The sequence below is a fragment of the Cognatundibacterium griseum genome, assembly GCF_014284195.1.
Taxonomy (GTDB): Bacteria; Pseudomonadota; Gammaproteobacteria; order Burkholderiales; family Burkholderiaceae_D; genus Undibacterium; species Undibacterium griseum.
In genome coordinates this window covers 57,672-115,342 of record NZ_JACOGC010000006.1, presented here as the reverse complement: position 1 = coordinate 115,342, position 57,671 = coordinate 57,672, and the positions used below count along the sequence as shown (strand labels likewise).

The following is a 57,671-nucleotide window of genomic DNA, read 5'->3' as shown; positions in this document are numbered from 1 at the left end:
GACTGGCACGCCAGTCACAGATTTCATGCAATTCGGCGACAGCATCAGAATTGAAATGCTCGATAAAAATGGCAAATCCATTTTCGGCGCGATTGATCAGAGCGTCGTGGAATCCGGAGAATCCTGAAGCAAGATGCATGAGCGCTGCGAACAATATATCCGCAGCGTTTTGCTAAAGAGAAAAAGCTGCTGCAACCCGCCTCTTCAACAGGCGGGTTTTTTATTGCCTGCCAAGCTGGAAGAAAATATTTCTGGCGCCGTGCTGCCCAAATGCAAAGCCCAGATAGATCGGCCCGATGAAGCTGTTAAATCCGGCGAACAGGCTCATGCTTTTGCGTAAGGAGGTGGCAGAAATATCCTTGCCGCTGTTCCAGGTATTCCCCGCTTCCAGCGAGGAACCCAGAAACAGGCTTTGCCCCGCCATCTCAAAATTCACCGCCCGCAGCAGATAGGTTGCGCTGCCATACAGCATATAGTTGCCGCTGAACTGATCCGGCTGGTAAGCCGAGAGCTTCTGGAAACCACCAAGCGTAGAGCCCAGCCCACGGATTTCCGTGTCTTTCTGGAACAGTCCGGCACCACTGAATTTCAGATTCACGCTGTGATTCCCGATGCTTTTTGCCCAGATGCTGTTGACGCTGAATTCCTGATAGCTGTTGCGTGATTTATCAAGGCCGAGGAACAGGCTGCTGTCGAATTTATAGCCCTCCCGCGGAAAGCTGGGGTCGCTCAGCTGATCGATCACCAGCCCGGTTTTAATACCGAACTGTTGCAAGTCGGCGCTGGGAAGCGTGCCGTTCGATAAGCTGCCGTCCGGATTGCTGATCAGCAGCCCGCCCAGTTTCGGACGCACGCTGTAGTGATTGAAATGCAAGCCGACCCGCGCTTCTCCCAGTACACTCTGTTCACCGATTTTATAGGCGACATCGACACCGGCTTTTTCTGAACGAAGCGTATATTCTGCCAGCCGGATATCGTCCTTGTAATAATTCAGGTTATTTTCATTGAATTCGAGGTAGGGGGAGACATAGGTGCCTTCCCGCTCAAATAAGGGCTGGCGCAATTCGGTATGCAGTTTGATGATGTTGCCAAACTCGACATCGTTCCGCCATTCCAGCCCGCCTTCGGTCAGCCAGGGGCGGCGATGGCCGACCTGCAGGCGGTAGCCACCGGCACCGTCAAAACCGCTCGACAGACTCAGGCCGAAACGCAGGAAATGCGGCCCCCAGTTTCTTCCGGTTGCTTTGATGCGTACGCCGTATTCATCATCCCGCTGCACCAGTTCGTGGCTGATGCTGTCAAATTCCCTGGCATTGTTCAGGATTGCCAGTTTGCGGTTGATTTCTTCCGCGTCATACATGGAGCCGATTTTGATCGATAGCTGGCGGCGTATATCGTGTGCCGGGATAGCACCGTCGGTATCAATGTCAACAAACGCGATACGCAATGGCGGGAGCTGAGGGTTCAGACGCATTTGCTGTGTCGCCATGTGCAGGTGTTCCGACAGGCTCAGTGCTGCCAGTTGATCCGCCAGGCCTTGCGTTGATTTTTCTCCGATTTGAGTTGCTTCTTTGGCGCGGTCAAAATCCATGAAACCGATATCGCCCAGTAGTGGCTCAATCAGGATATCCTGTTTCCGCAGCAAGCCTTTTTGCGCCTGCACGTTTTGCTCGGTCAGGATATTCACCATTTGCTGACTGACACTGAACAGCGTCTGTAACTGATTTCGGGGCAGCAGCGGAGTTCCGATATTGACAGCGATGATGACATCAGCCCCCATATCGCGGGCAATATCGACCGGTAAATTTCTGACCAGGCCGCCATCGGATAACAGATGGCCGTCAATTTCTATCGGCGCAAAGACGCCGGGTGCGGCCATGCTGGCTCTGATCGCTTTGTGCAGCGAACCTTTATTGAACACCACCATCTTGCCGGTTTCCAGGTCAGTTGCGACAGCGCGGAAAGGAATCGGCAGTCGGTCAAAGTCAATTTCCGGCGGCAGATGCGAAGTCCAGTTCTGAATCAGCTCCTGAAACTGGCTGGCCTGGGTGACTCCCGCAGGCAGTTTGACGCCATTGGCGCTCAGACCCAGTGTTGCCCCGAGTGGATAGGATTCATCTTCTTCGCGTATCGATTGCGGTAGCATGCGCCGGTCTACGCGATCGAGTGCGATATCGTTGAGCTTGAGTTTTTCCAGGCGCTTTTCGATTTCTGACGCAGGCAGTCCTGCAGCGTATAAGCCGCCGACGACGGCCCCCATGCTGGTGCCGGCAATACAGTCGATCGGGATATGCATGGACTCCAGCTGTTTCAGTACCCCGATATGGGCGAACCCTCGTGCTCCGCCTCCGGATAAAACCAGACATATTTTCTGGGGACGGGTCTGCAGGTGCTGCACGGTCATGCTCTCCGCAAAGGCGTCAGTCAGGAAAAAACACGGCAGGATCACCGCCAGCAGAGTCTGGAGCAGCAGTGTGCGGGATAGGAAAAATCGATTGAGCATGGAATTCTTGTCTGGGTCTCTATATACTGCCGGAAGTATATTAATCATGCTTTATTCAGGATAAAAAGCATAAGCTAACGATTCGTGACTTTCTATGAACCTACATCAATTACGTTTTGTACGCGAAGCAGTCAGGCAGAATTTTAATCTGACTGAGGCTGCAAAGGCGTTGTTTACTTCGCAACCAGGTGTATCCAAGGCCATTATCGAGCTGGAAGAAGAGCTGGGCGTGGATATTTTCACCCGCCACGGCAAACGTATCCGCGGGCTGACGGAGCCGGGGCGGGCGGTGCTGAAGTCGGTCGAGCTGATTATGCAGGAAATTGACGGTTTAAAACGGATCGGTAAAGAATATGCCGCGCAGGACAGTGGCAGCTTTACGATCGCCACCACGCATACGCAGGCGCGCTATGCCTTGCCGAAGGTGGTGCAGGCCTTTATGCAGAAATATCCGAAAGTCCGTCTTTCCCTGCTGCAGGGCAGCCCAAAGCAGATTGCTGAGATGGTCATGCGTGATCAGGCAGATCTGGTGATTGCGACAGAGTCGATCTCCGGTTTTGATGGCCTGATCTCCTTGCCTTGCTACCAGTGGGAGCATGTACTGGTCGTGCCGCCGGAACATCCTTTACTGAAGCTGAAAAATGTCACGCTGGAAGAGATCGCGCATTATCCGCTGGTGACGTATGATTCCGCCTTCGCCGGACGCAGCAAGATTGATCATGCTTTTCAATTACGGGATCTGAAGCCGGACATTCTGCTCGAAGCGATTGATGCCGACGTGATTAAAACCTATGTCGAACTGGGGATGGGCATCGGTATCATCGCCGGCATGGCATTCGATCCGGAACGCGACAAAAGTCTGCGTGCGATACCAGTCGGGCATTTGTTCGGCATGAATGTCTCACGTGTCGCCATCAAGCAGGGAGCGTATCTGCGCAGTTATATTTACACTTTCATTGAACTGCTGAATCCAACCCTGACAAGAAAAATGGTGGACAACGTGTTACAGGGAAATAAAGATAATTACGATTTGTAAAAAATCGCCACCAGCCGAAACAGGGCACGCAGTCAGCCGCGCCACTCTGCGGCAAAAGCGTGTGCAGATCACAGAACACAGAAACAGATTCCGTTATGAATGAACAGACCATGCGCGACTATTATGCTCAGCGCGCTGAAAAACTTGAGCAGATTTACACTCTACCCGAACGGCAACAGGACTTGCAGGAAATCGCCGCACGGGTCAACGCCCTGCTCAGAAATCAGCAGGTGCTTGAACTGGCCTGCGGAACCGGCTTCTGGACCGAAAAATATGCGGCGCAAGCAGCCAGCGTTCATGCCACGGATATCAATCAGAACATGCTCGATCTGGCGCAAAAAAAGCCATACCCGCCAGGAAAAGTCAGCTTTTCGATCGCGGATATTCATCACCTGCCGGCAGCGCAATCAGGTCAGTATTCCGCATGTTTTGCCGGGTTTCTCTGGTCCCATACGAAGCGTGAGCAGCAGACCGAGCTGTTGCAGGGGGTCAGTCGTGCCGCAGGCGCAGGAAGCCTGCTGGTAATGATCGATAATAACGATGTTGAAGGCAGCAGCCTGCCAGTGGCGCGGACCGACGCCGAAGGCAATACCTACCAGCTGAGGACGCAGGAAGATGGCAGCCGCGTCGAGATCGTCAAAAATTTTCCGAGCGACAGTGCCTTGCGTAAAAAGCTCGGAGGGTTGGTCAGGGATATCCGTATTTTCAGAAATCAATATTACTGGCTGCTGAGTTGCGTACTGAAATGAGTCAGCGCTCTAGTATTGTTCCTCGATTCTGAGGCGTGCTACATTGCAGTTCATTTTTCACTCAAAGTTCACTCAAAGGAGCAGACATGGATTTGCAGGCATGCACAGAAGCAATTCGTACCAAGGTTGGGAATGACAGCGGATTGAATTCCACATTGAAATTCGATTGCGGCAGCGATGGCGTGGTTTTTGTGGATGCATTGACTGCACCGAATTCCGTCTCGAATGACAATAAGGATGCGGCATGCACCATCACGATTTCTCTGGAAAATCTGGGCGCGCTGCTGACCGGTCAGTTAAATCCGATGAATGGTTTCATGATGGGTAAACTGAAAGTGGCTGGCGACATGGGCGTGGCAATGCGCCTGCAGACCGTGGTCTGAGCCTAGTTCACTGGCCGGCACACCGTCATTGAGGTGTTTTCGGTATCGTAAAAAGCTGCAGCGCATTTTTTGTGCCGCAGCTTTTTTCTTGCGATCGCTGATACAGATGGCAGCAGGAAGGAGCAAATCAAAAGATGGGAATGCTGACGATTCTTCCGCAGGACTGGCAATGCGAAATACAAGATGATGATAGCTTGCTGGAAGCGGCTTTGCTGGCAGGATTCCGCCTGCCGAATTCCTGCCGCAACGGTACTTGCAGGACATGTTTATGCCGCTTACAGGCCGGTCAGGTACATTACTGCATCGAGTGGCCCGGGCTCAGTGCGGAAGAAAAAACAGAGGGCTGGATATTGCCTTGCGTTGCAGAAGCTGATGGCGATGTTGTGATCAGCGCGCCTGCAGCAGTCATGGTCTGGCCTGAAAGTTAAACCAGGTTCTGTATTGCGGCATACCTGTGATTGCACGATGATAAAAAATAGAAATTCCTGAGGTGGATTAGTCCAGTGCATCGATCCTTATACAATCAAAGGCTTGCTGACAGAAATCAATAAAGCCAACAGAATCACAGACGACAGGTTGATACATGAAAAACAGAATAGTAGATGATCCGGAGTTTCAGAAACTGCTGGCGCAGATTATTGAAGAACAGATTCCTTTTTGCCGTTTGCTTGGTATGAAAGCACATAGCCTCGCGCCTGATTCTCCGGCGCTGACACTGACGATGAAACCTGAGTTGCTGGGTAATTTTGCGCAGGGGATGTTGCATGGCGGTGTGATTGCCTCGGTACTGGACAGCGTGGCTGGTGTAGCGATTTTGCTCAAGCTGGCGCAACAGCAGCCGAAGGATGATGTGTTTTCCCAGCTCAGGGAGTTTGGTCTTATGAGCACGATCGATTTGCGGATTGATTATCTGAAGCCGGGAAAAGGACAGTTGTTTACTGCCAATGCAGAAGTGACCCGTCTGGGAAAGCGGGTAGCCAACGTGTTGATGACGCTGCGGAATGAACAAAATGAATTAGTGGCAACCGGCGCTGCCGCTTTTATGTTGCATGGACGCAATTAATTGACCAATACATCAGAAATATCAGCGTATTGAAGGAAAAACAGTTTGTCGTGAATGCATTTTTCCTCCTGTACTTCAGCTGAAACCGGCAGGCATCGTGCCAGATATAGTGAAAAAATAAGTAAAAACAAGCTTAATTGACGTGAACTGCATTTTTATTTTACTTTCCCTTAAAAATTGTGCGTATAATCAGGTGGTCGTTGAGATTCAAAGTGGTAGTGCAGTATCAGTCTGTCATTTCTTACTTGGTTGAAACGATTTATCGGGTAAACACCCACATTAACTGAAATAGGAAATAGTAATGGCAACTGGTATTGTTAAATGGTTCAATGATTCTAAAGGTTTTGGTTTCATTACACCTGATGAAGGCGGCGAAGATTTGTTCGCACATTTTTCCGCTATCGTGTCTTCCGGCTTTAAATCTTTGAAAGAAAACCAACGCGTTTCTTTCGAAGTAACGACAGGCCCTAAAGGCAAACAGGCTTCGAACATCCAGCCTCTGTAATTTTTACAGATGATCTGGCTGTTTTTTCAGCCCGTTAAAAAATCCCCGACTTGTCGGGGATTTTTTTTTTGCCTGTTCATTTTTTACCTGTTAAATTTAATGCATGTGATTATTGGAGACAAAAAATCTCTATACTGCTCATCGGCTTAAAGACAATTTTCTTGTTGGTAATCAACATTTTTTAATCAAATTTTTGTATCCTTGCTGAGATAAATACGTACAGCCATCGGAGATAAAGCAATGTTTAATTTAACGATCAGATTGCGGTTGATTGGCACCATGGGTTTTATGGCGGTGATGCTTGTCATTGGTGGATTGATGGGGGTTTATGGGGTCCATGACAGTAATAATGTGATCCAGGAAATTGCATCCAATGAGATGCCATCCGTTGAAGCACTGGGGCAGTCGCAAATCTATCTGTTGCGTGCAAGGACCGCTCTCGACAGAGTGATCGCGCATCCTGAGTATCCCGATACCGCTGAAACGATCAAGCGTGCGGAAAGTTTCCTCGATAAATCAGAAGAAAAATGGAAGCGTTATTTAACGTTGCCGCAGAGTGAGAATGAAAAGAAAATTTCTGCAGATACAGCAGTGATCCGGGAAAAATTCGTGAAAGAAGCATTCATCCAGATGACGGCTGCGATTAAAAGCGGCAACAAAGATGAAGCAGACCGCATCAATATGACGGTTGCTCCCAAATTGTTCAGTGCCTACGCCGACCAGATCAGCAAACTCAGCGAGTACCAGTTCCAGTCTTCCGCTGAAGCATTGAAAAAGAGCGAGGCGGAGTTCACCACCTTCATCTGGGTGGATATGCTCGGTGTTTGCGGTGGTCTGGTGGCCGTTTTTGTCTCAGCCTATTTTCTGCTGCGTGCAATTTCTCAGCCTTTACACCAGGCGTTACGTCAGTTCGGTGCAATCGGCAATGGTGATCTGACGCAGCAATTGAAACCGGCATCGAAAGATGAAATGGGCGAGCTGGTTACCGGATTGGAGAACATGCGCCAAAGTCTGGTGCAGACCGTGACGATGGTGCGGCAGGGAAGCAGTTCCATTGCGATCTCTGCTGAGGAAATAGCCACTGGCAATATGGATCTGTCTTCGCGTACCGAACAACAGGCAGCCAGCCTGGAGGAAACAGCGTCCTCGATGGAAGAACTGACTTCCACCGTGCAGCAGAATGCCGACAACGCGCGTCAGGCCAATACGCTGGCACTGACTGCTTCGGAAGTGGCAACCAAAGGTGGCAAGGTGGTGGGGGATGTGGTGCATACCATGTCGTCAATCAAAGACAGCTCGAAGAAAATTTTTGACATTATCGGCGTGATTGATGGTATCGCGTTTCAGACCAATATTCTGGCGCTGAATGCGGCCGTTGAGGCGGCCAGGGCAGGCGAGCAGGGACGTGGTTTTGCGGTGGTCGCCAGCGAGGTGCGGAATCTGGCGCAGCGTTCTGCCAATGCAGCAAAAGAAATCAAAGAATTGATCAGTAATTCGGTCGACAAGATCGAAGAAGGTTCGCAACTGGTGGATAACGCAGGTAAAACCATGGATGAAATCGTGGTGTCGATCAAGAGCGTGGCTGACATCATGGCAGAAATCACCGCTGCCAGCGCTGAGCAAAGTGATGGCATCAATCAGGTGAATCAGGCGATTACCAAAATGGATGAAGCAACGCAGCAAAATGCGGCACTGGTGGAAGAAGCGGCAGCAGCGGCTGGCAGCATGCGGGAACAGGCTGAAAATCTGAATCAGGCGGTTGGTATTTTCAAATTGCAGACAGAGGCTTCCGCTTATCAGCGTCCGTCTGTTGCCGCCAGTCCTGCCCCGGCAGTGCGGCCTGTGGCAAAAGCCAGCCAGCCAGTGACAAAGGCGGCGGTGAAACCTCTGATTACGGCAGGCAAGGCATCGGCGAAAGCGGCCAAACCTTCAGCAGAAGGCGATTGGGAAGAGTTTTGATTTACCGGTGATTATGCTTGGTGCAGTACGTATTCGTATCAAAAAACGGGTGATTGATTCACCCGTTTTTTTTGAGCGGAAAATGTCGCCATTCCCGAACAATCACCTGAGCATGATGCTCAGGATTTTTTCCAGTAATCCGGTTTATTGTAGGCTTGCCGCAAAAAATCGACAAAGGCGCGTATCCGCAGCGGTAAGTGCCGGCGCTGCGCAAAAATCGCATAAATGTCATTTCCCGGAGCGGTGTACTCGTCCAGTACCGTGACCAGTTTTCCGGATTCAATTTCTGCGCCGACCTCCCATATCGATCGCCATGCCAGCCCTTTTCCTGCCAGCGCCCAGTCGTGCAGCACTTCGCCGTCGTTACAGACCATATTGCCTTCAGCCTTGATAGTGACATTTTTCCCATGCTGCCGGAATGTCCAGCCGCGCTGGCTGCCATCGGAACTGAAGGCGAGGCAATTATGGTGACTGAGCTCATCAATGGTGCGCGGTGTGCCGTGACGTTTCAGATAGGCGGGTGAGGCCACGACCACGCGCTTGTTATCGGCGAGCTTCACACCGATCAGGTTGGAGTCAGTCAGCGAGGCAATACGGATGGCAACGTCAATCCCTTCGCCAATCAGGTCGACCACACGGTCATTCAGGCTCAGGGTCAGCTTCAGATCCTGGTGATCCGTCAGAAATGAGGGAATCAGCGGAGCCACGTGCTGCCTGCCAAAACCGGCCGGCGCCGAAATCGTCAGCGCGCCGCTGGCATGTGCGCTGCGCTCCGACACCGAAGACTCTGCTTCCTCCAGATCAGCCAGGATACGCTGACAATCCTCCAAAAAAGAGGCGCCTTCGTTGGTCAGCGCAATCTTGCGGGTCGTGCGCTGCACCAGCTTCACTCCCAGCCGTTCTTCCAGTGCGTCCAGCCGCCGGCTGATCATGGCGGGAGCCACGCCTTCAGCACGCGCTGCTGCTGACAGGCTGCCCCGTGTGGCGACTTCGGTAAAGGTGCTGATCTGTTTGAACTGATCCATATTGCATGTCCTGTTATCAGAATATTGGCGACAGTGTACATTTGGCATTGTGCCTTTATTTTTAACTTAAAGTAAAAGATAAAGTGATTTATCTGTATGTTTATGTTGATTTTTATTGCATATACTGTGCTGCATGTGAGTGAGCATCACTCTGGCATGGTAAAGGAGTTGGCACGATGTCTATTCAGGCAATTGCATTCGATGCGTATGGCACGTTGTTTGACGTTTATTCGGTCAATGTGCTGGGTGATAAATTATTTCCCGGCCGGGGTGAAGCGCTGGCGCAGTTGTGGCGCAGCAAGCAGATCGAATATACCCAGTTACGTACTCTGTGCAGTATGTACAAGCCCTTCTGGGAAGTGACTCAGGATGCGCTGGTTTTCAGCTGCAAAAAACTGGGGCTGGAGCTGAGCCTTGAAGCGCAGAATGCACTGATGGGGGAATATGCGCGCTTGAAGGCATTTCCGGAAAATCTGGCTGTGTTACGCGATCTGCATGCGCAAGGGCTGAAGCTGTCCATCTTATCGAACGGAACCAGCCACATGCTGCAGTCGGCAGTCGAGGCGGCAGGTATGCAGGGATTATTCAGTCACCTATTATCGGTAGACAGTGTCCGCAAATATAAAACCGCACCGGAAGCTTACCAGCTCGGCCCGGATACCTTCGGCGTACCGGCCAAGCAGATTTTGTTCGTTTCCAGCAATGCGTGGGATGTTTGCTGTGCGACCTGGTTTGGTTACACCACCTTCTGGGTTAACCGTCAGCAGGCGCCGCTGGAAGAGCTGGGTGTCGCGCCGCATGGAACCGGCCGCAGCCTGCAGGACGTGATCGATTTTGTTGAAAAGAACCGCTATTGAAACTGGTATTCCATTTTATTTATTGAGGAGAGCAGCATGACACAACTGAGCTTACCTGCAGGTATGCAGATTACGGGTGAAATCAAACCGGGTTTTGAACAAATCCTGACGCCGGAAGCACTGGCGCTGGTCGCGAAACTGAGCCGCGCATTTGAGCCGCGCCGTCAGGAATTGCTGGCAGCCCGCGTTGCGCGCGCAGCCCGTCTGGATGCAGGCGAATTGCCAGACTTCCTGCCGGAAACCCGCCATATCCGCGAAGGCGACTGGAAAATTGCCCCGATTCCTCAGGCGCTGGAATGCCGCCGCGTCGAAATCACTGGCCCTGTCGAGCGCAAGATGGTGATCAATGCGCTCAATTCCGGTGCCGACAGCTACATGACCGACTTTGAAGATTCCAATACCCCGAACTGGGATAATCAGATCACTGGCCAGATCAACATGCGCGACGCTGTTCGCCGCACGATCAGCCTGGAACAGAACGGCAAGTCTTACAAACTGAACGACAAAGTGGCGACCCTGGTCGTTCGTCCACGCGGCTGGCATCTGGATGAAAAGCATGTGCTGGTCGATGGCAAGCGTATTTCCGGCGGTATTTTTGATTTCGCACTGTTCCTATTCCACAACGCCAAAGAGCAGCTGGCTCGCGGCGCCGGCCCTTATTTCTACCTGCCAAAGATGGAATCGCATCTGGAAGCGCGTTTGTGGAACGACATTTTTGTCATGGCACAAAATGAAATCGGCATCCCGCAAGGCACGATCAAGGCGACAGTGCTGATTGAAACCATCGTTGCTGCATTTGAAATGGATGAGATCCTGTATGAACTGCGCGAGCACAGCTCCGGCCTGAATGCCGGTCGTTGGGATTACATTTTCTCCTGCATCAAGAAATTTAAGAATGACAAAAATTTCTGCCTCGCAGACCGCGCCAAAGTCACCATGACCGCACCATTCATGCGTTCCTACGCTTTGCTGCTGCTGAAGACCTGCCACAAGCGCAATGCACCGGCGATTGGCGGTATGGCGGCGCTGATCCCGATCAAGAACGATCCTGAGAAAAATGAAATCGCCATGGGCGGCGTTCGCAACGACAAGGCGCGCGATGCCACCGACGGTTACGATGGCGGCTGGGTAGCGCATCCGGGCCTGGTTGATCTGGCCATGACTGAATTCAAGAAAGTGCTGGGCGATGCGCCGAACCAGATCAGCAAGCAGCGTCCTGATGTGGAAGTTTCCGCCAAGGATTTGCTGAACTTCCAGCCAGAAACACCGATTACAGAAGCCGGTCTGCGTTACAACATCAACGTCGGTATCCATTACCTCGGCGCGTGGCTGGCAGGCAATGGCTGCGTTCCTATCCATAACCTGATGGAAGATGCGGCCACCGCAGAAATCAGCCGCTCGCAAGTCTGGCAGTGGATCCGTTCTTCCAAAGGCAATCTGGAAGATGGCCGCAAAGTCACTGCCGATATGGTGCGCGCAATGATTCCTGAAGAATTGGTCAAGGTGAAGGAAGTGGCTGGCAACGGCGCGACTTACGACCGTGCAGCGCAGATTTTTGAAGAGATGTCGACTTCTGAAAATTTTGCAGAATTCCTGACCCTGCCTTTGTATGAAGAGATCTGATTGACGCGGGTGGTCTGACCGTCATTGACCGCCAGTTTCAGCCGTCCGAAACAGCCCGTTCAGCGGGCTGTTTTTTTGTCGTTTGACCGTATGTATGCCGGCTGCCGTGCGGGCGGCATGGTATTCTTGAGGCTTATTTAAGGAGTTCTCAGCATGCCGCAAGCCCACACCTTGTCCCAGCAGGAAATCATTGCGCAGACCGAAAACTGGCTGGAAAAGGCCGTGATCGGGTTAAATCTCTGCCCGTTTGCCAAAGCGGTGCAGGTCAAAAAGCAGATCCGCTACGTTGTTTCCAGCGCCGAAACGCCGCAGGCGCTGCTGCACGATCTGCAACAGGAACTGGAAACCCTGGCGGAAGCCAGTCCTGAAAAAATCGACACCACGCTGCTGATACACCCGTTTGTCCTGAATGACTTTCTGGATTTCAATGATTTCCTCGACGTCGCTGATGGCCTGCTGGAAGAACTGGATCTGGACGGTATTTTGCAGATCGCCAATTTTCATCCCGACTATCAGTTTGCAGAGACCAGTCCGGACGACATGAGCAATTACACCAACCGCTCTCCGTTTCCGACGCTGCATTTATTGCGCGAAGATAGCATCAGCCGGGCGGTAGAAGCGTATCCCGAAGCGGAGGCTATTTTCGAAAAAAACATCGAGACGATGGAGCAACTGGGTGTCGAGGGCTGGCATCGCCTGTTTCCCGACCGCTCGAAATGATCCCGGTGAACGCTTGCCCGCGAATTTTGTCCGGGCTGACAAGAATAAATGCAACATTTAACATTAATTATTTATATCAATAGTTGAAAAAGTAATGAAGCTTTGTTGCTGCGCGATAAAGCCATGAAATGTTTTCAGGAGACATTTCTGCAAACATACTAGGGGGGAGTATCTGTAGCTCCCCTTATTCTTTGCCGGGAACCGGCGCATATTCGCACATACTCCCTCTTATCAGGCAATATGCCGGCATCCGGCACCACATAGTCACCACCACCGGCCTGTCAGGAAAACAGAAGATTCATCAGTTTTTTGATGATTTTTTCTCTGAAACTGTAGAAAATTTGCCTGAAATCTTCCGTTTTCCACGAATTCTTCTGACCGGCGGGGGATGTGCGCCTTGTTATTTTGCGGAGCAGCATGTACAGTAAGAGGTTGATTTACTTCATTTTTCACCCTTAGCTTCTTAATATCTATGGCTTTAATCGTCCACAAATACGGCGGAACTTCGATGGGCTCGACCGAGCGTATCAAGAATGTCGCCAAGCGCGTCGCCAAATGGCATGATGCCGGTCACCAGATAGTCGTGGTGCCATCGGCCATGTCTGGCGAAACAAATCGTCTTATCGGCCTCGCCAAAGAAATTATGGCGCAGCCCGATCCGCGTGAACTCGACATGATTGCCTCCACCGGCGAACAGGTGTCGGTCGGCTTGCTGTCCATGGCATTGCAGGCGATCGGCAAGCAGGCTGTTTCCTATGCCGGCTGGCAGGTGGCGATCAAAACTGACTCCGCCCATACCAAGGCCCGTATTGCATCGATTGATGATGCCAAGGTCAAAGCCGACCTCGACGCCGGTAAAATCGTCATCATCACCGGTTTTCAGGGCGTGGATGAAAAGGGCGACATCACCACACTGGGACGCGGCGGTTCCGATACCTCCGCCGTGGCAGTTGCCGCAGCGCTGAAAGCGCAGGAATGCCTGATCTACACTGACGTTGACGGCGTCTACACCACCGATCCGCGCGTGGTATCCGATGCCCGCCGCCTGAATACGGTGACATTTGAAGAAATGCTGGAAATGGCATCGCTCGGCTCCAAAGTGCTGCAAATCCGCTCCGTCGAATTTGCCGGCAACTACCGTATGCCAACCCGCGTTCTGTCATCCCTGACCGACCCGTTAATGCCGCTGGAAGAAGAAGCCAACTCCGGCACCCTGATTTCGTTTGAGGAAGATACCAATATGGAACAAGCTACCATCACAGGCATCGCGTTTAACCGTGATGAAGCAAAAATCACCGTCCTGGGCGTGCCGGACAAGCCAGGCGTGGCCTATCAGATTCTCGGTCCGGTCGCTGACGCCAATATCGAAGTCGACATGATCATCCAGAATCAGTCCGTCGAAGGCAAGACTGACTTCACCTTCACCGTACCGCGCGTGGAATACCAGAAAGCCATGGAAGTGCTCGAAGGCAGCGTCAAAGCCCACATCGGCGCCACCAGCATCCTGGGCGACTCCAAAGTCTCCAAAGTTTCCGTTGTAGGCGTCGGCATGCGCAGCCACGTTGGCATCGCATCCCAGATGTTTCGCACCCTGTCGGAAGAGGGCATCAACATCCAGATGATCTCCACCTCGGAAATCAAGATTTCTGTCCTGATCGACGAAAAATACATGGAACTGGCCGTACGCGCTCTGCACAAAGCATTCGGCCTCGAATCAGCCTGATCGCCGCTGGTCACTGCTTGAAAAAATACCGCTTTTGTCCGCCGCAATAGTTGACCAAAAGCAGTTGAGCAGATATGATCTTGGTCTCGATTAAGGCTGGGTTGCAAAATCCAGCCTTAATAGTGTGGAGACGTGGCCGAGTGGCCGAAGGCACTTCCCTGCTAAGGAAGCATCTGGGGTAACCTGGATCGTGAGTTCGAATCTCACCGTCTCCGCCAAATACATCTGTAAGTCGTTGATTTTTAGGGGTTTTTAAAAAATCAATTTGATTTACCCCCAAAAATACCCCACAGCTAAACGGCCTTGGGGTATTTTTCTTTGCGCTTGCCCGGCTATCAGCGCTTAACCGCCCATTTGCCCCACATGCGTTTCCATTCAGCAATTGCTTCATGAGTGTTTATGTGCAGATTTGTGCCTTCCCACGCATACCCCCCGTCGCGCAGATCAAACATTTCCCGGTGCAAGCGAATTTCGTCTGTGTGAGGGCTATCCATTCCGATAGCGGCTTTTATTTCAGCGTCGAGGGCTATCCATTCCGATAGCGGCTTTTATTTCAGCGTCGAGGGCTTCTGCATGGGTAAGGTCATCGAGGGCTTCTGTCCGGCTTTCCGGCGTCACATCGAGCATACAGAATGTAACTATGCTGTCGGTCGATAACATAACGGCGTTTTCCAGCATTTTCAGGGTGGGCAGCCCCGCATCGAGCGAGGTGACAATGTCGATCAGCCCAGCAGTCATTACGGACGATGGATAGAGGGATGTGGATACGGTAGAATTGAGGTTACTCATTTGATGTTCCTAAGTAGCTGAGAATGATAGGCAAGCCCAGAGACTCGAACCTCTGGGCTTGCTGCTTTTTGCATTGAAAAATGCAGGTGTATTATACCATACAACTACCCGCAAAGCTAATATCCATGCGGGTTTCCGTCTTTTTTGTCGTGCAGAATTGCGACGTATTTTCGGGGTCTGGATTGCCGCGCAATGGCGGATTATTGGTCGTGTGACCTAGCCGATTGGACTTGGCCGGGGGAGGGGGTATCGGACACAGAAATAACTGAGCCACCCTGCTTGCTTAGGTAGCCCAGTATATCGCCGCTCGATTTTTCAAACGAGGTGTAAGGGTATAAACAGATGAGTTATCTGACGCAGCTAAATGAGTAAGACGTGAGGGCGACACGACCAGCGAACTCTGCATGAAGCCCCTGCTTCTGGCATTCTGTCTCAGCGACGCGAAGCATTTCATCCATCTTATCCAGCGGCCCGCCTACGATAATGCTTCTGGTGCCGGAGCTAACCAGCTCCACACTGGCACACCCAGCAAGCCCAGCTACCAAAGCCAACATAAAAACGACGCTTGCTTTTCTCATATCAACCCTCCTGTGTAAAAAACACATCATATCAAAGTTTATCGAAATGTAACAACATGTATGTATGCTACTTTACTCCCCCGGCTTCTTCATACGGCTGATACCCCAAGCCTGCAAGCCCATCCCCATCAGCGAACCCAGACCAGCACCGAAGCTGTTTTGTGCGTCGTAGTTGGCAGAGGCCATGCGCTGATTAAAGATATTGCCGTACCCGGCTGAGACGTTGCCGTACATACCGCCTGCTGCACCCATGCCGTTGCTAAACGCCTGCTGCATGTTCAGGCCGTTACTGAATGAACTGTTACCGCCAGCAATCGCTGCGTTGCCCATGTTCATGCCGGACGCAGACTGGTTCATGCTGGTGGCGGGCATTCCGTTGACCACGTTCGATGCCTGCTGACGCAGGCCGATACCCTGCATACGGCGGTTTTCCGCCATGTTGTTGCCCGCCGAGACGCGGGATAACGCCTGATTCGCGTCCATGTCGCCCTGCGCGGCTGCGAAGCGTCCGCTGTTCGGGTTGATACCCATGCGGGTCATGTTGCGGTCAGTAGCGGCACGCTGATCGCTGAAAGCCTGTTCCACATCGGCAGATGCCTGGGCGCGGACTTTGTTGAGGTTGTCTTCCGAGTCGTAGTTGTTGGCGTCGGACAGCATCTTGTTAATCATCGGACGACCGTTGTCCATGTAGAACTGATAGCTCTCGTCCGCACGGGTTTCCATCTTCTGCTGGTTGCGCAGATACTGCTCGAATAAGGGCTTCTGCTGCTCGTCAAGGCGGTTTAACCGTTCCTGATTCCACTTGTCGGAATCAATGGTGTGGTTCGCCATTTTGTCGGCAATGTCCGTCTGCTTCAGCAGGGCGTCGATCTGACGCGGGTCGGTCTGGGGGGCGGCAGGGGCGTCACAGCACATATAAAGTTCCTTTCTGTACGGGTCAATTGTCTGGTGTCTGCTTACTTTACGCGGTCAGTGCGTCAGCAGTCGTGCCAAGCAGTTCTGCCAGCAGTCCGGGCAGCGCGTCCGGGGTGAGGCTCTGCATCCTGTCGTCCGCTGTTACCGCAGCTACAGCAGCCCGATAGACACTCTCTGCGGTGCCATCCAGTGCGCCTGCGGCCTCCAGCGCTTTGAGTGCGTTGTAATTGATGATCTGCTGAAGGTGTAATCCGACGATCATAGAACGGCTTTCATTCGCTGCTGCGTCCTGCTGCACGAATGGGTGCTGCTGTGCCGGGTTGGGCATGGTCGTGCTGACCAGCAGCGAGGTGATGACACGACCATCAGGCAGGTATCGTACAGCCGTATTCCTGCCGCGTTCATAGTCAACGGTCACCAGCAGGTCTGCTTCTTCTTTGGCGGTCTTCAGGCGCAGCGCAGCAAGCCGGTGCAGGGTGGCTATCTCAGTGCGGCTTAGTATCTGAGGTGGGGTCTGCTGCGCCAGTTCGATGCGTAGTGCAGCGATGGCGCAGGCTTCGAGCATGGCGCAGACGGTGATGCTGCGCTTGATGTGTTCCGTATCTGGCTGCGCTGTGTGCGACGGGAGGGCATTGAAGTGCAGCAGGTTTTCTTGTATTTCCTGTTCAATGTCGAACTCATCTGCGGGGCAGAGGTCGTACAGTTCATTTTGATAGGGCAGGTCTGTGTACATGGTTTTGCTCCTGTATTGGGTTGTGTCAGGTGTGGTGCTGGCGCTGTGTGGTTGGTTTGTGTACGACTACCATGATTTAGCGTAACCACGTGGCCTACGGGGCACTGATTCCGGCGCGTCAGGGGGAAACCAGAGGGATATATGTCCGATGGATTCTCCGCGCCAGATTCTCACTCGTACATATCCCATCTGGCGGAGTGCGATACCGATCTGTGGCGCAGCAGCCTTCCCACGGAATTTGCCGGACAAATTTTCTCGGGCTATTTCCATCGTCAGCCCGGCGTACCTGACCGACTCTGGCAGACTATCGAGCCATTTTTTCAGACGGGCGGGTAGTGGGGTATTCCGTTCCCGCCATGCCGCCGCCTCACGCTTTGCTTTCTCGTCCTGTGCGATGCGTACGGCCTTTGCTTTTTGGTCAGCCAGAATACGGCGTTCCGCGAGGTTAGAGGTGCGATTTTGAAATAGCATTTTTTTCATCCCCGTAAAAAATATTGCCAAAAGGTTACTTAAATAATATTTTTATATGTATTGTTTGAAATAAAAAATATCTTTAACGCAATAAAAGACTGGTTTTGTGGTGACTGTGGTGACTTAGGGGGTATTTCCAAACTTTTTCCTATGTCTTTCTCGGGAGGAAAGTTTATAAAAAAGGGTTCAAGTCACCACAGTCACCACACTTTATAGATTTGATTGCTTAAAAGTTAAGCCGATATACAGCGTCCCAGCCCGGTCTTTTACTTTTTTGTACCCTCGATCAGAAAGCTTTTGTGCAAAGCGCATGGCACTAATAAGCCCGTGTCCGTTTTCCCTGCACCAATTCTGATAACTTGTGTATGCAGCATTCGCACGCATCAGTCCTGTAGGGGTCACGTCGCACACTTCATCAATCCAATGCTGAAGGGTATCCATATCGCTGCGGTAGGCGTTCACCTGCTGCGTGATGATTTTTGGCGGGTTCAGTCCATGCTTTTGCCAGATCAGACAGCCTTCCACCATCCAGCGCAGTATCCCCTCGTACTCAGCCCGCAACTTATCCAGAAGATGCTCGTCACGTTCATCGCCTGTGAAGGTGTGCTCGAACGGTATCAGGACGGTGCGCCGCCAGATGCCATGATCATCACCCCGGATGATTGGTTTGTGATTTCCTGCCATCCAGAGCTTGAACTGAGGTGTGTATGTGAACGGCGCACCATATAAAGTGCGGGCTGTGATGGCATCACCACCAGTGACCGATTTCACAAGGGATTCAGATAGGCGCGAGCCTTCGCTGATCTCGTTTGCAAATACTGCACGGCAGCCGACTAATCCTGCGATTTCCGGCGTTGCTCCACCTGTGGGCTTACTCATTAATACTTCTGGCTGCACCTGACTGGCATAGACCCCCAGCACCTCGAACATCACCCGTAGCAGCACAGACTTTCCGTTTGCACCTTTTCCGTATAGGAAGAAATACACCTGCTCCGAATTCATGCCCGTCAGCGTGTACCCGATTGCTCGTTGCACGTAATCCGCAAGGTCACAATCACCGCAAAATATGCTGTCTATGAAAGCGCCCCACGTTGGACACGTCGCTGTTTCGTTGTATGGAATGTCGATAATTTTTGTAACAAGGTCTGTGCGTTTAGCTTCGCGCAGCTTTCCGGTGCTTAGGTCGATCACACCATTTTTTACGCCTATCAGCATCAGGTCACCATCGAGCGCTGGCGCGCTTACCGATACGCCTATGAAAGATTTATACAGTGATATGGCTGCGCTAATATTCGCCTCGTTCAGACTGCGGGCTGCATGGGTGTAAAGCAGCTTCATTTCATCAACTGCACCAGCACGCCGCGCTTCTTTGTGTATATCGTGCATGACGGACATAGCAAAGCGGGTTACACCCCCGTCGGTATCGCGTTGCCAGTGCCCACCGTCCCAGATGTACCAGACCTTTGTACTAGCGCAGTACATTAATTTGCCGTCAGCCGCACGTGATATACGGGCTGCGTTGCCTGCGTCGTTGAGAGTTTCACGCACTGAATGCGCTGCGCTCACAGAAGGCGATGCGACAGAATCACTACCAGACCCCGTACAAATTCCCGTACGCTGCGATTGCCCCACTGTTGGTACGTTACCAGCGTCAGCCACGGGCAAATCCCTCCAGCCACTTGCAAACGCTTTTGCGTATAACGTTCCCCCGCTGACGGTTGCACCAAACCCACCGGATGCACCTTTATCGCTGCTCCATGCATTGTCGAGCGAGCCTTCAATATAGCCTTGGTGAGATTCGCACCATGACAACACATCGCTATACGCCACACCCTCTGCTTTCGCTGCCCACACCACGCCCAGCCATGTGCGCCGGTCGTAACCGCTGGGGTCTATCGCTTGCAAGGCACTCAGCGCCCGCACTGGGTCTGGTTCTCTCTCGTCGAGCACATCACCATTGATGCCGGTGGGCTTCACCGCGCCCGCTGCTGACCTACTATTTGTAACGCTTGCAAGCATGGATTTACCGGCTGCGATCAACGGCACGGGGTCTAAAAGCGCACCATTTTTAACTATGCTGAAGGCATTCGCTACGCTTTCAGGCGGGCAGCTATGGACGTAGTACAGCCGTGCGGGGTCTCCTGTCGCACGGTCGTTATGCCCGCCGCTATACTTAGCATCTGCGGCAGTTCTAAAGGCAGCCCAGTCGGCTGTAGGCACGGGCACAGACAGAAACACCACAACCCTGTATTTCGGCTTTTCCGGTGTGTGGCTATGGGTTGAAATAAATACGCAGGATAACCCCGCCAATCGCTCCTGCATCTCAGCAAGCGGTGTACCGTCGTCCACGTCCACGACATAGGCCGTCACGCACTCAACGTTGCGACTTGCTCGGGTCGTGCCTTCTGCCAGCCTGTGGAATCCCCAAGCGTAAGTATCTTTTTGAATTTGGATGCTGAGCTTCAGTAATCGCGGTATTAGCTGTTCAATAGGAAGCGCCGACGATACTACGGGCTGTGTGGTTTTACTATTCTTGTATAATGTGATGTGGCACAGCACAGCATCTGAGTCCGCTATGTCCGGACTGATTTCGCGTGTCAGTTCGGGCATGATTACCTCACCGCATCAGATGCAGCTTCCTTACTGCGGGCAGCTACCCACGCATCAACCTGCGCTGAGTTATACCGCACAATGCGCTGTCCTAGCTGCGCGGGTTTCGGAAAGCCTTCTGCGTGGATAAGATAATGCAACGTAGAAGGCGCGATTGATAACCGCTGCGTGAGGTCTTTCGCTGACTCCCATTTGATCGGGGCATAAATCTCAGGTGCGGCTGCTTCTACTGTAGTGTCCATAGTTACTCCAATGAAAACCAGCTAAACGCTGCTGGGTTGGCGTCACTATGAAGGTCATACCCCCGTCATTTTGCGAGTTGCATTCTATCCCTGACTTTTTATGGAATCTGCTGGATAGCGCACCTGTTTTACCGGCGCTGCATGTCGTCCACCACGGCATTAAAAAGCGCTCCGGCAGTCTCCAGTCTGTGCCGCGCAGCCTGTTGTATTCGCCCCCGTGTGCCTTTATCGGCTGAGGCAATACGCTCCTCTGATCTGCCCACTGTTTGCAGCACCCCGTCAGCGTTGAGCGCGGCAATAAATGCCGGATACTGTAGATGCGCAGGCAGTACCGTGCTGACCGGCAGCGCCAGTCCGCCCCTGTCGAACTCAATGAAGCACCGCACCATGCGGGTCAACGCTTCAATATCTGTCCTGCTGCCTTTGCCGCTTTCTGTAAAGTGTTCCCCGATCTTGCGTAACAGGGTTTCTTCAATACCCCCTTCATCGTACACAAAGACCGCCGTGCGCCGTGGCGCTGCCTGTCTGCCAGCAGTGTAGGGGGTGTCGTATGCGTGGGAATCAGCCAGTGATTTAACCGCTGCCACTGCCTGCTGCAACCCTTGCAGGGCGTCGCTGGCGCTGCTGATTTTTTCCTGCGCTGTCCGGGCTGCGTCAGCGCGGCTGCACATCGCCCCACGTGGTTTTTCAGGGAACCGTGACAGTAACTCGGTCAGGGTATCCGCCAGCGCCGCCTGCTGATCTATCCGCGCCTGTCGTGTCATGGTCGCACTCATGCTGCCGCGCCTGCTGCCTGTCCCTCTGTCGCTCTGGCGATGGCTACCACGGCTGCTGGCGCTTTCTCGCAGTAATCCGCCCACGCCTGCATCAGTATCTGCCGCTTCAGCAGCAAGTCACCGCGCCGGTAAGCAGCTTCTACTTTATTGCCGATGGTATGCGCCAGCGCCATTTCAGCAACTGTGTGCGGTGTGTCTGTGCATTCCTCTACCCAATCCCTGAATGTCGAACGGAAGCCGTGCGGAACGACTGGCACCCCCATACGGCGGCATACAGCGGTCATAGCCATGTTGCTTAACATTTTCGTTTCGCCGCGTTCCCTGCGGTTATGAAACACAAAATCCGCGTCACTGGTGCGCAGCGCCAGCATGTCATTCAATATCCGCATGGCGCTGTCGGACAATGGTACGCGGTGTTCCCTGCCTGCCTTCATCCGTCCGGCTGGTATCGTCCATAATTTATTGTCCAGGTCAAACTCTCTCCACGTCGCACCGAATATTTCACCGCTACGGGCTGCGGTAAGGATGGCGAATTGCAGGGCTACTGCGGCTATCCCTGTCTGCTGGCGCAGGTCGCGCAGGAATGCGGCTACCTCTGAATAGGGCAGGGCTGGCATGTTACGGCTGCTGGAACTCTGCACTTTCGCAGGGGCTGCAAAGACCTTATCCAGATTGTCACCCCAGACTGCCGGGTTATCGCCGCTACGCAGTCCGAGTGTTTTGGCATACCCTAGCACCGCTTCAATGCGCCCCCGCAGTCTGCTGGCGGTTTCGTTCTTTACTGTCCAGATCGGCCTCAGCACGTCGCACACATCCGCCAGCGTCACTGCGCTGACTGGCTTGTCCCCGATGATCGGGAATGCGTAAGTTCGCAGGCTGGTTATCCATTGCGCAGCATGTTTCTCATTTTTAAATTCAATACTTTTAGAAGCAAAGTATTGGCCGGATACGGTGCTGAATGTGTGCGACAGGTTCACCTTGTACGCGCCCCGCTGCGCTTGCCGGTCTGCAATCGGGTCTATCCCTTCGCTCAGCAGTTTGCGGTAGTGTTGCGCTTTATCCCGCGCCTCCGCCAGCGTCACTGCGCTGACGCCGCCTATGCCCATTTCCCGCCCTTTGCCCTGATACCGGAACCGGAATATCCATGACTTCGCGCCATTGGCGGAAACCTGTAAATATAGTCCGTCCCCGTCGCTGTGGTATCCGGGTCGGATTTCGTTTTTAACGCTTAATGCCGAAAGTTTTTTGGTGGCACGTGCCATGATATGCGTTCTCCGTCGAACTCAAACACCTAAAATCTACCCACACATTTACCCACATGTAGGCGTTGGATAGCTATGATTTTAGTTGAAATTCACTGGAATCAAATACCGGACAACTTCTTGATTTAAAAGGGGAATTGTGTCTTGCTGAAACTGGCTGGAATACCTAAATATAGACACCGTCTCCGCCAGTAACACGTAAAAAGGGGTTAAACCAAGTAAGGTTTAACCCCTTTTTCTTTGGTAAATCAGACACTTAGACTCATTCTGCGGAAAATGACGTAAGAATATGTAAACGGTAGAAAGTAGGTAAAAAGTAGGTAACTCAAAAATTTACCTACTTTTGCCATGGCGCTGACTGCAAAGCAAATCGAAGCCGCAAAACCCAAGGGTAACTAATCTGTATAAGTAAGTTATAGCATCAAAACTAGTTTCACCTTTTCTTTAAATGCCGGCCAAATCTTTGTTTTTGCACCTTGATTATTTCAGTTTTTTCTTAAGAGTGATTACCGAATCAGCTCTCTGTCGCTTCTGCCATCGTAAGTTCCAGCAGTTTTTTAATTTCAGGGACGCATGAGCCGCAGTTGCCGCCGGCTTTCAGACAGCTTGTGACCTGGGTGACGGAGGTGATGTTTTGCTGGCGGATGATGTCGCAGATGGTGTTGCGGCCGACGCCGAAGCAGGAGCAGATCGTGGGGCCGGTGTCGATGCCTTTTTCTATTGGCTGGCCGATCAGCAGGCCGATGCGGTCGGCTTCTTCCAGCAGGTCTTTGGCAAACAGGCTGGCGAGCCAGGTGCGCGAGGGCAGGTCAGGGCGGGGAGAGAGAAACAGGCAGCTCTCGATGCGGTCGTCGCGTATGTGGACGGCACGATACATACCGGCAGTTTTGTCTTCGTATTCGAGCCAGTCGGCGTCGGGGTCGTGAATGCCGAACAGCTGGCGCGCCCATTGCCCGTGATGGCCGATCTGATTGCGGCCAGCGAGTTCGTAACGCGTCAGTGCACGTCCCTGAATCCGGCTCCAGTGCGCGATTTCACCAAGTGCAAGATCGTGGCGGCTCAGGATGAAACCATGCCAGGAAACCGGAAATTCTTCCACCCGCACCGGGGTATGTTTGAATTCTGGTTCGCCGGAAACCGGATCGACAACCGGATTCACGACTGCGCCGATACGGGCGTCCGATGCGGACTGATTGTTCCAGTGAATCGGCACAAAGATGCTGCCGCGCGGAATGCCGCCGCCATGCTGCACTCGTGCCACCATGGCGCCCCACGGCGAGGAAACCCGTGCCAGGCCGCCTTCGCGCACACCGCACAGCAGCGCATCTTGCGGGTGCATGTCGATGAACGATTCGGAGATGTGGTTGTTCAGCTTTGGCGACTTTCCGCTGCGGGTCATGGTGTGCCACTGATCGCGTACGCGACCAGTATTGAGACTCAGCGGATAGTCCTGATCCGGCATGTTTTTCGGTGTGCGTGGCGCTGTCGGGATGAAGCGTGCCCTGCCATCGGGATGGGCAAAATGATGATCGGTGAACAGCCGTTGCGTGCCCCGGGGTTCGTCATGCGCAGCGGGCATGACTGGCCACTGCACAGGCTGCATGGCGTCGAACCGGGCTTTGCCCATGCCGCACAGCCCGCTCAGATTCAGCAGGCGCGGCTGTTTGCCGGAGTTTGTCGCTGTATTGTCACGGGCTGTCAGTCTGGCATGTTCGTCGAATATCTCGTGCACACTCTGATAGCGGAAGCCGTCAAATCCCATACGTTGCGCGACATCGCACAAAATCTGCCAGTCGGCACGCGCTTCTCCGGGAGGAGGAAGGAAAGGGCGCTGCCGTGAAATGCGGCGTTCGGAATTGGTGACCGTGCCGTCTTTCTCACCCCAGCCGAGCGCGGGCAGCAGCACATGGGCGCAAGCGTTGGTGTCTGTTTTTTCGGTGATGTCGGAGACCACCACCAGTTCGCACTGGGCGAGCGCACGCTGCACCTGATCGGCATCCGGCAGGCTGACTACCGGATTGGTGGCCATGATCCAGACCGCTTTGACTTTGCCTTGCTCGATCGCATGGAACAGATCAACTGCTTTGAGACCTGGCTTGTCGGCGATGCGCGGTGCATTCCAGAATGTCTGCACGGTCTGGCGATGCGCCGGATTATCGAGATCCATGTGTGCTGCCAGCATATTGGCGAGGCCGCCGACTTCCCGGCCACCCATCGCATTCGGCTGGCCGGTGATGGAAAACGGTCCCATGCCGGGACGGCCAATGCGACCGCTGAGGAGATGGCAATTGATAATGCTGTTGACCTTATCGGTACCGGCAGACGATTGATTGACGCCTTGTGAAAAGGCACTCACGACTTTTTCTGTGCTGGCGAACAGTTCGTAAAATGCCAGCAGGTCACGCACATCGACTTTGCAGATTTTGGCGACTGTGAGCGGATCGGCACTGCTGGCGGCGGCAGTGGCCAGTGCCTCGTCCAGCCCGTTTGTATGCGCGGCGACAAATGCCGCATCCGTTTTGCCATGTTGCGACAGATAATGCAGCAGTCCGTTAAACAGCCAGACGTCAGTGCCTGCCCTGACCGGCAGATGCAGATCAGCCAGCTCGCAGGTCGCCGTGCGGCGCGGGTCGATCACCACCAGCTTCATGGCAGGCCGGGTTTCCCTGATTTTGGCGATGCGCTGGAACAGCACAGGATGGCACCACGCGGTGTTGGAGCCGGTCAGCACCACCAGATCGGCAAGCTCCAGGTCTTCGTAGCATACCGGCACCAGATCCGCACCGAAGGCGCGTTTATGTCCGGCGACTGCAGACGACATGCAAAGCCGCGAATTGGTATCGATATTCGCGCTGCCGATGTAGCCTTTCATCAGTTTATTGGCGATGTAATAGTCTTCCGTCAGCAGCTGGCCGGATACATAAAATGCCACTGCATCCGGGCCGTGGCGTTTGATGATGTCGCTGAAACCCTGCGCAACCGTATCAAGTGCCTGATCCCAGCTGGTGCGCCGCAGATTGCCGGTGATGCTATCCCGCATGTGCGGATACAGCAGGCGACCATCCCGCCCGATGGTTTCATCCAGCGCAGAGCCTTTGACGCACAGGCGTCCGGCGTTTGCCGGATGCTGTGTGTCGCCGCTGATATCTGTGGTGCCGTTGGCATGCACGGTGGCACGCACGCCGCAGCCAACACCGCAATAAGGGCAAGTGGTACGCACGCTGTTGGCAGTTTCTGGGATGATGGGAATGTTCATCTTCGGTTCCTGATCAGGCTGCTTCACCGCAGAGCGCCTGTCCAAACAATAGTTGATTGCGCAGGGCTGAAATATCGGTCTGATTCTGGATCAGTCCGAAATACCACGGACCATCTTTCACGTCGCCGTACAACACGGCGCCGATAATCTGGTTATCTTTCAGCACCAGCCGTTTATAAATGCCGCGCCGCGGGTCGCGCATCACCAGGTCTTCGCTGCCTTCGCCGCCGATGAAATTTCCCGCTGAGTAGAGATCGACGCCGGTGACCTTGAGTTTGGTTGCCGTCGCCTGCTGCACGTAACGGCGGTGACCGGCACCGGCCAGATGTGCGCCGCAAACGCGTGCCTGATCCCAGATCGGCGCGACCAGGCCAAAGGTCGCCATCCGGTGCTGCACGCATTCGCCGACTGCATAAATGCGCGGATCATAGGTTTGCAGCGTATCGTCCACCACGATCGCCCGTTCGCAATGCAAGCCGGCTTGTTTGGCCAGTGCGATGTTCGGACGCACGCCTGCCGTCATGACAACCAGGTCCGCCGGAATTTCACTGCCGTCCTGAAAGCGCACCGCCGTGACACGCTCGTTGCCGACGATCTCGCTGGTATTGGCGTCCAACAGGAAACGCATGCCTTTTTGTTCCAGTGCTTTTTTCAGCAGCAGTGCCGCGGCGGCATCCAGTTGTCTTTCCATCAGGCTGCCGCAGACATGCACTACGGTGACCTCCATTCCCTGGCGCAGCAGGCCGTTTGCCGCTTCCAGCCCCAGCAGGCCACCGCCGATCACCACCGCATGACGGTGGCTGCGCGCCGCCTGCAGCATGGTTTCGACGTCCTGAATATCACGAAAGGCAATCACGCCCGGCAACTGATGGCCGGGTACAGGAATGATGAACGGCGTGGAGCCGGTCGCCAGCAGCAGGCGATCATAGGCGACTTCAATACCTGCCCGTGATCGCACCGTGCGCCGGTGGCGGTCGATCGCCACCACGGGGTCGCTGGTGTGCAGCGTGATCCGGTGCTGGCGGTACCACTCGCGCGTATGCAGCATGATATCGTCCATTTTTTTATCGCCAGCCAGTAGCGGCGACAATAAGATGCGGTTGTAATTGCCATGCGGCTCAGCGCCAAAAACGGTGATGTCGTACAGGTCGGGCGCCAGTTTTTGCAGTTCTTCGACCGTGCGCATACCCGCCATGCCGTTGCCGATCACCACCAGAGCGGGCTTTGCTTTGCCGGTTTGTAGGGCTGTCATATGCCGACCCAGACCTGATGGTTGTTGATATGCACCGGATAGGCATGCACGGAATGTTCCGGCGCTTCCAGGCATTCGCCGGTTTGCAAGTCAAAATGATGCTTGTAAATCGGCGAGGCGACCACGATGCGCTCACCCAGACTGCCGACCAGTCCGCGTGAGAGTACGGCAGCTTCCGAATTCGGGTCGTAGTTGTGAATTGCAAATACCCGGTCTTCTCCGTCGTGTATGTGAAAGATCGCAATCTGTTCGCCGTTGATGAGGGCGCAGACACCGGTATTGGGCAGGATATCGCTCAGATTACAGACCGGTATCCATTGGTTCAGTTGACGATCGCTATGCATGATTTTTTCCCGGTTTGATTGAGATATGGGGTCATTGAGTACCTGGGCCGGAGCTGCCATGCTCAGGCGTCCGCTGCCACGGCAGCAATCGCAATCCGCTTTCTTTCCTGCACGGTGGCGGGCCGGATCTGTCCGCGTTCTTCCATGAACACGACATTCTGGTCAGCCTGATCGCTGTTGATGAAATGGCGGAAACGCTGACGTGTTTCGCTGTCGTTCACGGCTTTTTTCCACTCGCACTCGTAAGTGTCAACCACGTGCTGCATTTCCGTTTCCAGTTCTGCCGCCAATACCAGCTTGTCATCAACGATCACCTGTTTCAGGTAATCGAGCCCGCCTTCCAGATTGTCGCGCCAGACGCTGGTGCGCTGCAGGCGGTCGGCGGTGCGGACATAGAACATCAGGAAACGGTCGATATAGCGGATCAGTGTTGTCCGGTCGAGATCGGCAGCGAGTAATTCGGCGTGGCGCGGTTTCATGCCGCCATTGCCGCAGACATACAGGTTCCAACCTTTTTCGGTCGCGATGACGCCGACGTCCTTGCTTTGTGCTTCTGCGCATTCACGGGTGCAGCCAGAGACCGCAAATTTGATTTTGTGCGGAGAACGCAGCCCTTTGTAGCGGTTTTCCAGCGCGATGGCGAGCCCCATGCTGTCATCCACGCCGTAGCGGCACCAGGTCGAGCCGACACAGGATTTCACGGTGCGCAGCGATTTGCCGTAAGCGTGACCGGATTCAAAACCGGCGGCGATCAGCTCTTCCCAGATCAGCGGCAATTGTTCGACCCGCGCACCGAACAGGTCAACCCGCTGGCCGCCGGTGATCTTGGTGTACAGGCCATATTTCTTCGCTACCTGACCAATGGCGATCAGCCCCTCTGCGCTGACTTCACCGCCGGGCATGCGCGGCACCACCGAATAGGTGCCGTCTCTCTGAATGTTGCCGAGATAATAGTCGTTGGTGTCCTGCAGGCTGGCGTGTTCTTTCTTGAGCACAAATTCATTCCAGCACGATGCCAGAATACTCGCCGCCAGCGGTTTGCAGACATCGCAGCCCAGACCTTTACCGTGTTGCGCCAGCAAGGCATCAAAGGTTTTGATCTGACCGACCCGCACCAGATGGTAAAGCTCTTGCCGGGAATAGGGAAAATGCTCGCAGACATGGTTATTTACGGCCATGCCTTGCTTTTTCATTTCGGCTTTCATGATCTGCGTCACCAGCGGCACACAGCCGCCGCAGGCAGTGCCGGCTTTGGTGCAGCTTTTCAGGGCTGCAATATCGGTGGCGCCATCGCAGACGGCAGCGCACAGGTGCGCCTTGGAGACATTGTTGCAGGAGCAGATTTGCGCCGTGTCCGGCAAGGCATCCACGCCGATACCCGGTTTTGCTTTACCGTCCGCCTGCGGCAGAATCAGGAATTCCGGCGCTTCCGGTAATTCGATACGGTTTAACATCATCTGCAGCAGGGTGCCGTATTCACTGGCATCGCCTACCATCACGCCGCCCAGCAGGTATTTGCCGCATTCAGAGACCACGATTTTTTTATAGATCTGTTTGCGCTCATCGGTGAACTGATAAGAGCGGCTGCCTGCCACCTTGCCGTGCGGATCGCCGATGCTGGCAACATCGACGCCCATCAGCTTGAGCTTGGTGCTCATGTCGGCGCCCGTGAATTCAGGAACCACGATGCTGTTGCCGGTATCGCGCTGCGCCAGGATATCCTGTGCTGCGGTACGTGCCATGTCATAGCCCGGTGCGACCAGACCGTAGATTTTACCGTTCCACAGCGCGCATTCACCGATCGCATAAATATCCGGATCGGAACTGCGGCAACGGTTATCAATCACGATGCCGCCGCGTTCGCCGACTTTGAGCCCGCTGTCGCGCGCCAGCTCGTCGCGTGGCCGTATCCCCGCCGAGAACACGATCATGTCGGCGTCAAGATGGCTGCCATCGTCAAAATTCATACGATGCGTGCCGGTCTTGCCATCGACGATTTCGAGTGTGTTTTTCTGTGTATGCGCGGTAACGCCGAGTTCCTCGATTTTCTGGCGCAATATGCGGCCGCCGCTCTCGTCGACCTGCACTGCCATCAGGCGCGGCGCAAATTCAACGACGTGGGTTTCCAGCTGCATGTCACGCAGTGCTTTGGCGCATTCCAGACCGAGCAGGCCGCCGCCGATCACCACACCGCTGCGGGAACGCTTGCCGCATTCCTGCATGGCTTCCAGGTCTTCAATCGTCCGGTAAACGAAACAGTCCTTGCGCTGGTTGCCGGCCAGTGTCGGTACAAACGGATAAGAGCCGGTTGCGATCACCAGCTTGTCGTACGCCAGCGTTTCTGTCGTGCCGTCGAGGTGATAGCTGACGGTTTTTGCTGCGGTATCAACAGACTGCGCCTTGGCATTGAGTTTCAGCCGGAAGTGGCTGCGCTCAAAAAAGCCGGGCGCTACCAGCGATAAATCCTGCGCCGATTTACCGGAAAAAAATTCCGACAAATGGACGCGGTCGTAAGCCGGACGCGGTTCTTCGCACAAGACGGTGACTTCCAGATTGTCTGCCGGACTGTCCGCCAGGCATTCCAGAAATTTATGGCCGACCATGCCATGACCGATAACGATAATTTTCATGATCTGCGATTCCTTAAGCGGTGATGTTATGAATGCTGATTTGTTCGCTGGCCTGATGCGCTGCGCTGAAGCGGACAGCAATCGCGCACAGTGCTGAAACCGTCACAGCAATCCCTAACAGGCCGAGTGTCTGCTGCACATCGCCCAGGCTTTTCATCAGAAATCCGGCCAGCACCGCACCGGCATTGCCGCCCGCGCCGATGATGCCTGCCACACCGCCGAGTGCTTTGCGGTCGATGAAAGGCACCAGTGCGTAAGTCGCACCGCAGGCCATGTGGGTGAACAGGCCGAAGGTCAGCATTGCGCAGACCGCCAGCGTCACGCTGTTGGCATGGGCAAACCACAGCAGGCCCAGCCCTTCGCCCAGCATCATCACAAACAGCAGGCTGGCACGGGTATTTAAGCCGCCGTGCAAGGCCGCCTTGTCAGACAGCCAGCCACCCAGTGCCCGTGCAAACAGCGCCAGCAGACCAAAGCTGGCTGCTGCCATGCCCGCGCTTTTCAGCGACAGACCGAAATGATCGACGTAATACACCGCAGCAATGTTATGGATGAAAATTTCCACCCCAAAACATGCTCCGTAGGTGATGAACAACAGCCAGACGCGATAGTTGAGACTGGCCGCACAGAAGCTGGCCCAGCCGCCTTTTTTTCCGCCTTCGACAGCGATACCCTGGGCGCGTAATTCTGCATAATTACCTTCCGGGCAGTCCTGTGTGAAACGCCAGTAGATGACAGCCATCAACAGCATCAGCACGCCGGGCACCATCATCGCCAGCCGCCAGCCCAGTGATTCACTGACTCCCAGCATCAGCAGAGCCGATAACAGCAAAGGCATCAGTGCCTGGGCAGCACCACCGCCGGTATTGCCCCAGCCCGCGGCTGCGGCATTGGCGGTGCCAACCACATTCGGCGCGAACATGACCGAGGTGTGATACTGCGTGATCACAAAGCTGGCGCCAATCGCACCGATGCACAGGCGGAAGAACAGAAAGCTTTCGTAACTCTGCGTGAATGCCACACCGAACACCGGCAATGCACCGGTCAGCAGCAGGCCGGTATAGGTTTTGCGCGGGCCGAAGCGATCACACATGGGGCCGATGATCAGCCGCACCAGGATCGTGACGGAGACGGCGGCAATATTGATATTGGCGATCTGTGCCATGCTTAAGCCAAATTCCCCCTTGATGACCGGCATCAGCGGTGCGCAGGCAAACCAGGCAAAAAAACAGGTGAAAAAAGCCATCCAGGTCAAATGGAAAGCACGCATTGGCGGCGTGTCGAAACTGAAGAGTCTGATAGTGTCTGCTTTGCTGGCCATGATCATTTTTATCCCGTAAAAATAAAAAGGCGTCCGCACAGCCAGGAACTCTCTCTGACCGGGCGGACGCCGTTGTCCGTGCAAACCCACCGTTAGATCTGCTGATATTGGACTGAATCGCCGTTGATTCAGTTATCTGGTATTAAGCATATACCGTGCCAACCTGAGACCGGAGGGCTGGCAGTGGGGAGTGAAACCAGTCGGGAAGCTGCGGACGGTATGGCATCAGCGCTGCTCCTGAATTGCGCATTTAATTGGTGCGGCAGGCGTGATGTTTTGGTGCGGAGATACTGCGGGGGATTTACACCTGATGAAGATGCTTATGCTGCAGGCGGCGTGCAAAATACAGGCTGACCACGATCAGTCCCGCTGCACCGGACAGCATGATATTGCCGGTGTCTGTGTAGTGAATCAGGCGGCCTGCCAGACCGACACCGGCGGACTGGCCCAGAAAAAAACTGGAAGCAAAAGCGGAGACAGCAGCGCCTCTGCGTTCCGGCGCCATCTGGGTGGCATTGATCTGCAGCGTGTTATGCAGCATGTAAAATCCCAGTCCGGCCATGAAACAGGCAGGGATGGCATACCACCACTGCGCGGCCAGCCCCGTAGTCAGGAGCGCAGCGGCGAGAATGATGCCGCCACGGAGTGAAAGCCCGCTTTCTCCCCACCGCTGTACCAGCCTTCTGGCATTCATGGCGAAGGCAAATCCACCGAAACCGAACAGCATGATGACCGAGCCTGCCGATGTCAGGGATATACCGAACCGCTGATGCAGGTGCGAAGCGATGAACGCAAATGGGCCATACAGAAATGCACCCTCCAGAAACACGGTTGCCAGCACCAGTCTTGCCCACGGCAGCCTGCCGATTTCGCTAAATTCGTTCAGGATATGCATCAGCGCCGAACCCTCTGTTTCACGGGTCAGGCGGGCATGCGCCGGAAGACGGCGGTTGACTGCAAACAGACCGGCAGCGGTGCAAATGAAAATCGCGGCAATCAGCAGGAACGGTAAGCGCCACTGATGCGCGTCTGCGGCAAATCCACCGAGCAGCACACCGCCCGATAAACCGAGAATCTGTCCGATCAGGAATTTTGCCAGCACAGGCTGCCGTTGCGCATACGGGATCACATCGCCGATCCACGCCATGGAGAGCGGAATGATCGCGGCGGCAGTGGCGCCCGCCAGCAGGCGCGCGCTCAGCAGCATGGGAAAATTGCTGACCAGCCCGCACAGCAAGGCGGTGACGGCGCAGGCCAGTGAGGCGCCGGCAATGACCAGATATTTGCCGAAGCGATCTCCCAGCGGGCCGAAGAATAACTGAGCGATGCCGTAAGCAACCGAAAATACCGTAATCACGAGCGAAGCATCCCCCAGTCCGACATGGAATTCATTGCTCAACAAAGGCAGAATCGGGTCCATCACCCTGAGTGAAACGCCGCTGCCGAACGCCGCCAGCGAGAGCAGGGGAATCGCCAGAGCCGGCAGGTGGTCAGAAGTTTGCGTCGTCGTCATGGTATCCATCGGTCAGTATGATCGCTATCGCCGCCGGAATGCAGGCATCCCGGGGCAGGCGGATCATATTGTAGATGGATTCTGAATCTGGCGTTTTCAGGCGACGGCTTTGAGAACGGCAGTTTCTTCCAGCATAGAGCCGGTTTCACGGTAGCGCGTATGCCAGCTGAATGTTTTTTCCAGTACGTGCGGCGTTTGCCCACCCCTGGTTTCAGCTTCCGACAGATAATCCAGCAACATCTGCCGGTAAGGCGCAGGAACGCAGTGATGAATGATCTTCTGGGCACGTTCACGCGGCGCCAGACCGCGCAGGTCAGCCAGCCCGACTTCAGTGACGATAATATCGACATCATGCTCGCTGTGATCAACATGGGTCACCATCGGCACAATGCTGGAAATATTGCCGTTCTTGGCTGTCGATTTGGTTGCAAAGACGGACAGGTAGGCATTGCGGGCAAAATCTCCCGAGCCGCCGATGCCGTTCATCATGTGCGTGCCGAGTACATGGGTGGAATTCACGTTGCCGTAAATATCGACTTCCAGTGCAGTGTTGATGGCGATGATGCCGAGCCGCCGGATGACTTCAGGATGATTGCTGACTTCCTGCGGACGCAACACCAGCCGGTCTTTATACCTGCCGATATCAGACAGCACCGCTTTGCTTTTCTCGGCAGACAAGGTGATGGAGGAACCGGAAGCAAAGTCGAGTTTGCCGGCATCAAACAAATCGAAGGTCGAATCCTGCAAGACTTCGGAATACATCGTCAGGTGTTCAAACGGGCTGTCCAGAAAACCGCTCATGACCGCATTGGCGATGGTGCCGATACCCGCCTGCATGGGCATCAGATGATTGGTCAGCCTACCGTCGCGGACTTCTTCTTTAAAGAAATCCACCAGATGCGCGGCAATCTGGGCAGTCTCTGCATCCGGCGGAAGAATGGTCGATGCACTGTCTTCTTTTTGCGTGATGACAATCGCGACGATTTTTTCCGGCGGAATCATGATGGCAGTCGTGCCGATACGGTCATGGGCAGACATCAGCGGAATCGGCTCGCGTTGCGGACGGTGCTTGGGAATGAAAATATCATGCAGGCCTTCCAGCTCCATTGACTGCGTCAGATTGATTTCGACAATGACCTGATCCGCAAGAATCGCGAAGCTGGCGCTGTTACCGACTGACGTAGTGGGAATGATGGCACCGGTTTCGGTAATCGCCACGGCTTCAATAATCGCAATGTCGATCGCATTAATCTGACGGGTGCGCAACTGCTCGACCGTTTCGGACAAATGCTGATCCACATACATCACTTCGCCGCGGTTAATCGCGGCACGCAATGTCGGATCGGCCTGAAACGGCATCCGGCGTGACATGGCGCCTGCTTCCGTGAGGGTCTTGTCGATGTCGCTGCCGAGCGAAGCGCCCGTCATCAGGGTGATTTTGAGTTGCTCAGCCCGGGCGCGCTCTGCAATCGCCAGCGGGACGACTTTGGCATCTCCCGCCCGGGTAAAACCGCTCATGCCGATGGTCATGCCGTCTTCTATCCATGAGGCGGCATGTTCGGCACTGGTGATGCGGTTGCGTAATTCGGGCAGGCGTATCCTTTGTTGTTGCGCGTCTTGCATGATGTTCCTTTGTCTCTGAAAGTAATCGGGATCGTTATCTGTCCTGATTCTCCGATCAGGTTGTCTGGCTGGGTTGGTGACGGCGGATTCAGGTCAGGCAGTAATTCACCGGCAGCATGGCGGGGGGGATATGCGTATCGTGGATGGATTCACGTAAATCAATTTCAATCGCCCGGCAGATGGCATCGAGCGGCAGGTCGTTGGATTCGGTGCCAAACGGTTCCTCGATTTCATCGCCCAGCGCATCCAGCCCGAAAAAGGTATAGGCCACCACCGCGACCACAAAAGGTGTCATGAAGCCGATGGAATCCACCAGGCCAAAAGGCAGCAGGAAGCAGTAGATATAAGCCGTCCGGTGCAGCAGCAGCGTGTAGGAAAAGGGAATGGGGGTATTGCGGATACGTTCACAGGCAGCAGCTGCCGAGGTCAGCGCTGACAGGGTGTTATCGATATTGGCAGCCAGACAGCTGTCAATCCGTTTTTCCTGCAGACAGCGCTGCAAATCTGCCCCCATGCACTGCATCAGAAAATCCGGCTTGTTTCTGAAACGGCCGGACTCCGTCAGCTCCTGTGCGGTCAGCCATTGCTGGAATTCTTTTCCATTGTCCTGATTTCTCAACAGGTTTTTCAGGGCATGGGCAAATGCGATCGTCCGGTAAACCATGCGGATGCGGATATCTCCGGTTCCGTTACTGGCGACCGCCGGACGGGGATCCTGAATCAGACTGCGGCATTGTCGGGAAAGATTGCGACTCTTCAGTACCAGTTCGCCCCATAGTTTGCGTGCTTCCCAGAAGCGGTCATAAGCAGCGTTGTTCCTGAACCCCAGGAAAATCGATATCGGCAGGCCGATCAGCGTGAAGGGGATGGTCGTCAGCGTAATTTTCAGCTCAAACAGATCTCCGTGCGACAAAGTGACCAGCGTCGCAATGATGATATTGATCGTCAGCGCGGGCAGTATCCGGGGCAGAACGGAACCGCGCAGCATTAAAAACAAACGAAAACCGGAAGGGCGATCTCTGATAATCACGCGATTTCCCCGGAATGGATCAATGTTTTGGCGATTAAATTTTTCATTTTGTATCGAAATTCGCTAATATGTTAGTGAATTAAATCACTAATATGTTAGTAAGTCAAATCTGTACAATGATGGATACTTTTTTGGAAATAAATTTCGCAGGAGGCGGGATGAAGCATCGGATTGCTAACCGGAATTTGCCGCAGTTATTTTTGAAGGCGAGGGCGAACCTCATGTGCCATTTCCGGCCCATCATCAGCAGGTTCGGACTGACCGATCAGCAATGGCGGATTTTGCGTGTGCTGGATGAGCATGCCCAGGCTGAACCACGTGAGCTTTGTGAGTTGTGTCAGATATCCAGTCCCAGTATGGCCGGTGTGCTGAAGCGGATGGAAGAGCTGGATTTGATCCGGCGCAGCGCGGTGACAGGCGATCAGCGCCGGGTCATGATTGCTTTGTCAGCACATGGTGATGCGCTGATGGCAGAGATGGCGCCGCTGATTGATGCGCAATACCGGCATATTGAGGAAGCCTATGGTTTGAGTGCCATTGAAAATTTGATTATGGCGCTCGAACAGTTTAATCAGGTCAGGGAAGAGGATGTCAGACATATCCTGTGATCAGCGATTGTGCGGATGAAGGTGCAGAAATTTGTGCGGAGTGACTTATGGTCCGGTGTTCAGGCGCAGGATGTACACGTGTAATGAATGTCTGCCACGGATGAAAAAATCAGATCCGGCCTCCGTAGGGCTTATAAAAATCAAATACCTGTGCTATACTCTCGGTCTTCGCGGCTGTAGCTCAGCTGGATAGAGTACTTGGCTACGAACCAAGGGGTCGTGGGTTCGATTCCTGCCAGCCGCACCAGATACAAGGGACTAGATGCAAATCTAGTCCCTTTTTTCTTTTCAGAACAGGGATTTCGTCAGGCATGACGACGTTGCTGATGGCATTGTAAGGCTGCGGGCCGGATCAGAAATGCAAAGTCAGCCAGTATTTGTGACCAGGTTTTCTGCTACCCGAAGCATCGAATGCGGCTGCCGGGCCTAGGGAATTTAAAAAAGAAAGCGTAATAATGTGGCAGAGGGGCTTTAAATTTCTATTTTTCCTGTGCTATAATCTTTTTCTTCGCGGCTGTAGCTCAGCTGGATAGAGTACTTGGCTACGAACCAAGGGGTCGTGGGTTCGATTCCTGCCAGCCGCACCAGATACAAGGGACTAGATGCAAATCTAGTCCCTTTTTTCTTTTTGACCTGCATTGCGCTGTTGCTGCGCTGGCTGCGTCTGGCAATAAGTGGGCTGGGCGCAGCAGCGTGGTTTTGATTATTCGGCCAGGATCAGCTGGCGCAGATTCCAGCCTGCTGGCGCCTGCTGATTGAGTGCGCTGCGCTTGATGGGGGCGGATGCCAGACTTTCCTGCAGCGAGCCAATCAGCCTGTGCAGTTGCCCGGTATCAGGCAGCATGGTTCCTAAAAATGCGACCTGATCCTGATATTGAATCAGTAAGGTAGGGAAGTTTTCAATTTCAATCTCGTCTACCAGATGGGCGGATTCTTCAATGTCAATCCAGGCAAAGCATTTGTCGGGGTGGCGTGCTGCCAGCTCCTGAAAATGCGTCCGGTAGGCGGTGCAGGTATCGCACCAGGCGGCGCAAAGGCAGGCAACCAGCCAGTCTTTGCCTGATAAGTCCTGTTTTAGCAGTTGCAGGTCGTCGGTATATTGATAAGTGCTCATGCAGCAATTTTAACTGATTTGATCCTGGCAGAAATCCTTCGTGAACAGAGTGAACACGGTAAAATACGGCCATGACAACCATTTTAGCAATAGAAACTTCTACAGAACTTGCCTCCGCGGCGCTGCTGACTGATGGCCGTTACCTGGTGCGTGAGCTTTCTGGAACGCAGACGCATTCGCAGGGTATCCTGCCCGCTATTCAATCCTTGCTGGCTGAAGCCGGTATTGTTCTGAAACAATGTGACGCCATTGCATTCGGTTGCGGGCCTGGTGCTTTTACCGGTATTCGCACTGCCTGCGGCATCGTGCAGGGACTGGCTGTCGGTGCAGATTTGCCGGTGATTCCGGTGACCAGCCTGGAAGCCATGGCGCTTGGCGCGTATCAGCAAACTGGCTGTGCGCAAATCGCCTGCATACTGGATGCGCGTATGAATGAAATTTATTGGGCGCAATACCATCTGACGGATGACGCCTGCCAGGTGGTCTGCCCGCCAGCACTTGCGGCCATTAACTCAGTCACCGTGCAGGCTGTTGATCCGCTGACCCTGGCCGTCGGAAACGGCGTGCTCCTGCCGCCGGAATTATCCGCATTCACGGTCTTTCCGTGTATGCCGCATGCGAGAGAAATTGCACAGGCCGGAATGCGGGCATTCCGGAGTGGCGCCGTATTCGGCCCGGAACAGGCGCAACCGCTGTATCTGCGTAATAAAATCGCCCTGACGACTGCTGAACGTGAGCAGGCCAGACTATCCGCCTGATGGATGACCGGATAAGAGGCAATCAGGACATGGGTGAGTATACTTTTGAAAAACTGGAACTTGCAGACTTGGATGAGATTCTGGCGATAGAAGAGGCCGCCTATTCTCACCCCTGGTCGCGCGGTAATTTCAGCGATTCGTTTTCAAATGGCGACACCGCATGGGGATTGCGGAATGCGGCCTCAGAACTGGTCGGCTATTTTTTGGTGATGCCGGTTGTGGATGAATTGCATTTGCTGAATTTTGCAATCCGGGTTGAAAATCAGCGGCAGGGATTGGGGCGGATTATGCTTCGTTATCTGCTGGATTATGCCAGGGCACAGCACATGGATTCTGTTTTGCTGGAAGTGCGCCAGAGTAATGTCCGTGCAATCCAGATTTATCTGGCGGACGGGTTTCAGGAAATCGGGCGTCGTAGAGGATATTATCCGGCAGCGAATCAGACTCGTGAGGACGCCATTGTGATGCGGAGAGTATGCGGATGAACCGGAATGAATTCAGAATGCTGAATGAAATGGGGCTGGGACCGCTATGGCTGTTGCGGCAACCGGCAGGAAGCCATGCTGTGGCAACCAGCACACCGGCAGAGACCGGGGCAGAGACGGATATTATAAGCCCCGCTGCTGTTGCCGGAATACAGGAATCTGCTGCAATGGTGGTACCGGCAGAAACCGCTCCCCACATGATGCCTCAGGCGCAACCGGCAGATACGGCTGCGCACGCTCCGGTTGCGGAAATGGATTGGGATGCTTTGCAGAAGTCTGTTGCGCACTGTCGCGCCTGCGGTTTATGCGAAGGGCGTAACAAGACGGTATTTGGTGTCGGTGATCCGCGCGCAACATGGCTGTTTGTGGGCGAGGGACCGGGGTATAACGAAAATATCAAAGGTGAGCCTTTTGTCGGAGCTGCCGGACAGTTGCTCGACAACATGCTGACCGCACTGGGCTTGCGACGTGGTGAGCGGGCGTATATCGCCAATGTCGTCAAATGCCGTCCGACCGATTCTGCCGGGAAAGACCGGCCACCGACCGCAGAGGAAATTCAGGCCTGTCTGCCTTACCTGAAAAGACAGATTGCCCTGATACAGCCCGAGGTCATCGTTGCGCTCGGAAAAACGGCGGCAATCGCCTTGTTGCAGGCAGATCCGGAAACGCCGGTTGCGCAATTGCGCGGACGTGTACACCGCGTCGGCAGTGTGCCGATGATCGTGACGTATCACCCGGCTTATCTGCTGCGCAAACCTCTCGATAAAAGCAAGGCGTGGACTGACTTATGCCTTGCACAGAGCACCTTGCATGCCGCAGCCAGCTGAATTGAATTTCGGGGATTATCAGCGTCAGTTTCATGCCGGCTGGTCGCACCTGAACGATCCTCATGTCCGTGCGCTGGCATGGCTGCTGACTTCGCCTCATTTACTGAACCCCGTCTCGCCAGTGTGGCACGGTGCCAGTGTCGCACCGGTTTTGCCCCGCAGCGACGCGGTGTATGCATTCCTGACCATGCTGGATCAGCAACCCGCTGCCTTGCACGATGCGCTGGCGGCGGCTCCGACGCGTCGCCTTGGTCTGTATGCAGAAACGCTGTTCGGATTTTTTCTCGATCAATTCACCACCTTGTGTGCACATGGTTTGCAGGTGCAGGATCCGGGCGGGCGTACGGTTGGCGAATTTGATTTTCTGGTGCGGGAATCGGGTGCCTTATCGCACTGGGAACTGGCAACCAAGTTTTACCTGCTGGACAGTGCGCGCGAAGGCGATCAAAGCCTGCCCGATCCGGACGCACGCCCTGATCTGTTCGATTATCTGGGGCCCAATCTGGGGGATACGCTGGGCGCTAAAATGGATAAAATCGTCCGTCAGCAGTTGCGTCTGCCGCATCACCCGGCGGCCATGCAGGCATTGGATTGGCCTGTCCGCCAGTCGCAGGCCTGGATTAAAGGCTGGCTGTTTTACCGTAATCCTGCGCAGACCCGTACGGATCATTTACCCGAGGGAATCGCTGCGCATCATTGCGCCGGTTATATCTGGACATTGGATGATCTGAGGAAGCACCCGGTTTTTCAAGGTGTGATACTGCCAAGACTGGAATGGCTGGCGCCGGCTCAATGCCTGCCGCAACAAGTGTCATCGCAATCAGCATTGATTGATGAGATCGGCAGGCAGATGGTGCATATTGCGTCGCCGGTGATGCTGGCGATGACCCGGACTGTCAATGACAGCGCACGGGAAATATGTCGCGGCATGGTGCTGCCTGAAGACTGGTGGGCGCGTGCGGCGTTGGCCAGACCTGTGCTGAAGCCGGGACGAAAGAATGTTGCTGATTCTGACCCGGTGTGATTAATCAGTGCTTATGCTCACCGATCAGGGACAGCGAATCATGCAGGCGCTGATTTGCTTCATGCCTCTTCATGACGAGGAACATGGTGCTGGCAACAAACAAACCGAATAACACGATCACGATCTGTATGCTGAGATTCATGAAAATCATCAGCGCATAGAGTGCCAGCATCGTCAGAACAGACAGGTTTTCATTGAAATTCTGCACTGCGATGGAATGACCCGCGCTCATGAGTACGTGCCCTCTGTGCTGCAACAGCGCATTCATCGGCACCACAAAGAAACCGGCAAGGGCGCCCACCAGGATCAGCAACGGATAGGCAACCCAGACGTTATGCACCAGAATCATCGTCGTGACCACCAGCCCCATCGCAATCCCCAGCGGCATCACGGACAGCGACTTTCTCAGGGGAACAAACCGTGCGGCAGCAACTGCTCCCAATGCAATGCCGATGGCAACCACACCCTGCAGCACGGCGGCTTTATTCAACGGCATCTGCAGTGATTCCTCTGCCCATTTCAGAACGATGAACTGCAATGTCGCACCCGCACCCCAGAACAGGGTGGTGACGGCGAGAGAAATCTGTCCCAGCTTATCTTTCCACAGGGTAGTAAAGCAGCGGGAGAAATCGCCGATCAGCCGGATCGGATGATGCTTTTGATGTTCATAGCGCGCGCCGGTGTCTGGAATACGCAGATTGAATAAAGCAGCCAGACCGTAAAAGCCGGTAATGACCGTCAGCGCGGCTTCGGTCGGTGTGTAAATCGGAAAGTCGATGACCGGAAAATCAAAATTTAACAAGGCAGCCGAAATATGCGGCGTGACCAGTGCGCCGCCCAACACCGTACCCAGAATGATCGACGTGACCGTCAGCCCCTCGATCCATCCATTTGCAGCAACCAGTTTTTCCGGTGGCAGCAGCTCTGTCAGAATGCCGTATTTGGCAGGAGAATACGCCGCAGCGCCGAATCCGACGACCGCATACGCCAGCAGCGGATGAACATGGACAAACATCAGGATGCAGCCGGCGACTTTGATCATGTTGGTGATAAACATGACTCTTCCTTTTGGAAGTGAGTCGGCAAAGGCGCCGACAAAAGCGGCCAGCAGGACATAGGACAGGACAAAAAACAATTTCAGCAGTGGCGGCATCCATATCGGTGATTGCATAGATACCAATAAGGCCATCGAGACAATGAGTAATGCGTTATCTGCCAGCGACGAAAAAAACTGCGCCGCCATAATCGTATAGAAACCATGTTTCATGCTGATTGTTTGCCTGTTACAAAGTGTTATCGGTCAGCTTTATACCATGAAAAATGCGCCGGCTCTGTGAAATAGCGCAGGTTATCGGTTGAATACTGGTTAAAATATCAGTGTTTATTTCATTTACTCCTGAAAATAATGGCTAAAGCAAAAACCAATTACACCTGCACCGAATGCGGCGGCATTGTGAATAAATGGGCGGGACAGTGCCCGGCGTGCGGGCAGTGGAATACGCTGGTGGAAACCGTGATTGAAGCATCGGCAAACCGCTTTTCAGGAAAGCATCAGAGTCTGGCCCAGACCGCGCCGGTTTTGAATCTGGCGGAAATTGAAGCCGCCGATATTCCGCGTTTCAGTACCGGCATTGAAGAGTTTGACCGTGTGCTGGGCGGAGGAATGGTGCCGGGGGGGGTCGTACTGATCGGTGGCGACCCCGGAATCGGGAAATCCACTTTGTTGCTGCAGACACTGGCGAATCTGGCGGGAGAGAAAAAGGTGTTGTATGTCAGCGGCGAGGAGTCGGGGGCGCAGATTGCACTGCGCGCACACCGGCTGGTGCTGGATACGCGGGAGCTGGCGCTGCAGGCAGAAATCCAGCTCGAGAAAATTCTTAACACGCTGGCAGACCACCGGCCGCAGGTGGTGGTGATTGATTCGATTCAGACACTGTATTCAGACGCACTGAGTTCTGCGCCTGGCTCGGTGGCGCAGGTGCGGGAATGCGCAGCACAACTCACCCGTGCGGCAAAAACCATGAATATCACCATGATTCTGGTCGGTCATGTGACCAAAGAAGGTGCGTTGGCAGGGCCGCGGGTGCTGGAGCACATCGTTGATACCGTGCTGTATTTTGAGGGCGACACACATTCCAGTTTCCGTCTGGTGCGTGCGATTAAAAACCGCTTTGGCGCAGTCAATGAACTCGGTGTTTTTGCGATGACAGAGCGCGGCCTCAAGGGGGTATCCAATCCTTCGGCATTATTTTTATCCCAGCATGAAACGCAGGTTGCCGGTTCCTGTGTGATGGTGACGCAGGAAGGAACCCGGCCGCTGCTGGTCGAGATACAGGCCCTGGTCGACAGTTCATTTGCACCGAATGCCAAGCGGCTTTCTGTCGGTCTGGAACAGAACCGGCTTGCCATGCTGCTGGCGGTATTGCACCGGCATGCCGGAGTGGCGGCGTTTGATCAGGACGTGTTCATCAATGCCGTGGGCGGAGTGAAAATTGCGGAGCCGGCTGCCGATCTGGCTGTGCTGCTGGCGATTAATTCATCGATGCGCAATAAACCCTTGCCGCGTCATCTGGTCGTGTTTGGTGAAGTCGGGCTGGCGGGGGAGATCCGGCCTGCGCCGCGCGGTCAGGAGCGTTTGAAAGAAGCAGCGAAACTGGGGTTCCGGATCGCGATGATTCCCAAAGCTAATGCACCGAAACAGAAGATTGACGGGCTGACGATTATCGCCGTGGACCGGATTGATGAAGCGATGAACCGCATCCGTGATGTGGATGATCTCGGCTGATTCCGGTTTTTATGTCTGCATTGCGCGCGATGCGCGTTACCAGATGTTTCAGACGCTGGCCTGGCCGCTGATGATCAGCTGCGCTGCCTGCTGCCCGCTGCGAACCGCACCTTCCAGCGTGGCGGGGTAGTCGCCGCGTGTGTAATCTCCTGCCAGCAGCAGGCCGGAAAGCGCGGTCAGATTGTCCGGTCGCTGTAAGCCGGGAGTGCAGCGAAAAGTGGCTTTTTTCTCCGTAATCACCTGATGCCAGAGTGGCTGCGCCAGTGCCGGCAGGTGCAATTCGCAGGCAAGCTGATGGGCGATCGCGGCAGCAAGTCTTGCATGGTCGTGCGTGATGTCGAGGTCCGGCGCACTGACGACGACTGCCAGCAGGCCTGCCTGATCGGGGTGCAGTTGCCCGCGGTCGAATACATATTGTCCCCAGTATTGGCGGGAAGCGTCTTCCTTTAATGCATACATTGCACGCGGCAGCTGAAATGCAGTGTCATATTGCAGATAACAGGTGGTAATTGCTTCGTCAGCGAAAGCCGGTAACGGCGCTGTCTCCAGCTGGCTGCGAACGATCAGGCGCTGGGCATTGCGCGCCTCCGTCGCGATGATCACTGCATCAAAGCCATCGGCTTGCGTATCTGCGGTCTGTACGGACCATGAGCGCTCATTACCGTGTTTCAGTTGCCGTACCGATTGCTGGCAATGAACTTTGGCACCATGTTGCAGCAAAAAACGAATGGCCTGTTCCGGAAACAGGGCTGATAAATCCATGCGTGGCAACAGCATGTCGGAAGCGCTGCGGCGCGCGCCCAGACTATCGCGCAACACATTCAGGAATACCTGCGCTGAGGCCTGCTCCGGTCTGGTATTGAGGGCAGCAACACATAACGGATACCACATAAGCTGGCACAGCCGCTCAGTCTGCTCAAAGCGCTGCAGCAGTTCTGTCACCGGGCAATCCTGATACAGTTGCCAGCCCATCCAGCGTGCTGTGGATGAAAAACGGATTAATGCCAGCTTATCCGCCCGGCGCAGACCGCTGGCTCGCCACAGGCCGGCCAGCAGATGCAGTGGGGCAGGCAGACGCGGCGCAATCAGTGCCATGTCTGCACGAGGATCGGGATACACCATCTGTAATGGCAAACGCAGAAATGCCTGATCTAGTGGGATACCGACCTGCCGCATCATGGCGAGACTCTGGCGGTAGGCTCCGAGCAGGATATGCTGGCCATTGTCCAGATTCCGGTTGTGCAGGCTGACCCGTCTGGCGCGTCCGCCTGGTGTTTTCGCTGCTTCATACAGCGTGACCCGGTGACCTGCCTGGCACAGCCTGACGGCGGCGGCGCAGCCTGCCCAGCCGGCACCGATGATGGCAACGCGCTGCGGACTTTGTTTAGCCACGGATGTAGGTTGTCCAGGCCAGCCAGAGTTTGCGGATCGGCGTGAGCGAGATACGCTGATTCAGCACATGAAAGCCGTCATGCTGAATTTCTTTCAGCAGCGTGCGGTAAATGGCTGCCATGATCAGGCCGGTGCGCTGGGCGCGGCGATCTTCCGGCGGCAGCATGTTCAGCGCCTCGTCGTACAAGGCCTGCGCCCGGTCATACTGAAACTGCATCAGGGCGACGAATTCGGGTGAGTGTTTCGCGTTCAGGATGTCTGCTGCGGTGACCTTGAATTGCTGCAGTTCGTTGACCGGCAGATAAATCCGGCCCTTACGCGCGTCTTCACCGACGTCACGGATGATGTTCGTCATCTGGAATGCCAGACCCAGTTTTTCGGCAAAGGTGCGGGTTTGCGGGTTGGTGATTCCGAAAATGCTGGCGGATAAGATCCCGACCACGCCAGCAACATGCCAGCAGTATTTTTGCAGCGCCTGAAAATCGAGATAGCGGGTCTGGTTCAGATCCATTTCCATGCCATCAATGATGGCCATCAGATGCGCGCCATCCAGCTGATAGGTGCTCATGTGCGGTAGCAACGCCTTGCTGACCGGATGCGTCGGCGCATTGGCCAGCATCGCCTGAATTTCCTGACGCCACCAGCCGAGTTTGCTGCGGGCGACCATATCATCGGAGCTTTCATCGACCACATCATCGACTTCGCGGCAAAAAGCATACAGTGCAGTGATGGCGCGGCGACGTTCTGCCGGCAAAAACAGAAAGCTGTAATAAAAACTGGAGCCACTTTCCGCAGCTTTTTGTTGGCAATATTCGTCAGGAGACATGCTGTTGTTCAGGAATAGATTCAGAAGGAAATTGGCGCAATGCCAAAAAAAATTGATATGCTAGCAAACTTCGCGCGGCTCTGAGGCGCTTTATGGTGATTTCCTGCGGTTTTATGCTGCCGGAGACAGGACGATGCGGTAAGGTATCGTAATGTATTCTCCGGGCAGAATGCTTAACCCAAAATGCGCCAGCTCGTATAATAGTCGGCGCATTATATATTTATCGGGCATCTTGCCGGATGAACATAGAGCAGGTACCTGATTCGAAACTCTACATTTGGATAAACATCTTGAATAAATCAAAACTTGCAGTGGTGCTGGGCGGCCTGGGACTGGTGCTTGCCGGATGCGGCGGCTTTGTGTACACCACAGTGGGCGGCACGGTGACTGGCCTGGGAACAAGCGGCGCAAACACCCTGATTTTGCGGAACGATCTGAATTACCTCCGCACGATGACAGCAGACGGAACATTTTCATTTAACGTCGCCAGCAATGCCAATTATGCGATTACTGTTTCCTCTCAGCCGAATCTGGTGAACTGCTCGGTCGCTAATGGCACCGGAAAAATGACCGGCGATGCTTCAGTGAACAATATCTTAGTGACCTGTGTCCCCAATGTGCAGGTGTCCGGCACGCTGGCAGGCATGAATGACGGCGGCAGCATCACACTGAATAACAATACCGTGAACCCCGTTACCAAGGTCGCGACCGACTATACGACGGCCGTTTCCGCCAATGGCAGCTTTTCATTCACGAATTATGTGGTCAGTGGCAACAGTTACAATGTGACGGTGAAATACCCGCCTGCCGCCCAGTACTGCACTGTGGCGAATGCGACCGGGGTGGCGGATCGGAATAATCCGAATGCCATCAACAATATTGCTGTCAGCTGCGTGCCTGCCGTGCCGGTCAAGGTCACGATCAATGGTCTGACAGCGGGCAATGCCGTGACGCTCGCCAATACCACAACCGGGATGGTGGACAAGCTGACTACCGGCACGATCGGTATTTATGCATTCAACTGGAGTCTGCTCAATGGCATGCCATATGCCGTTACGGTCGATACCCAGCCGACCGGCCAGACCTGCACGGTTGTCAATGGCTCGGGTGTGGCGGACATCACCAAACCGACCGCCGCAAGCAATATCGTGGTCAATTGCAGCTGATGGCATGAGCTTACTGGCTCATCCCTGGATGAGCAGGCGAACAAAAACCGGCTTGAAGCCGGTTTTTGTTTTTGAGGAAGCGTGTTGGGATGAATGTATCAGTATGCTGTCGCTGGTTGCGGCGGGATGACGACTGAGAGAGGGTATTCAGTGCCTGCACACACCGTATTTCGGCATTCAGAGTTCCCTTAACACGCCGGTTTCGTCGAAATAAAAAATCTCTTCCCGTTTGAATCCCCATTTACCGCCTTTCAGCCGGACGAATGGCTCAAAGCTGAAAAACGGCGCATTTCCTAATGGCGCACTATTGGTTGACTCAATGAATTGCCGCTGGTCAGAATCAGCCGCGATGCTGTGACCGACATTGTTGCGGTAATCCAGGTTGACGAAGCCGCTTTGCCGTATGCGCATATTGGCCCAGTCAAACAGCTGACCGAAGGTGGTATGCGGTTTCACCAGTTTCTGCATTTGCAGATGCATCTGGTCAAGAAAATTCAGGCCATTCTGGAACTCTAATTGTTTCGGATTACTGGTCACCCGGCCATTTTCAATCGGAAATGAACGTGCACAGTCTCCCCAGTACGGTCCCAGCGTCGGGCTGAGATCAATCGTGACCAGATTGGAGTGGCCGACGCATTCATCATGGGGCTGGTAATCTTTGCCGGAAATGGAAACGCAGCTGCGTGAACCCAGCAGCACCAGCGCCGGGCAGGTGTAATACCAGGTGTCCGGATAACCCTGTGCCTTGAGCAGGTGATGGGCTTTATCGGCAATACTTTTTTCCGTGTCGTCGGCCGTGATCATGGTCGTGATCTGGCTCAGAACGGCTCTGGCTGCAATCTGCACTTTCCGGTGTTGTGTAATTTCTGGCTCGGTGGGCATGATGCACTCAATCGCTGATGGTCGTGGATGACTTACTTATCCGGGCTGCTGGTCACTGTCCTGACGCCTGCTGCGGTCACATCGACGGCAGTGCCGACGACAGCACTGCCGACTTTGACCGTCGTGGAGACAGCAGCGTCGGCAACCGCCAGCACAGTACATCCGTTCAGGGAGAAAATGCATAGTAGGAAAAGCAGGCCGGATATACAAGTTCGCATGACAAGTCCTTGATGTGGATGAGAATGTTGGCGGAAGCTGATCAGCGCAGCTTTACAGGAAGCAATATTATCCCTCAAATCGTCCCGCACGACAGAATATGCTTACTCAGAGCTGACAAAAAATATTTAGTTCAAATACTCTGACTCTGCCTTGTCATCGTTCCTGATGCCTTGAGCGGTTTTTGGGAGGAGAGCATGCTTGTTCTTTGTCCCGACAGACTCTCTGTGAGCTGTTTTTTGCTGCCAGAGATTGAGGAAAATAGCAGCGATTCATCAGTATACTCCCCCCTGTTTTTCTTAAAAATGCTCTGATCTCCTTGATTTTATTGGTCTTAAAAATATACTGAGGGGGAGTATGTTTTCATGGGATTGAATCGTGACGAACTGCGGTAACGGCAGGCTGGTCAATGCAATCCAGGTGCAGTCTTTTCCGGCCGGTTTCTCCCGGGCCGTAAGTCAGCCGGCCTGAAGGCAGGGGAATCACATGCGAAATGCGCGGGCAGTGAGCAGTAGCCAGTCAGCCGCAGTGAGCCGTGGCCGGTGCCGGAACACGTCGCCCTGAACACGGTCGATTTTTTCGATAATCCGCAAACCACCCTGAACCACGAGCCGCAATTCCCAGCCAATGCGTCCCGGCAGATGCAGTGCAAGCCCCGCGCCGCTTTGCATCAGGTCGTGCGCGCGACGGGTCTGAAATGCCATCAGCTGTTGCCATGCCGGGTTCAGTTGTTGCGCGTCGATTTGCTGCTCGCTGACGCCAAAATGCTGTAAATCTTCCTGCGGCAGATAGACGCGCTGTTTTTGCCAGTCAATCGCGACATCCTGCCAGAAATTAATCAGCTGCAGCGCGGTGCAGATCGCATCCGAACGGCGGATATTGTCCGGGGTATTGCACTGATACAGTTCCAGCATGATGCGTCCGACGGGATTGGCGGAACGGCTGCAATAATCCTGCAGCTGTGCGAAATTATGGTATCGGGTGGTCTGCACATCCTGCCGGAATGCCGACAGCAAATCGCGGAATGATTGCAGATTTAGGTTGTGCTGGCGGATGATGTGCGCCAGTCGCGTAAACAAGGCCGAATCGCTGCGCTGACCGCGTTCGATGCGATCCAGCTCTGCTTCATATCCGGCAAGCGCCGCCAGCCGTTGCCCGGGCAGGGCGTCGCCTTCATCGGCAATGTCGTCTGCACTGCGCGCAAAAGCGTAAATTACCTCTACCGCAGGACGCAGCGAGGATGGCAGCAGCAGGGAGGCAACAGGAAAATTCTCGTAATGATCGACCGGCATAAGGTATTGAAAACGCAGGAAAAAATAAATGACCGAAAAGTCATTGGCAAAAATAAAAGGCTTCACTATAATAACTAACCACTGAGTCAGTTATTTTTGACGGATAGAAAATTTTGCCCTGATCCGACCGGCTGGCCAATATCCATAGCCTGCATAGTAAAGGAAAAATCTTGTGTTAACACTCAAATCTGTTACTTACCCGCATCCAGCGCGGGGCGCCGACCGGCGCCTGCTTCCGGCGCTTTCCTCCGGTGTTTTGCTGGCGTCTGTGCTGGCGTTGCTGAGCGCCTGCTCCAAGCCGGTCGGGAAAGCGGAAGACATTCGCCCCGTGCGTGCGGTCACCGTTGCCAGCGCCAGTGCGAGTGCTGCATTTGAAGTGTCCGGTGAGGTTCGTCCCCGGATCGAGTCGCGGCTGGGTTTTCGTGTGCCGGGAAAAATCGTGCAACGCAGAGTGGATCTTGGTGCAGTCGTGAAGCGTGGTCAGATTCTGATGCAGCTCGATCCTCAGGATCTGGCATTGGCGCAGACGCAGGCGAAAGCCGGTCTGATGGCGGCAGAAAGTAACCGCGATCTGGCGCAGGCTGAACTACGGCGTTATCAGGAGTTGCGCAGTAAAAATTTCGTCGCGGCAGCCATTCTGGATGCCAAAGAAGTGGCATTCAGAGCCGCGCAGTCCAGCTACGAACAGGCTTTGGCCGGATACAAAAATCAGAGCAACCAGATAGCCTATGCCAGTCTGATCGCGGATGTGGATGGCGTGGTGACAGGAATTGATGCGGAAGCCGGTCAGGTGGTTGCTGCCGGCACACCGGTTATCCGTGTGGCGCAAAGCGGCGACATGGATGTGGTGGTGGGCATTCCTGAAAATAAAATTAACCAGATTCGCCAGATGAGCGATATCCGCGTGGCTTTATGGGCAAATCCTGCGCAGCAACTGCCTGCCAAGCTCAGGGAGTTGTCTGCTATCGCCGATCCGGTGACCAGAACGTATCAGGCGAAGGTGAGCCTGCCCGCCGATGCCAGAGATGTTCGTCTCGGAATGACTGCCAACGTGCGTTTTTCCACACCGGGCCAGCAGCCGGTTTTCCGTTTGCCGATGACGGCATTATTCCAGGATAAAGGCGTATCTTCCGTATGGGTGGTGAATAATGGCGCAGTGAAGCTGGTGCCGGTGCAGCTCGCTGGTGCCGACGGTGAACAATTACTGGTAACCGACGGCATCGCAGCAGGTCAGGTTGTGGTGACAGCCGGTGTGAATCAGCTGCAGGCCGGGCAAAAAGTTACCCTCCTTGGCGCAGAGTCTGCGGCCGGAAAAAATACTTCTTCCGCAACGGCTTCTGCTGCTGTGGTTTCCAGTCGTGCGGGGGCTTCGCAATGAGCAAGTCTTCCGGTTTTAACCTCTCACGCTGGGCGCTGGAGCATATTCCCTTAACCCGTTATCTGATCGTCGCCCTGCTGCTGGGAGGGATTTTCAGTTATGCAAAACTGGGGCAGGATGAAGATCCGCCGTTCACTTTCCGTGCCATGGTGGTGCGCGCAATGTGGCCCGGAGCAACGGCGCTGCAGATGGCCGATCAGGTGACCGATAAGCTGGAAAAAAAGCTTCAGGAAACGCCTTACATCGATAAAATCCGCAGCTATTCCAAACCGGGCGAAACGCTGATCATTCTGCAGTTGCGCGAATCGACGCCACCGAAAGAAACACCCCAGGCCTGGTATCAGGTGAGGAAAAAAATCGGCGATATCCGTTCCACTCTGCCATCCGGAGTGATCGGCCCTTTTTTCAACGATGAATTTGGCGATACATACGGATCGATATTTGCGTTATCCGGTGACGGCTTTTCGTATGAAGAAGTCAAGGAATATGCCGACTTTGTACGTCAGCAATTCCTGCGTATTCCTTCTGTGTCCAAAGTAGAGTTGTTTGGTGTGCAGGATGAGAAGATCAATATTGAATTTTCGCAGAAAAAATTTGCCCAGCTCGGCGTTCCCTTCGATACGATCGTTGCCCAGATCAATTCCCAGAATGGCATTGAGGCGACAGGCGTCCTGACGACTTCGGCTGACAATCTGCAGGTGCGGGTTTCCGGTGCGCTGATGACGGTCAAGGACCTGGAAAACCTGCAGCTGCGCGCCAATGGCACGACTTTCCGGCTCGGAGACTTTGCGACGGTCCGGCGTGAGTATAAAAATCCACCGCAGGACAAAATGCGCTTCAATGGCAAGGAGGTCGTCGGCCTCGGCATCTCTATGGAAAAAGGCGGCAACATTATCGAGCTCGGCAAGCATTTGCAGCAGGAAGTTGCCACGATCAAAGCCAAGCTGCCGGTCGGTATCCAGCTGGAGCAGGTCACCAATCAGCCTGATGCGGTGAAGGCATCGGTAGGCGAATTTGTGCATACGCTGATTGAGGCTGTGGTGATCGTGCTGGCCGTCAGTTTCCTGTCGCTTGGCCTGCATACCAAACCGTTCCGGCTCGATATCTGGCCCGGGCTGGTGGTGGGGCTGACTATTCCGCTGGTGCTGGCAATTACCTTCCTGTTTATGCGCATCCTGGATATCGATTTGCATAAAATCTCGCTCGGCGCGCTGATCATTGCACTGGGGTTGCTGGTGGACGATGCGATTATCGCCGTCGAAATGATGGTGCGGAAGATGGAAGAAGGATTTTCCCGTTTCGATGCCGCGACTTTTGCTTACACCTCGACCGCGATGCCGATGCTGACCGGAACGCTGATTACTGCAGCAGGCTTTTTACCGATCGGGCTGGCGAAATCGGCCGCAGGCGAATACACCTTTTCGATGTTCTCGGTGAATGCGCTGGCGCTGATTATCTCGTGGCTGGCAGCGGTGCTGTTCACACCTTATCTTGGCTATCTGTTTTTAAAAATCAAGCCGCATCATACCGGTGGCCAGCCGCATGAGTTATTCGACACGCCGTTTTACAGCCGCTTCCGGTCGCTGGTGAACTGGTGCGTTGAATGGCGCAAGACGACGATTGCGATCACTTTGATGGTGTTTGGTCTGGGTGTGTTTGGCTTTAAGTTTATCGAACAGCAGTTTTTCCCTGATTCCAGCCGGCCGGAACTGATGGTCGAATTGTGGCTGCCGGAAGGCTCTTCGTTTGCGGCGACCGAAGCGCAGGCGAAGAAGTTTGAACGCATTCTGCAGAAACAGGAAGGAGTGGAAAGTATCACCAGTTATGTCGGAACAGGTAGTCCGCGATTCTATTTGCCGCTTGATCAGATATTCCCTCAGACGAATGTATCGCAAATTGTTGTGTTACCGAAAAATCTGAAGGCGAGGGAAGCGTTACGCCTGAAAATTATCGATTTATTTAAAACCGATTTTCCTGAAGTGCGCGGGCGTGTGAAGTTGCTGCCGAATGGTCCGCCGGTGCCTTATCCGGTGCAGTTCCGCGTGACGGGGCTGGAGGTCGCTCAGGTTCGCGCCATTGCCGATCGCGTTAAGGAAGTTATGCGCGCCAATCCAAATACGGTGGGCGTCAACGACAACTGGAATGAATCGGTGAAAGTTGTCCGGATCGATCTGGATCAGGATAAGTTGCGTGCTGCCGGCATCACATCGCAAAACATTATGCGCGCAGCCAATACGATTCTGACCGGAAGCACCGTTGGTCAGTTCAGGGACGGTAACAAACTGATTGATATCGTGGTGCGCCAACCGGTCGATGAGCGTTCCACTGTGAATGCGTTGAATAATGCCAATATTCCGACTGCCAGTGGCAAACCGGTGCCGCTGTCGCAGCTCGCCAGTGTGAAGCTGGTCTGGGAGCCCGGTGTGGTCTGGCGCGAAGGGCGGGAATGGGCGGTGACGGTGCAATCCGACGTGGTCGATGGTATTCAGGGGCCGACTGTTTCCAGCCAGATTACGCCAAAACTGCAGCAAATCCGCGATGCGTTGCCACCGGGATATAAAGTGGAACTGGCCGGTGCGGCGGCGGACAGCGGAAAAGCACAGGAATCGATTGCTGCCAATGTGCCGCTGGTGATTTTCATCATTTTCACCTTGCTCATGCTGCAATTGCACAGCTTTTCCAGGGCCATCCTGGTGTTTCTGACCGGACCACTGGGGGTTGCCGGTGCTGCGATGGCATTGCTGATACTGCAAAGACCGTTTGGTTTCGTGGCGCAACTGGGCGTGATTGCTCTGTTCGGTATGATCATCCGGAATTCGGTGATTCTGATTGACCAGATTGAGCACGACATTGAGGAAGGCGTGGAAGTCTGGGACGCGATTGTTGAGTCTGCGGTCAGACGTTTCCGCCCGATCATTCTCACTGCTGCGGCGGCTGTGCTGGCTATGATTCCGTTGTCCGGGTCGGTATTCTGGGGCCCGATGGCCGTAGCGATCATGGGGGGGCTGATTATCGCTACCGCCCTGACTTTACTGTTCCTGCCGGCATTGTATGCTGCCTGGTTCCGGGTCAAAAAGCCCGTAGAAACGGTAAAATGAGCCGTATTTCGGGTAAATCATTTCCGATTTGCCCGAAATACCCTGAAATGTTTTGTAATCGACATCAAAAAAATAAGCCACAGGATTTTAAAATCCAGTAGAATAGCGGGATGGAGTTGTAATGCCACATACATTAGTTCTGGGCGACGCTTGATGTTCGGGTCGCCCTTTGCTTTTGTGCCGGATGCGTCGCAGATCAATGCCGGTATTCAGGGTAGGTAGCAAACTCATTCCGCGAGGATGGCGAAATTGGTAGACGCACCAGGTTTAGGTCCTGACGCCAGCAATGGTGTGGGGGTTCGAGTCCCCCTCCTCGCACCACAGAATTTTTACTATTTGGACGATTTTCATGGCAACTGCAGTCGAAACTTTAGATAAATTGGAACGCCGCCTCACGATTTCTTTCCCGGTCGCTGATGTGCAATCGGAAGTTGAAAAGCGTTTGAAGGTGCGTGCACGTACAGCAAAGGCTCCTGGTTTCCGCCCAGGTAAAGTGCCAATGAAGATGGTCGCGGCCCAGTACGGTTATCAGATTGAAAATGAGGTTCTGAACGATAAAGTCGGTCAGGCATTTGCTGCTGCGGCAAACGAAAATAATTTGCGTGTTGCAGGCTATCCGAACATTGAGCCGAAGTCCGGCGAAGGTGTCGCAGAGGGAACGCTGGCATTTAACGCGACTTTTGAAGTGTATCCGGAAATCCAGATTGGTGATTTGTCTTCTGCTGAAGTTGAACAGGTTAAGTCGGATGTGACAGATGCTGAGATCGATAAAACGATTGATATTCTGCGCAAGCAGCGCGTTCACTTCCATGTTAAAGGTGAGCAGGGCGCGCACGGTGACGGCGGCGCTGATCAGTCCGCTCAGAATGGCGATCGTGTGACTGTCAATTTCGTCGGCAAAATTGATGGCGTTGAATTTGCGGGTGGTAAAGCGGACGACTTCGTTTTTGTCCTGGGTGAAGGTCGTATGCTGCCGGAGTTCGAAGCTGCTACACTGGGTTTGAAGGCTGGCGAATCAAAAACTTTCCCGCTGAGCTTCCCTGAGGATTATCACGGTAAAGATGTTGCCGGCAAAACTGCTGAATTCACTATTACCCTGACGAAGATTGAGTGGGCGCATTTGCCTGAAGTGGACGCTGATTTCGCTAAAATGCTGGGTGTCGAGGATGGCGATCTGGTAAAAATGCGCAATGACATCAAGGATAACCTTGAGCGTGAAGTCCGCGGACGTGTTAAGGCAAAAACCAAAGAAAGCGTGATGGACGCGCTGGTTAAGGCTGTTGCTTTTGATGTGCCTAAGGCTTTGGTTGCGCAAGACAGCGAACGTTTGGCAGAAATGACCCGTCAGGATATGGCGCAGCGCGGGATGAATGTGAAAGATGTTCCATTCCCTACAGAATTATTCAATGCACAGGCAGAACGCCGCGTGCGTCTCGGCCTGATTCTGGCTGAGATGGTCAAGGCCAATAGCCTGCAGGCAACTGCCGACCAGATCAAGGCGCAGGTTGAAGACTTTGCCCAAAGTTACGAAGATCCGCAGCAAGTGGTGAAATACTACTACAGCGACCGCAATCGTCTGGCAGAAGTGGAAGCCCTTGTATTGGAAGAAAACGTCGTTAACTATGTGCTGGGTAAATCAAAAGTCACAGAAAAAACACTGCCTTTTGATGAGTTGATGGGCAATAACGCACAAGCTTAACAAATAAAGGAACTGTACATGACAGGCATCATCCGTAATTCGGCGTTGGATACCAATATGCTGGGCATGGTGCCGATGGTGATTGAGCAGAGTGGGCGTGGTGAGCGTTCTTACGATATTTACTCCCGTCTGCTCAAAGAGCGGGTGATTTTCCTGGTAGGTCCGGTGAATGACCAGACAGCCAATCTGGTCGTGGCGCAGTTGCTGTTTCTTGAAAGCGAAAATCCGGATAAGGATATTTCTCTCTATATTAATTCACCGGGTGGTTCCGTTTCTGCCGGTATGGCAATCTACGATACCATGCAGTTCATAAAACCGGATGTTTCCACATTGTGTACTGGTATGGCGGCTTCCATGGGCGCCTTCCTGCTGGCAGCGGGTGCAAAAGGTAAGCGGTTTTCGTTGCCGAATTCCCGCATCATGATTCATCAGCCATTGGGTGGCGCTCAGGGGCAGGCATCGGATATTGAAATCCAGGCCAGGGAAATCCTGTATCTGCGTGAACGCCTCAACGGCATTCTCGCTGAAAAAACTGGCCGTAGTCTTGAGCAGATTGCGAAAGATACTGACCGCGATAATTTCATGTCCGCCGATGCTGCGGTGGAATACGGTTTGATCGACAAGGTACTGGCACATCGCGCGTGAGTTTCACTGATTTTGAAACGCCCGCTCCTGCGAAGGTTCGGGCGTTTTTTATTGGTCATCAGCGTTGCGCTGCTTGGGCGTATGCAATCTGTCTAAATGCTGAGATGCCATGACGAAATCGGTTTTTGCAGGTAATATGCACTCATGCTGTCCTGATTTAATTTTATTTGCTTTCTATTCGCACCATGCCCGATAAAAAATCCTCCGGCAGTGAAAAACTGCTTTACTGCTCATTCTGTGGAAAGAGTCAACATGAGGTTAAGAAACTGATTGCTGGGCCGTCGGTTTTTATTTGCGACGAGTGTATTGATTTGTGTAACGACATCATTCGCGATGAAGTCTCAGAGATTGACAACATTGCGAGTGCAAAAAATGAACTTCCCACACCGCAGGAAATTACGGATCTGTTGGATCAGTACGTGATCGGGCAGGCAACAGCCAAGCGCATACTCGCAGTTGCCGTATATAACCATTACAAACGTCTCAAGCATCTCGGGAAAAAAGATGATGTGGAACTGGCAAAAAGTAATATTTTGCTGGTTGGCCCAACAGGGTCGGGCAAAACGCTGCTGGCACAGACTTTGGCCCGTATGCTGAATGTACCATTTGTGATTGCTGACGCGACGACCCTGACCGAGGCTGGATATGTCGGCGAAGATGTTGAGAACATTATTCAAAAATTACTGCAAAACTGTAATTACGAAGTCGAGCGCGCGCAAAAAGGAATTGTTTATATCGATGAAATCGATAAAATTTCCCGTAAATCTGACAATCCTTCCATTACGCGCGATGTTTCCGGTGAAGGTGTGCAGCAAGCGTTGCTGAAACTGATTGAGGGCACGATGGCATCTGTGCCTCCTCAGGGTGGGCGCAAGCATCCGAATCAGGATTTCATCCAAATTGACACGACTAACATCATGTTCATTTGTGGTGGTGCATTTGATGGTCTGGCCAAAATTATTTCTGACCGGTCCGAACGCAGTGGAATTGGTTTTTCTGCCAGCGTTAAAAGCCAGACCGAAAAAAGCGCCAGTCAAGTCATGCAGGATGCCGAGCCTCAGGATCTGATTAAGTTTGGATTGATTCCCGAGCTGGTAGGGCGTTTACCGGTGATTGCCACATTGAATGAGCTGGATGAAGCAGCGTTGATCCAGATTCTGGTTGAACCGAAAAATGCTCTGATCAAGCAATATGCAAAGTTGCTTGAAATGGAAGGTACTGAACTGGAGATTCGTCCTGCGGCATTACAGGCCATCGCGAAAAAAGCGATTGCCCGTAAAACAGGTGCCCGCGGACTACGCTCTATTCTGGAACATGCGCTGCTGGACATTATGTACGATCTGCCTAGCCACCAAAATGTTGAAAAAGTAGTCATTGATGAAAACACCATCACTAATGGTGCAAAACCTTTATTGATTTATCAGGAGCAGGCGAAAGTTTCTGGCGCCTGATCAGGAAAACCTGGCAGGCAGGTCAAAGAAAAAGTCTTTGATCTGCCTGCCGTAAAAATTCTAATCGCTGTAGAATAGGGCGATAAAACAGATCAGCTTCAATCGTAAAGCTACCCGGAGAACACCTCTGTGTGGCTTTTTTTGTTGTTTTTACTGAGATGGGCTTGTGTTTTAGCCTTGTGCGCCAACATTGTTAACCAGTATTTATGAAAGGTGCGCCATGACGACTACTCTGATGACCGAGCAAATCCAATTGCCATTACTTCCACTGAGGGATGTAGTGGTGTTCCCGCATATGGTGATTCCTTTATTTGTCGGCCGACCAAAATCTATCAAGGCCTTAGAGGCCGCAATGGATCAGGGTAAAAGCATTATGCTTGCTGCGCAAAAAGCCGCAGCGAAAGATGAACCCTCTGCGGACGATATTTACGAAATTGGCTGTGTTGCCAATATCCTGCAAATGCTGAAGTTGCCCGATGGCACGGTAAAAGTGCTGGTAGAGGGTGCGCAGCGTGCACGTATTCACAAAATTCA

Annotated in this window: 50 protein-coding genes and 4 tRNA genes (2 of these 54 cut by a window edge); 29 read left to right on the top strand and 25 right to left on the bottom strand. The window is 53.8% G+C overall.

What is annotated here, in order from left to right:
* A protein-coding gene (locus tag H8K27_RS14480; protein ID WP_186863893.1) for a fumarylacetoacetate hydrolase family protein crosses the window boundary here: on the top strand, positions 1-127 show its final stretch. Its footprint begins 863 nt before the window's first position; the window shows 127 of its 990 coding nt (coding positions 864-990); its start codon lies off the left edge, out of view; the stop codon is at positions 125-127.
* Positions 128-220: 93 nt separating this feature from the next.
* On the opposite strand, the gene H8K27_RS14475 is transcribed toward H8K27_RS14480, so the two are convergent.
* Positions 221-2,503 carry a patatin-like phospholipase family protein gene (locus H8K27_RS14475; RefSeq protein WP_186863892.1) on the bottom strand — a complete coding sequence of 761 codons (2,283 nt, stop codon included), beginning with the start codon at positions 2,501-2,503 and terminating at the stop codon, positions 221-223.
* Positions 2,504-2,597: 94 nt separating this feature from the next.
* Here H8K27_RS14475 and H8K27_RS14470 point away from each other — a divergent pair, with 94 nt between their 5' ends.
* The 7 genes from H8K27_RS14470 to H8K27_RS16685 all read left to right on the top strand — a co-directional run bounded on the left by H8K27_RS14470 (position 2,598) and on the right by H8K27_RS16685 (position 8,198).
* Positions 2,598-3,539, top strand: a complete 942-nt coding sequence (locus H8K27_RS14470) for a CysB family HTH-type transcriptional regulator (RefSeq protein ID WP_186863891.1) — start codon at positions 2,598-2,600, stop codon at positions 3,537-3,539.
* A gap of 95 nt (positions 3,540-3,634) precedes the next feature.
* Positions 3,635-4,288: a class I SAM-dependent methyltransferase gene (locus tag H8K27_RS14465; protein WP_186863890.1), complete on the top strand. Its 654-nt coding sequence runs from the start codon at positions 3,635-3,637 to the stop codon at positions 4,286-4,288.
* 86 nt (positions 4,289-4,374) lie between these two features.
* The gene (locus tag H8K27_RS14460; RefSeq protein ID WP_186863889.1) at positions 4,375-4,671 is read left to right on the top strand and encodes an SCP2 sterol-binding domain-containing protein; all 297 of its coding nucleotides are present in this window, start codon (positions 4,375-4,377) and stop codon (positions 4,669-4,671) included.
* A 140-nt stretch (positions 4,672-4,811) separates the two neighbouring features.
* Entirely contained in the window at positions 4,812-5,099 is a 288-nt protein-coding gene (locus H8K27_RS14455; RefSeq protein ID WP_230419363.1) for a 2Fe-2S iron-sulfur cluster-binding protein, read from the top strand.
* 155 nt (positions 5,100-5,254) lie between these two features.
* The gene (locus tag H8K27_RS14450) at positions 5,255-5,734 is read left to right on the top strand and encodes a thioesterase family protein (RefSeq protein ID WP_186863887.1); all 480 of its coding nucleotides are present in this window, start codon (positions 5,255-5,257) and stop codon (positions 5,732-5,734) included.
* 301 nt (positions 5,735-6,035) lie between these two features.
* Positions 6,036-6,239, top strand: a complete 204-nt coding sequence (locus tag H8K27_RS14445; protein ID WP_162021796.1) for a cold-shock protein — start codon at positions 6,036-6,038, stop codon at positions 6,237-6,239.
* 240 nt (positions 6,240-6,479) lie between these two features.
* Positions 6,480-8,198 (top strand): methyl-accepting chemotaxis protein, encoded by a 1,719-nt coding sequence (locus H8K27_RS16685; protein WP_186863886.1) that lies wholly within the window; start codon positions 6,480-6,482, stop codon positions 8,196-8,198.
* Positions 8,199-8,317: 119 nt separating this feature from the next.
* Here the strand turns inward: H8K27_RS16685 and H8K27_RS14435 are convergent, their stop codons facing one another.
* Positions 8,318-9,223, bottom strand: coding sequence for a LysR family transcriptional regulator (locus H8K27_RS14435; protein ID WP_186863885.1), 906 nt, complete (start codon positions 9,221-9,223; stop codon positions 8,318-8,320).
* Positions 9,224-9,399: 176 nt separating this feature from the next.
* Between H8K27_RS14435 and H8K27_RS14430 the strand changes: the two genes are divergently transcribed.
* From H8K27_RS14430 to H8K27_RS14410, 5 genes are all read left to right on the top strand, one after another.
* Positions 9,400-10,080 (top strand): haloacid dehalogenase type II, encoded by a 681-nt coding sequence (locus H8K27_RS14430; RefSeq protein WP_186863884.1) that lies wholly within the window; start codon positions 9,400-9,402, stop codon positions 10,078-10,080.
* A 36-nt stretch (positions 10,081-10,116) separates the two neighbouring features.
* Positions 10,117-11,703 (top strand): malate synthase A, encoded by a 1,587-nt coding sequence (gene aceB / locus H8K27_RS14425; RefSeq protein ID WP_186863883.1) that lies wholly within the window; start codon positions 10,117-10,119, stop codon positions 11,701-11,703.
* 153 nt (positions 11,704-11,856) lie between these two features.
* Positions 11,857-12,423 carry a DUF1415 domain-containing protein gene (locus tag H8K27_RS14420; RefSeq protein ID WP_186863882.1) on the top strand — a complete coding sequence of 189 codons (567 nt, stop codon included), beginning with the start codon at positions 11,857-11,859 and terminating at the stop codon, positions 12,421-12,423.
* A 472-nt stretch (positions 12,424-12,895) separates the two neighbouring features.
* Positions 12,896-14,146 carry an aspartate kinase gene (locus H8K27_RS14415; RefSeq protein WP_186863881.1) on the top strand — a complete coding sequence of 417 codons (1,251 nt, stop codon included), beginning with the start codon at positions 12,896-12,898 and terminating at the stop codon, positions 14,144-14,146.
* Positions 14,147-14,272: 126 nt separating this feature from the next.
* Positions 14,273-14,364: transfer RNA gene (locus H8K27_RS14410), tRNA-Ser, on the top strand.
* 295 nt (positions 14,365-14,659) lie between these two features.
* Here the strand turns inward: H8K27_RS14410 and H8K27_RS14405 are convergent.
* The 16 genes from H8K27_RS14405 to H8K27_RS14330 form a co-directional block, all read right to left on the bottom strand.
* Positions 14,660-14,935, bottom strand: a complete 276-nt coding sequence (locus tag H8K27_RS14405; protein WP_186863880.1) for a hypothetical protein — start codon at positions 14,933-14,935, stop codon at positions 14,660-14,662.
* A gap of 650 nt (positions 14,936-15,585) precedes the next feature.
* Positions 15,586-16,428: a hypothetical protein gene (locus H8K27_RS14400; protein ID WP_186863879.1), complete on the bottom strand. Its 843-nt coding sequence runs from the start codon at positions 16,426-16,428 to the stop codon at positions 15,586-15,588.
* A gap of 46 nt (positions 16,429-16,474) precedes the next feature.
* Positions 16,475-17,161 carry a hypothetical protein gene (locus tag H8K27_RS14395; protein WP_186863878.1) on the bottom strand — a complete coding sequence of 229 codons (687 nt, stop codon included), beginning with the start codon at positions 17,159-17,161 and terminating at the stop codon, positions 16,475-16,477.
* Positions 17,162-17,227: 66 nt separating this feature from the next.
* Entirely contained in the window at positions 17,228-17,632 is a 405-nt protein-coding gene (locus H8K27_RS14390; RefSeq protein ID WP_186863877.1) for a hypothetical protein, read from the bottom strand.
* Positions 17,633-17,842: 210 nt separating this feature from the next.
* Positions 17,843-20,242: a phage/plasmid primase, P4 family gene (locus H8K27_RS14385; RefSeq protein WP_186863876.1), complete on the bottom strand. Its 2,400-nt coding sequence runs from the start codon at positions 20,240-20,242 to the stop codon at positions 17,843-17,845.
* A gap of 2 nt (positions 20,243-20,244) precedes the next feature.
* Entirely contained in the window at positions 20,245-20,484 is a 240-nt protein-coding gene (locus tag H8K27_RS14380) for a helix-turn-helix transcriptional regulator (protein WP_186863875.1), read from the bottom strand.
* Between the two features lie 128 nt (positions 20,485-20,612).
* Entirely contained in the window at positions 20,613-21,260 is a 648-nt protein-coding gene (locus H8K27_RS14375; RefSeq protein ID WP_186863874.1) for a hypothetical protein, read from the bottom strand.
* Positions 21,257-22,522, bottom strand: coding sequence for a tyrosine-type recombinase/integrase (locus tag H8K27_RS14370; RefSeq protein ID WP_186863873.1), 1,266 nt, complete (start codon positions 22,520-22,522; stop codon positions 21,257-21,259). The genes H8K27_RS14375 and H8K27_RS14370 overlap by 4 nt, the downstream gene beginning before the upstream one ends.
* A gap of 514 nt (positions 22,523-23,036) precedes the next feature.
* The gene (locus H8K27_RS14365) at positions 23,037-25,778 is read right to left on the bottom strand and encodes a nitrate reductase (protein WP_186863872.1); all 2,742 of its coding nucleotides are present in this window, start codon (positions 25,776-25,778) and stop codon (positions 23,037-23,039) included.
* Between the two features lie 13 nt (positions 25,779-25,791).
* On the bottom strand, positions 25,792-27,030 hold the full coding sequence (locus tag H8K27_RS14360; RefSeq protein ID WP_230419360.1) for an NAD(P)/FAD-dependent oxidoreductase: 1,239 nt from the start codon (positions 27,028-27,030) through the stop codon (positions 25,792-25,794).
* Positions 27,027-27,374, bottom strand: coding sequence for a nitrite reductase small subunit NirD (gene nirD / locus H8K27_RS14355; protein ID WP_186863870.1), 348 nt, complete (start codon positions 27,372-27,374; stop codon positions 27,027-27,029). Before nirD ends, H8K27_RS14360 begins: the two co-directional genes overlap by 4 nt.
* 62 nt (positions 27,375-27,436) lie before the next feature.
* The gene (gene nirB / locus H8K27_RS14350) at positions 27,437-30,004 is read right to left on the bottom strand and encodes a nitrite reductase large subunit NirB (protein ID WP_186863869.1); all 2,568 of its coding nucleotides are present in this window, start codon (positions 30,002-30,004) and stop codon (positions 27,437-27,439) included.
* A 13-nt stretch (positions 30,005-30,017) separates the two neighbouring features.
* A complete protein-coding gene (locus tag H8K27_RS14345; RefSeq protein ID WP_186863868.1) occupies positions 30,018-31,325 on the bottom strand; it encodes an MFS transporter in 1,308 nt (435 codons plus the stop codon).
* Between the two features lie 301 nt (positions 31,326-31,626).
* On the bottom strand, positions 31,627-32,838 hold the full coding sequence (locus H8K27_RS14340; protein WP_230419357.1) for an MFS transporter: 1,212 nt from the start codon (positions 32,836-32,838) through the stop codon (positions 31,627-31,629).
* Positions 32,839-32,934: 96 nt separating this feature from the next.
* Positions 32,935-34,461, bottom strand: a complete 1,527-nt coding sequence (locus tag H8K27_RS14335) for an acetyl-CoA hydrolase/transferase family protein (protein WP_186863866.1) — start codon at positions 34,459-34,461, stop codon at positions 32,935-32,937.
* Positions 34,462-34,549: 88 nt separating this feature from the next.
* Positions 34,550-35,491 (bottom strand): bestrophin family protein, encoded by a 942-nt coding sequence (locus H8K27_RS14330; RefSeq protein WP_186863865.1) that lies wholly within the window; start codon positions 35,489-35,491, stop codon positions 34,550-34,552.
* A gap of 158 nt (positions 35,492-35,649) precedes the next feature.
* On the opposite strand from H8K27_RS14330, the gene hpaR reads away from it, so the two are divergent.
* From hpaR to H8K27_RS14315, 3 genes are all read left to right on the top strand, one after another.
* Positions 35,650-36,099, top strand: a complete 450-nt coding sequence (gene hpaR, locus H8K27_RS14325; RefSeq protein ID WP_186863864.1) for a homoprotocatechuate degradation operon regulator HpaR — start codon at positions 35,650-35,652, stop codon at positions 36,097-36,099.
* Positions 36,100-36,269: 170 nt separating this feature from the next.
* Positions 36,270-36,346: transfer RNA gene (locus H8K27_RS14320), tRNA-Arg, on the top strand.
* Between the two features lie 263 nt (positions 36,347-36,609).
* Positions 36,610-36,686: transfer RNA gene (locus H8K27_RS14315), tRNA-Arg, on the top strand.
* 116 nt (positions 36,687-36,802) lie between these two features.
* Here H8K27_RS14315 and H8K27_RS14310 read toward each other — a convergent pair.
* A complete protein-coding gene (locus tag H8K27_RS14310; protein WP_186863863.1) occupies positions 36,803-37,213 on the bottom strand; it encodes a thioredoxin family protein in 411 nt (136 codons plus the stop codon).
* A 71-nt stretch (positions 37,214-37,284) separates the two neighbouring features.
* Here H8K27_RS14310 and tsaB point away from each other — a divergent pair, with 71 nt between their 5' ends.
* Genes tsaB through H8K27_RS14290 form a run of 4 tightly spaced genes read left to right on the top strand, consistent with a single transcriptional unit; the run spans position 37,285 to position 40,307 of the window.
* Positions 37,285-37,971, top strand: a complete 687-nt coding sequence (gene tsaB, locus H8K27_RS14305; RefSeq protein ID WP_186863862.1) for a tRNA (adenosine(37)-N6)-threonylcarbamoyltransferase complex dimerization subunit type 1 TsaB — start codon at positions 37,285-37,287, stop codon at positions 37,969-37,971.
* Positions 37,972-38,000: 29 nt separating this feature from the next.
* Positions 38,001-38,456 carry a ribosomal protein S18-alanine N-acetyltransferase gene (rimI, locus tag H8K27_RS14300; protein WP_186863861.1) on the top strand — a complete coding sequence of 152 codons (456 nt, stop codon included), beginning with the start codon at positions 38,001-38,003 and terminating at the stop codon, positions 38,454-38,456.
* Positions 38,453-39,283, top strand: a complete 831-nt coding sequence (locus H8K27_RS14295; protein WP_186863860.1) for a uracil-DNA glycosylase — start codon at positions 38,453-38,455, stop codon at positions 39,281-39,283. Before rimI ends, H8K27_RS14295 begins: the two co-directional genes overlap by 4 nt.
* Positions 39,267-40,307: a DUF1853 family protein gene (locus H8K27_RS14290; protein ID WP_186863859.1), complete on the top strand. Its 1,041-nt coding sequence runs from the start codon at positions 39,267-39,269 to the stop codon at positions 40,305-40,307. The genes H8K27_RS14295 and H8K27_RS14290 overlap by 17 nt, the downstream gene beginning before the upstream one ends.
* 4 nt (positions 40,308-40,311) lie before the next feature.
* Here the strand turns inward: H8K27_RS14290 and lplT are convergent, their stop codons facing one another.
* Positions 40,312-41,574, bottom strand: a complete 1,263-nt coding sequence (gene lplT / locus H8K27_RS14285; protein ID WP_186863858.1) for a lysophospholipid transporter LplT — start codon at positions 41,572-41,574, stop codon at positions 40,312-40,314.
* Between the two features lie 138 nt (positions 41,575-41,712).
* Between lplT and radA the strand changes: the two genes are divergently transcribed.
* Positions 41,713-43,092: a DNA repair protein RadA gene (gene radA / locus H8K27_RS14280; RefSeq protein WP_186863857.1), complete on the top strand. Its 1,380-nt coding sequence runs from the start codon at positions 41,713-41,715 to the stop codon at positions 43,090-43,092.
* A gap of 48 nt (positions 43,093-43,140) precedes the next feature.
* Here the strand turns inward: radA and hpnE are convergent, their stop codons facing one another.
* Complete coding sequence (gene hpnE / locus H8K27_RS14275; protein WP_186863856.1) at positions 43,141-44,484, bottom strand: hydroxysqualene dehydroxylase HpnE; 1,344 nt, start codon at positions 44,482-44,484, stop codon at positions 43,141-43,143.
* A complete protein-coding gene (hpnD, locus tag H8K27_RS14270) occupies positions 44,477-45,310 on the bottom strand; it encodes a presqualene diphosphate synthase HpnD (protein WP_186863855.1) in 834 nt (277 codons plus the stop codon). The genes hpnE and hpnD overlap by 8 nt, the downstream gene beginning before the upstream one ends.
* Positions 45,311-45,600: 290 nt before the next feature.
* Between hpnD and H8K27_RS14265 the strand changes: the two genes are divergently transcribed.
* Positions 45,601-46,476 (top strand): hypothetical protein, encoded by an 876-nt coding sequence (locus H8K27_RS14265; protein WP_186863854.1) that lies wholly within the window; start codon positions 45,601-45,603, stop codon positions 46,474-46,476.
* Positions 46,477-46,653: 177 nt separating this feature from the next.
* Here H8K27_RS14265 and H8K27_RS14260 read toward each other — a convergent pair whose 3' ends face one another.
* The 3 genes from H8K27_RS14260 to hpnC all read right to left on the bottom strand — a co-directional run bounded on the left by H8K27_RS14260 (position 46,654) and on the right by hpnC (position 48,866).
* A complete protein-coding gene (locus H8K27_RS14260) occupies positions 46,654-47,358 on the bottom strand; it encodes a M24 family metallopeptidase (protein ID WP_186863853.1) in 705 nt (234 codons plus the stop codon).
* A gap of 32 nt (positions 47,359-47,390) precedes the next feature.
* A complete protein-coding gene (locus H8K27_RS16640; protein WP_268977370.1) occupies positions 47,391-47,513 on the bottom strand; it encodes a hypothetical protein in 123 nt (40 codons plus the stop codon).
* A 543-nt stretch (positions 47,514-48,056) separates the two neighbouring features.
* Complete coding sequence (gene hpnC / locus H8K27_RS14250) at positions 48,057-48,866, bottom strand: squalene synthase HpnC (RefSeq protein WP_186863851.1); 810 nt, start codon at positions 48,864-48,866, stop codon at positions 48,057-48,059.
* Between the two features lie 172 nt (positions 48,867-49,038).
* Between hpnC and H8K27_RS14245 the strand changes: the two genes are divergently transcribed.
* The 7 genes from H8K27_RS14245 to lon form a co-directional block, all read left to right on the top strand.
* On the top strand, positions 49,039-50,244 hold the full coding sequence (locus H8K27_RS14245) for an efflux RND transporter periplasmic adaptor subunit (RefSeq protein WP_329604406.1): 1,206 nt from the start codon (positions 49,039-49,041) through the stop codon (positions 50,242-50,244).
* On the top strand, positions 50,241-53,342 hold the full coding sequence (locus H8K27_RS14240; protein WP_186863850.1) for an efflux RND transporter permease subunit: 3,102 nt from the start codon (positions 50,241-50,243) through the stop codon (positions 53,340-53,342). Before H8K27_RS14245 ends, H8K27_RS14240 begins: the two co-directional genes overlap by 4 nt.
* Positions 53,343-53,576: 234 nt before the next feature.
* Positions 53,577-53,663: transfer RNA gene (locus H8K27_RS14235), tRNA-Leu, on the top strand.
* 28 nt (positions 53,664-53,691) lie between these two features.
* Entirely contained in the window at positions 53,692-55,041 is a 1,350-nt protein-coding gene (gene tig / locus H8K27_RS14230; protein WP_186863849.1) for a trigger factor, read from the top strand.
* 18 nt (positions 55,042-55,059) lie between these two features.
* A complete protein-coding gene (clpP, locus tag H8K27_RS14225) occupies positions 55,060-55,686 on the top strand; it encodes an ATP-dependent Clp endopeptidase proteolytic subunit ClpP (RefSeq protein ID WP_280525087.1) in 627 nt (208 codons plus the stop codon).
* Between the two features lie 185 nt (positions 55,687-55,871).
* Positions 55,872-57,137 carry an ATP-dependent Clp protease ATP-binding subunit ClpX gene (gene clpX, locus H8K27_RS14220; protein ID WP_186863848.1) on the top strand — a complete coding sequence of 422 codons (1,266 nt, stop codon included), beginning with the start codon at positions 55,872-55,874 and terminating at the stop codon, positions 57,135-57,137.
* A 220-nt stretch (positions 57,138-57,357) separates the two neighbouring features.
* Positions 57,358-57,671, top strand: partial view of an endopeptidase La gene (gene lon / locus H8K27_RS14215; RefSeq protein WP_186863847.1) — the 5' end (the start) only. Its footprint extends 2,092 nt past the window's final position; the window shows 314 of its 2,406 coding nt (coding positions 1-314); its start codon is at positions 57,358-57,360; its stop codon lies off the right edge, out of view.

Excerpts from the sequence above, each read along its gene's own strand:
- H8K27_RS14475 (WP_186863892.1), bottom strand. The coding sequence starts at position 2,503 with ATGCTCAATCGATTTTTCCTATCCCGCACACTGCTGCTCCAGACTCTG.
- H8K27_RS14470 (WP_186863891.1), top strand. The coding sequence starts at position 2,598 with ATGAACCTACATCAATTACGTTTTGTACGCGAAGCAGTCAGGCAGAAT.
- H8K27_RS14465 (WP_186863890.1), top strand. The coding sequence starts at position 3,635 with ATGAATGAACAGACCATGCGCGACTATTATGCTCAGCGCGCTGAAAAA.
- H8K27_RS14460 (WP_186863889.1), top strand. The coding sequence starts at position 4,375 with ATGGATTTGCAGGCATGCACAGAAGCAATTCGTACCAAGGTTGGGAAT.
- H8K27_RS14455 (WP_230419363.1), top strand. The coding sequence starts at position 4,812 with ATGCTGACGATTCTTCCGCAGGACTGGCAATGCGAAATACAAGATGAT.
- H8K27_RS14450 (WP_186863887.1), top strand. The coding sequence starts at position 5,255 with ATGAAAAACAGAATAGTAGATGATCCGGAGTTTCAGAAACTGCTGGCG.
- H8K27_RS14445 (WP_162021796.1), top strand. The coding sequence starts at position 6,036 with ATGGCAACTGGTATTGTTAAATGGTTCAATGATTCTAAAGGTTTTGGT.
- H8K27_RS16685 (WP_186863886.1), top strand. The coding sequence starts at position 6,480 with ATGTTTAATTTAACGATCAGATTGCGGTTGATTGGCACCATGGGTTTT.
- H8K27_RS14435 (WP_186863885.1), bottom strand. The coding sequence starts at position 9,223 with ATGGATCAGTTCAAACAGATCAGCACCTTTACCGAAGTCGCCACACGG.
- H8K27_RS14430 (WP_186863884.1), top strand. The coding sequence starts at position 9,400 with ATGTCTATTCAGGCAATTGCATTCGATGCGTATGGCACGTTGTTTGAC.
- aceB (WP_186863883.1), top strand. The coding sequence starts at position 10,117 with ATGACACAACTGAGCTTACCTGCAGGTATGCAGATTACGGGTGAAATC.
- H8K27_RS14420 (WP_186863882.1), top strand. The coding sequence starts at position 11,857 with ATGCCGCAAGCCCACACCTTGTCCCAGCAGGAAATCATTGCGCAGACC.
- H8K27_RS14415 (WP_186863881.1), top strand. The coding sequence starts at position 12,896 with ATGGCTTTAATCGTCCACAAATACGGCGGAACTTCGATGGGCTCGACC.
- H8K27_RS14405 (WP_186863880.1), bottom strand. The coding sequence starts at position 14,935 with ATGAGTAACCTCAATTCTACCGTATCCACATCCCTCTATCCATCGTCC.
- H8K27_RS14400 (WP_186863879.1), bottom strand. The coding sequence starts at position 16,428 with ATGTGCTGTGACGCCCCTGCCGCCCCCCAGACCGACCCGCGTCAGATC.
- H8K27_RS14395 (WP_186863878.1), bottom strand. The coding sequence starts at position 17,161 with ATGTACACAGACCTGCCCTATCAAAATGAACTGTACGACCTCTGCCCC.
- H8K27_RS14390 (WP_186863877.1), bottom strand. The coding sequence starts at position 17,632 with ATGCTATTTCAAAATCGCACCTCTAACCTCGCGGAACGCCGTATTCTG.
- H8K27_RS14385 (WP_186863876.1), bottom strand. The coding sequence starts at position 20,242 with ATGCCCGAACTGACACGCGAAATCAGTCCGGACATAGCGGACTCAGAT.
- H8K27_RS14380 (WP_186863875.1), bottom strand. The coding sequence starts at position 20,484 with ATGGACACTACAGTAGAAGCAGCCGCACCTGAGATTTATGCCCCGATC.
- H8K27_RS14375 (WP_186863874.1), bottom strand. The coding sequence starts at position 21,260 with ATGAGTGCGACCATGACACGACAGGCGCGGATAGATCAGCAGGCGGCG.
- H8K27_RS14370 (WP_186863873.1), bottom strand. The coding sequence starts at position 22,522 with ATGGCACGTGCCACCAAAAAACTTTCGGCATTAAGCGTTAAAAACGAA.
- H8K27_RS14365 (WP_186863872.1), bottom strand. The coding sequence starts at position 25,778 with ATGAACATTCCCATCATCCCAGAAACTGCCAACAGCGTGCGTACCACT.
- H8K27_RS14360 (WP_230419360.1), bottom strand. The coding sequence starts at position 27,030 with ATGACAGCCCTACAAACCGGCAAAGCAAAGCCCGCTCTGGTGGTGATC.
- nirD (WP_186863870.1), bottom strand. The coding sequence starts at position 27,374 with ATGCATAGCGATCGTCAACTGAACCAATGGATACCGGTCTGTAATCTG.
- nirB (WP_186863869.1), bottom strand. The coding sequence starts at position 30,004 with ATGAAAATTATCGTTATCGGTCATGGCATGGTCGGCCATAAATTTCTG.
- H8K27_RS14345 (WP_186863868.1), bottom strand. The coding sequence starts at position 31,325 with ATGGCCAGCAAAGCAGACACTATCAGACTCTTCAGTTTCGACACGCCG.
- H8K27_RS14340 (WP_230419357.1), bottom strand. The coding sequence starts at position 32,838 with ATGACGACGACGCAAACTTCTGACCACCTGCCGGCTCTGGCGATTCCC.
- H8K27_RS14335 (WP_186863866.1), bottom strand. The coding sequence starts at position 34,461 with ATGCAAGACGCGCAACAACAAAGGATACGCCTGCCCGAATTACGCAAC.
- hpaR (WP_186863864.1), top strand. The coding sequence starts at position 35,650 with ATGAAGCATCGGATTGCTAACCGGAATTTGCCGCAGTTATTTTTGAAG.
- H8K27_RS14310 (WP_186863863.1), bottom strand. The coding sequence starts at position 37,213 with ATGAGCACTTATCAATATACCGACGACCTGCAACTGCTAAAACAGGAC.
- tsaB (WP_186863862.1), top strand. The coding sequence starts at position 37,285 with ATGACAACCATTTTAGCAATAGAAACTTCTACAGAACTTGCCTCCGCG.
- rimI (WP_186863861.1), top strand. The coding sequence starts at position 38,001 with ATGGGTGAGTATACTTTTGAAAAACTGGAACTTGCAGACTTGGATGAG.
- H8K27_RS14295 (WP_186863860.1), top strand. The coding sequence starts at position 38,453 with ATGAACCGGAATGAATTCAGAATGCTGAATGAAATGGGGCTGGGACCG.
- H8K27_RS14290 (WP_186863859.1), top strand. The coding sequence starts at position 39,267 with ATGCCGCAGCCAGCTGAATTGAATTTCGGGGATTATCAGCGTCAGTTT.
- lplT (WP_186863858.1), bottom strand. The coding sequence starts at position 41,574 with ATGAAACATGGTTTCTATACGATTATGGCGGCGCAGTTTTTTTCGTCG.
- radA (WP_186863857.1), top strand. The coding sequence starts at position 41,713 with ATGGCTAAAGCAAAAACCAATTACACCTGCACCGAATGCGGCGGCATT.
- hpnD (WP_186863855.1), bottom strand. The coding sequence starts at position 45,310 with ATGTCTCCTGACGAATATTGCCAACAAAAAGCTGCGGAAAGTGGCTCC.
- H8K27_RS14260 (WP_186863853.1), bottom strand. The coding sequence starts at position 47,358 with ATGCCCACCGAGCCAGAAATTACACAACACCGGAAAGTGCAGATTGCA.
- hpnC (WP_186863851.1), bottom strand. The coding sequence starts at position 48,866 with ATGCCGGTCGATCATTACGAGAATTTTCCTGTTGCCTCCCTGCTGCTG.
- H8K27_RS14240 (WP_186863850.1), top strand. The coding sequence starts at position 50,241 with ATGAGCAAGTCTTCCGGTTTTAACCTCTCACGCTGGGCGCTGGAGCAT.
- tig (WP_186863849.1), top strand. The coding sequence starts at position 53,692 with ATGGCAACTGCAGTCGAAACTTTAGATAAATTGGAACGCCGCCTCACG.
- clpP (WP_280525087.1), top strand. The coding sequence starts at position 55,060 with ATGACAGGCATCATCCGTAATTCGGCGTTGGATACCAATATGCTGGGC.
- clpX (WP_186863848.1), top strand. The coding sequence starts at position 55,872 with ATGCCCGATAAAAAATCCTCCGGCAGTGAAAAACTGCTTTACTGCTCA.